The sequence below is a fragment of the Sphingobacterium sp. IITKGP-BTPF85 genome, from assembly GCF_001006065.1.
GTDB lineage: Bacteria > Bacteroidota > Bacteroidia > Sphingobacteriales > Sphingobacteriaceae > Sphingobacterium > Sphingobacterium anhuiense.
In genome coordinates this window covers 1-57,671 of record NZ_ASZT02000009.1, presented here as the reverse complement: position 1 = coordinate 57,671, position 57,671 = coordinate 1, and the positions used below count along the sequence as shown (strand labels likewise).

Annotated in this window: 63 protein-coding genes, 3 tRNA genes and 3 pseudogenes (1 of these 69 running past the window's edge); 37 read left to right on the top strand and 32 right to left on the bottom strand. The window is 36.2% G+C overall.

Annotated elements, in window-relative coordinates:
* The 3 genes and pseudogenes from mnmG to apaG form a co-directional block, all read right to left on the bottom strand.
* Positions 1 to 1,042: pseudogene (gene mnmG, locus L950_RS03325) on the bottom strand (tRNA uridine-5-carboxymethylaminomethyl(34) synthesis enzyme MnmG) (it extends 816 nt beyond the left edge of the window).
* Positions 1,043 to 1,139: 97 nt separating this feature from the next.
* Complete coding sequence (abc-f, locus tag L950_RS03320) at positions 1,140 to 2,999, bottom strand: ribosomal protection-like ABC-F family protein (protein WP_021189294.1); 1,860 nt, start codon at positions 2,997 to 2,999, stop codon at positions 1,140 to 1,142.
* A 466-nt stretch (positions 3,000 to 3,465) separates the two neighbouring features.
* Complete coding sequence (gene apaG / locus L950_RS03315) at positions 3,466 to 3,852, bottom strand: Co2+/Mg2+ efflux protein ApaG (RefSeq protein WP_021189293.1); 387 nt, start codon at positions 3,850 to 3,852, stop codon at positions 3,466 to 3,468.
* A gap of 126 nt (positions 3,853 to 3,978) precedes the next feature.
* Here apaG and L950_RS03310 point away from each other — a divergent pair, with 126 nt between their 5' ends.
* The 12 genes from L950_RS03310 (at position 3,979) to L950_RS03265 (ending at position 13,705) form a co-directional block, all read left to right on the top strand.
* On the top strand, positions 3,979 to 4,686 hold the full coding sequence (locus tag L950_RS03310) for an SAM-dependent methyltransferase (protein ID WP_031287845.1): 708 nt from the start codon (positions 3,979 to 3,981) through the stop codon (positions 4,684 to 4,686).
* Between the two features lie 454 nt (positions 4,687 to 5,140).
* Positions 5,141 to 5,641 (top strand): hypothetical protein, encoded by a 501-nt coding sequence (locus L950_RS03305; RefSeq protein WP_021189291.1) that lies wholly within the window; start codon positions 5,141 to 5,143, stop codon positions 5,639 to 5,641.
* Entirely contained in the window at positions 5,631 to 6,731 is a 1,101-nt protein-coding gene (locus L950_RS03300; RefSeq protein ID WP_021189290.1) for a Nif3-like dinuclear metal center hexameric protein, read from the top strand. The genes L950_RS03305 and L950_RS03300 overlap by 11 nt, the downstream gene beginning before the upstream one ends.
* Positions 6,731 to 7,483: a zinc ribbon domain-containing protein gene (locus L950_RS03295; RefSeq protein WP_021189289.1), complete on the top strand. Its 753-nt coding sequence runs from the start codon at positions 6,731 to 6,733 to the stop codon at positions 7,481 to 7,483. The genes L950_RS03300 and L950_RS03295 overlap by 1 nt, the downstream gene beginning before the upstream one ends.
* 140 nt (positions 7,484 to 7,623) lie before the next feature.
* Positions 7,624 to 8,247 carry a hypothetical protein gene (locus tag L950_RS31775; RefSeq protein ID WP_231576815.1) on the top strand — a complete coding sequence of 208 codons (624 nt, stop codon included), beginning with the start codon at positions 7,624 to 7,626 and terminating at the stop codon, positions 8,245 to 8,247.
* A 37-nt stretch (positions 8,248 to 8,284) separates the two neighbouring features.
* Positions 8,285 to 8,599, top strand: coding sequence for a hypothetical protein (locus L950_RS31770; RefSeq protein WP_021189288.1), 315 nt, complete (start codon positions 8,285 to 8,287; stop codon positions 8,597 to 8,599).
* Between the two features lie 188 nt (positions 8,600 to 8,787).
* Positions 8,788 to 10,920: a S41 family peptidase gene (locus L950_RS31765; protein WP_021189287.1), complete on the top strand. Its 2,133-nt coding sequence runs from the start codon at positions 8,788 to 8,790 to the stop codon at positions 10,918 to 10,920.
* Positions 10,921 to 11,103: 183 nt separating this feature from the next.
* A complete protein-coding gene (locus L950_RS03285; RefSeq protein ID WP_021189286.1) occupies positions 11,104 to 11,307 on the top strand; it encodes a hypothetical protein in 204 nt (67 codons plus the stop codon).
* A complete protein-coding gene (locus L950_RS03280; RefSeq protein WP_021189285.1) occupies positions 11,291 to 12,031 on the top strand; it encodes a CPBP family intramembrane glutamic endopeptidase in 741 nt (246 codons plus the stop codon). The genes L950_RS03285 and L950_RS03280 overlap by 17 nt, the downstream gene beginning before the upstream one ends.
* Positions 12,006 to 12,221, top strand: a complete 216-nt coding sequence (locus tag L950_RS03275) for a DUF2007 domain-containing protein (protein ID WP_021189284.1) — start codon at positions 12,006 to 12,008, stop codon at positions 12,219 to 12,221. The genes L950_RS03280 and L950_RS03275 overlap by 26 nt, the downstream gene beginning before the upstream one ends.
* Before the next feature lies 1 nt (position 12,222).
* Entirely contained in the window at positions 12,223 to 13,023 is an 801-nt protein-coding gene (locus tag L950_RS03270) for a phosphatidate cytidylyltransferase (protein WP_021189283.1), read from the top strand.
* A gap of 10 nt (positions 13,024 to 13,033) precedes the next feature.
* Complete coding sequence (locus L950_RS03265; RefSeq protein ID WP_021189282.1) at positions 13,034 to 13,705, top strand: DUF2461 domain-containing protein; 672 nt, start codon at positions 13,034 to 13,036, stop codon at positions 13,703 to 13,705.
* 3 nt (positions 13,706 to 13,708) lie between these two features.
* Here the strand turns inward: L950_RS03265 and L950_RS03260 are convergent.
* Positions 13,709 to 14,838, bottom strand: a pseudogene (locus L950_RS03260) (anhydro-N-acetylmuramic acid kinase).
* A gap of 172 nt (positions 14,839 to 15,010) precedes the next feature.
* Between L950_RS03260 and gcvH the strand changes: the two are divergent.
* A complete protein-coding gene (gene gcvH / locus L950_RS03255) occupies positions 15,011 to 15,391 on the top strand; it encodes a glycine cleavage system protein GcvH (RefSeq protein ID WP_021189281.1) in 381 nt (126 codons plus the stop codon).
* Between the two features lie 59 nt (positions 15,392 to 15,450).
* On the opposite strand, the gene L950_RS03250 is transcribed toward gcvH, so the two are convergent.
* The 4 genes from L950_RS03250 to mqnB form a co-directional block, all read right to left on the bottom strand.
* On the bottom strand, positions 15,451 to 15,909 hold the full coding sequence (locus L950_RS03250; protein WP_021189280.1) for a DUF6263 family protein: 459 nt from the start codon (positions 15,907 to 15,909) through the stop codon (positions 15,451 to 15,453).
* A complete protein-coding gene (locus L950_RS03245; protein ID WP_021189279.1) occupies positions 15,884 to 16,192 on the bottom strand; it encodes a hypothetical protein in 309 nt (102 codons plus the stop codon). The genes L950_RS03250 and L950_RS03245 overlap by 26 nt, the downstream gene beginning before the upstream one ends.
* Before the next feature lie 88 nt (positions 16,193 to 16,280).
* A complete protein-coding gene (locus tag L950_RS03240) occupies positions 16,281 to 17,267 on the bottom strand; it encodes a pyruvate dehydrogenase complex E1 component subunit beta (RefSeq protein ID WP_021189278.1) in 987 nt (328 codons plus the stop codon).
* Positions 17,268 to 17,407: 140 nt separating this feature from the next.
* The gene (gene mqnB / locus L950_RS03235) at positions 17,408 to 18,037 is read right to left on the bottom strand and encodes a futalosine hydrolase (RefSeq protein ID WP_021189277.1); all 630 of its coding nucleotides are present in this window, start codon (positions 18,035 to 18,037) and stop codon (positions 17,408 to 17,410) included.
* A 105-nt stretch (positions 18,038 to 18,142) separates the two neighbouring features.
* On the opposite strand from mqnB, the gene L950_RS03230 reads away from it, so the two are divergent.
* From L950_RS03230 to L950_RS03195, 8 genes and pseudogenes are all read left to right on the top strand, one after another.
* Positions 18,143 to 18,556 (top strand): 6-pyruvoyl trahydropterin synthase family protein, encoded by a 414-nt coding sequence (locus L950_RS03230; protein WP_031287841.1) that lies wholly within the window; start codon positions 18,143 to 18,145, stop codon positions 18,554 to 18,556.
* 27 nt (positions 18,557 to 18,583) lie between these two features.
* A pseudogene (gene folE, locus L950_RS03225) lies at positions 18,584 to 19,212 on the top strand (GTP cyclohydrolase I FolE).
* Positions 19,213 to 19,445: 233 nt separating this feature from the next.
* Positions 19,446 to 20,081 (top strand): O-methyltransferase, encoded by a 636-nt coding sequence (locus L950_RS03220; RefSeq protein ID WP_031287838.1) that lies wholly within the window; start codon positions 19,446 to 19,448, stop codon positions 20,079 to 20,081.
* Positions 20,082 to 20,103: 22 nt separating this feature from the next.
* On the top strand, positions 20,104 to 20,631 hold the full coding sequence (locus tag L950_RS03215; RefSeq protein WP_021189273.1) for a glucosaminidase domain-containing protein: 528 nt from the start codon (positions 20,104 to 20,106) through the stop codon (positions 20,629 to 20,631).
* A gap of 201 nt (positions 20,632 to 20,832) precedes the next feature.
* Positions 20,833 to 21,471, top strand: a complete 639-nt coding sequence (locus L950_RS03210) for a glucosaminidase domain-containing protein (RefSeq protein ID WP_021189272.1) — start codon at positions 20,833 to 20,835, stop codon at positions 21,469 to 21,471.
* Between the two features lie 58 nt (positions 21,472 to 21,529).
* Positions 21,530 to 22,288 (top strand): hypothetical protein, encoded by a 759-nt coding sequence (locus L950_RS03205; RefSeq protein ID WP_021189271.1) that lies wholly within the window; start codon positions 21,530 to 21,532, stop codon positions 22,286 to 22,288.
* 31 nt (positions 22,289 to 22,319) lie between these two features.
* Positions 22,320 to 23,348: a DUF3078 domain-containing protein gene (locus L950_RS03200; RefSeq protein WP_021189270.1), complete on the top strand. Its 1,029-nt coding sequence runs from the start codon at positions 22,320 to 22,322 to the stop codon at positions 23,346 to 23,348.
* Positions 23,349 to 23,428: 80 nt separating this feature from the next.
* Complete coding sequence (locus L950_RS03195; RefSeq protein ID WP_231576814.1) at positions 23,429 to 24,220, top strand: N-acetylmuramoyl-L-alanine amidase; 792 nt, start codon at positions 23,429 to 23,431, stop codon at positions 24,218 to 24,220.
* Between the two features lies 1 nt (position 24,221).
* Here L950_RS03195 and L950_RS03190 read toward each other — a convergent pair whose 3' ends face one another.
* From L950_RS03190 to L950_RS03165, 7 genes are all read right to left on the bottom strand, one after another.
* Complete coding sequence (locus tag L950_RS03190; protein WP_021189268.1) at positions 24,222 to 25,922, bottom strand: sodium:solute symporter; 1,701 nt, start codon at positions 25,920 to 25,922, stop codon at positions 24,222 to 24,224.
* Between the two features lie 105 nt (positions 25,923 to 26,027).
* Positions 26,028 to 26,228 (bottom strand): hypothetical protein, encoded by a 201-nt coding sequence (locus L950_RS03185; protein ID WP_021189267.1) that lies wholly within the window; start codon positions 26,226 to 26,228, stop codon positions 26,028 to 26,030.
* Positions 26,229 to 26,241: 13 nt separating this feature from the next.
* Positions 26,242 to 26,637, bottom strand: a complete 396-nt coding sequence (locus L950_RS31760) for a hypothetical protein (protein WP_231576813.1) — start codon at positions 26,635 to 26,637, stop codon at positions 26,242 to 26,244.
* A gap of 182 nt (positions 26,638 to 26,819) precedes the next feature.
* Positions 26,820 to 28,694 carry a PIG-L family deacetylase gene (locus L950_RS03180; protein ID WP_052764289.1) on the bottom strand — a complete coding sequence of 625 codons (1,875 nt, stop codon included), beginning with the start codon at positions 28,692 to 28,694 and terminating at the stop codon, positions 26,820 to 26,822.
* Between the two features lie 289 nt (positions 28,695 to 28,983).
* Complete coding sequence (locus L950_RS03175; RefSeq protein WP_021189266.1) at positions 28,984 to 29,238, bottom strand: DUF6952 family protein; 255 nt, start codon at positions 29,236 to 29,238, stop codon at positions 28,984 to 28,986.
* Positions 29,219 to 29,533, bottom strand: coding sequence for a thioredoxin family protein (locus tag L950_RS03170; protein ID WP_021189265.1), 315 nt, complete (start codon positions 29,531 to 29,533; stop codon positions 29,219 to 29,221). Before L950_RS03170 ends, L950_RS03175 begins: the two co-directional genes overlap by 20 nt.
* Before the next feature lie 98 nt (positions 29,534 to 29,631).
* Positions 29,632 to 30,264, bottom strand: coding sequence for a peroxiredoxin (locus L950_RS03165; RefSeq protein WP_021189264.1), 633 nt, complete (start codon positions 30,262 to 30,264; stop codon positions 29,632 to 29,634).
* A 239-nt stretch (positions 30,265 to 30,503) separates the two neighbouring features.
* Between L950_RS03165 and L950_RS03160 the strand changes: the two genes are divergently transcribed.
* Both L950_RS03160 and L950_RS03155 read left to right on the top strand, forming a co-directional pair.
* Positions 30,504 to 30,584: transfer RNA gene (locus tag L950_RS03160), tRNA-Tyr, on the top strand.
* A 92-nt stretch (positions 30,585 to 30,676) separates the two neighbouring features.
* Positions 30,677 to 30,748: transfer RNA gene (locus tag L950_RS03155), tRNA-Arg, on the top strand.
* A 90-nt stretch (positions 30,749 to 30,838) separates the two neighbouring features.
* Here L950_RS03155 and L950_RS03150 read toward each other — a convergent pair.
* On the bottom strand, positions 30,839 to 32,017 hold the full coding sequence (locus tag L950_RS03150) for an MFS transporter (protein ID WP_021189263.1): 1,179 nt from the start codon (positions 32,015 to 32,017) through the stop codon (positions 30,839 to 30,841).
* A 280-nt stretch (positions 32,018 to 32,297) separates the two neighbouring features.
* Between L950_RS03150 and L950_RS31755 the strand changes: the two genes are divergently transcribed.
* From L950_RS31755 to L950_RS31745, 3 genes are all read left to right on the top strand, one after another.
* Complete coding sequence (locus L950_RS31755) at positions 32,298 to 33,386, top strand: hypothetical protein (protein ID WP_231576812.1); 1,089 nt, start codon at positions 32,298 to 32,300, stop codon at positions 33,384 to 33,386.
* Between the two features lie 26 nt (positions 33,387 to 33,412).
* The gene (locus tag L950_RS31750) at positions 33,413 to 34,249 is read left to right on the top strand and encodes a hypothetical protein (RefSeq protein WP_231576811.1); all 837 of its coding nucleotides are present in this window, start codon (positions 33,413 to 33,415) and stop codon (positions 34,247 to 34,249) included.
* 89 nt (positions 34,250 to 34,338) lie between these two features.
* Entirely contained in the window at positions 34,339 to 35,445 is a 1,107-nt protein-coding gene (locus L950_RS31745) for a S41 family peptidase (protein ID WP_231576810.1), read from the top strand.
* A gap of 131 nt (positions 35,446 to 35,576) precedes the next feature.
* Here L950_RS31745 and L950_RS03140 read toward each other — a convergent pair whose 3' ends face one another.
* The 14 genes from L950_RS03140 to L950_RS03090 all read right to left on the bottom strand — a co-directional run bounded on the left by L950_RS03140 (position 35,577) and on the right by L950_RS03090 (position 46,177).
* Positions 35,577 to 36,170: a lactate utilization protein C gene (locus tag L950_RS03140; RefSeq protein ID WP_021189262.1), complete on the bottom strand. Its 594-nt coding sequence runs from the start codon at positions 36,168 to 36,170 to the stop codon at positions 35,577 to 35,579.
* Positions 36,167 to 36,520, bottom strand: a complete 354-nt coding sequence (locus L950_RS29320) for a lactate utilisation protein LutB domain-containing protein (RefSeq protein ID WP_197086208.1) — start codon at positions 36,518 to 36,520, stop codon at positions 36,167 to 36,169. Before L950_RS29320 ends, L950_RS03140 begins: the two co-directional genes overlap by 4 nt.
* Complete coding sequence (locus L950_RS34905) at positions 36,504 to 36,995, bottom strand: LUD domain-containing protein (RefSeq protein WP_021189260.1); 492 nt, start codon at positions 36,993 to 36,995, stop codon at positions 36,504 to 36,506. Before L950_RS34905 ends, L950_RS29320 begins: the two co-directional genes overlap by 17 nt.
* An 8-nt stretch (positions 36,996 to 37,003) precedes the next feature.
* The gene (locus L950_RS34900; protein WP_197086207.1) at positions 37,004 to 37,549 is read right to left on the bottom strand and encodes an LUD domain-containing protein; all 546 of its coding nucleotides are present in this window, start codon (positions 37,547 to 37,549) and stop codon (positions 37,004 to 37,006) included.
* Positions 37,550 to 37,561: 12 nt separating this feature from the next.
* Positions 37,562 to 38,053 (bottom strand): (Fe-S)-binding protein, encoded by a 492-nt coding sequence (locus L950_RS03130; RefSeq protein WP_021189259.1) that lies wholly within the window; start codon positions 38,051 to 38,053, stop codon positions 37,562 to 37,564.
* 11 nt (positions 38,054 to 38,064) lie between these two features.
* Entirely contained in the window at positions 38,065 to 38,304 is a 240-nt protein-coding gene (locus tag L950_RS31730; protein WP_231576809.1) for a heterodisulfide reductase-related iron-sulfur binding cluster, read from the bottom strand.
* A 255-nt stretch (positions 38,305 to 38,559) separates the two neighbouring features.
* Positions 38,560 to 38,940, bottom strand: a complete 381-nt coding sequence (locus L950_RS03125; protein ID WP_156169509.1) for a hypothetical protein — start codon at positions 38,938 to 38,940, stop codon at positions 38,560 to 38,562.
* Between the two features lie 500 nt (positions 38,941 to 39,440).
* Complete coding sequence (gene bioA, locus L950_RS03120) at positions 39,441 to 40,709, bottom strand: adenosylmethionine--8-amino-7-oxononanoate transaminase (protein WP_021189256.1); 1,269 nt, start codon at positions 40,707 to 40,709, stop codon at positions 39,441 to 39,443.
* Positions 40,694 to 41,686, bottom strand: coding sequence for a biotin synthase BioB (bioB, locus tag L950_RS03115; RefSeq protein WP_021189255.1), 993 nt, complete (start codon positions 41,684 to 41,686; stop codon positions 40,694 to 40,696). Before bioB ends, bioA begins: the two co-directional genes overlap by 16 nt.
* 16 nt (positions 41,687 to 41,702) lie before the next feature.
* Positions 41,703 to 42,314, bottom strand: a complete 612-nt coding sequence (bioD, locus tag L950_RS03110) for a dethiobiotin synthase (RefSeq protein ID WP_021189254.1) — start codon at positions 42,312 to 42,314, stop codon at positions 41,703 to 41,705.
* Positions 42,315 to 42,380: 66 nt separating this feature from the next.
* Entirely contained in the window at positions 42,381 to 43,487 is a 1,107-nt protein-coding gene (locus L950_RS03105; RefSeq protein WP_021189253.1) for an aminotransferase class I/II-fold pyridoxal phosphate-dependent enzyme, read from the bottom strand.
* 9 nt (positions 43,488 to 43,496) lie between these two features.
* Entirely contained in the window at positions 43,497 to 44,048 is a 552-nt protein-coding gene (locus L950_RS03100) for a hypothetical protein (protein WP_021189252.1), read from the bottom strand.
* A 209-nt stretch (positions 44,049 to 44,257) separates the two neighbouring features.
* On the bottom strand, positions 44,258 to 45,352 hold the full coding sequence (locus L950_RS03095; RefSeq protein ID WP_021189251.1) for a hypothetical protein: 1,095 nt from the start codon (positions 45,350 to 45,352) through the stop codon (positions 44,258 to 44,260).
* A 12-nt stretch (positions 45,353 to 45,364) separates the two neighbouring features.
* Positions 45,365 to 46,177 carry an RNA polymerase sigma factor gene (locus L950_RS03090; RefSeq protein ID WP_021189250.1) on the bottom strand — a complete coding sequence of 271 codons (813 nt, stop codon included), beginning with the start codon at positions 46,175 to 46,177 and terminating at the stop codon, positions 45,365 to 45,367.
* Between the two features lie 1,780 nt (positions 46,178 to 47,957).
* Here L950_RS03090 and L950_RS03085 point away from each other — a divergent pair.
* From L950_RS03085 to L950_RS03045, 11 genes are all read left to right on the top strand, one after another.
* Positions 47,958 to 48,440, top strand: coding sequence for a helix-turn-helix domain-containing protein (locus L950_RS03085; protein WP_021189248.1), 483 nt, complete (start codon positions 47,958 to 47,960; stop codon positions 48,438 to 48,440).
* A 223-nt stretch (positions 48,441 to 48,663) separates the two neighbouring features.
* Positions 48,664 to 48,736: transfer RNA gene (locus L950_RS03080), tRNA-Lys, on the top strand.
* Between the two features lie 387 nt (positions 48,737 to 49,123).
* The gene (locus tag L950_RS25720) at positions 49,124 to 49,333 is read left to right on the top strand and encodes a fimbrillin family protein (protein WP_156169508.1); all 210 of its coding nucleotides are present in this window, start codon (positions 49,124 to 49,126) and stop codon (positions 49,331 to 49,333) included.
* Positions 49,330 to 49,794, top strand: coding sequence for a fimbrillin family protein (locus L950_RS25715; RefSeq protein WP_084825350.1), 465 nt, complete (start codon positions 49,330 to 49,332; stop codon positions 49,792 to 49,794). The genes L950_RS25720 and L950_RS25715 overlap by 4 nt, the downstream gene beginning before the upstream one ends.
* 244 nt (positions 49,795 to 50,038) lie before the next feature.
* Positions 50,039 to 50,641: a DNA/RNA non-specific endonuclease gene (locus L950_RS25710; protein ID WP_021189245.1), complete on the top strand. Its 603-nt coding sequence runs from the start codon at positions 50,039 to 50,041 to the stop codon at positions 50,639 to 50,641.
* Positions 50,642 to 50,864: 223 nt separating this feature from the next.
* Complete coding sequence (locus tag L950_RS03070) at positions 50,865 to 51,341, top strand: hypothetical protein (protein ID WP_021189244.1); 477 nt, start codon at positions 50,865 to 50,867, stop codon at positions 51,339 to 51,341.
* Positions 51,342 to 51,346: 5 nt separating this feature from the next.
* Positions 51,347 to 51,808, top strand: coding sequence for a hypothetical protein (locus L950_RS03065; protein ID WP_021189243.1), 462 nt, complete (start codon positions 51,347 to 51,349; stop codon positions 51,806 to 51,808).
* Between the two features lie 80 nt (positions 51,809 to 51,888).
* Positions 51,889 to 52,932: an aminotransferase class I/II-fold pyridoxal phosphate-dependent enzyme gene (locus L950_RS03060; protein ID WP_021189242.1), complete on the top strand. Its 1,044-nt coding sequence runs from the start codon at positions 51,889 to 51,891 to the stop codon at positions 52,930 to 52,932.
* A gap of 275 nt (positions 52,933 to 53,207) precedes the next feature.
* Positions 53,208 to 53,492 (top strand): HU family DNA-binding protein, encoded by a 285-nt coding sequence (locus L950_RS03055; RefSeq protein ID WP_021189241.1) that lies wholly within the window; start codon positions 53,208 to 53,210, stop codon positions 53,490 to 53,492.
* A 19-nt stretch (positions 53,493 to 53,511) separates the two neighbouring features.
* On the top strand, positions 53,512 to 54,342 hold the full coding sequence (locus L950_RS03050; RefSeq protein WP_021189240.1) for a tetratricopeptide repeat protein: 831 nt from the start codon (positions 53,512 to 53,514) through the stop codon (positions 54,340 to 54,342).
* Positions 54,343 to 54,659: 317 nt separating this feature from the next.
* Positions 54,660 to 56,213, top strand: coding sequence for a ribonuclease E/G (locus tag L950_RS03045; protein WP_021189239.1), 1,554 nt, complete (start codon positions 54,660 to 54,662; stop codon positions 56,211 to 56,213).
* A 67-nt stretch (positions 56,214 to 56,280) separates the two neighbouring features.
* Here L950_RS03045 and miaA read toward each other — a convergent pair whose 3' ends face one another.
* Positions 56,281 to 57,183, bottom strand: a complete 903-nt coding sequence (miaA, locus tag L950_RS03040) for a tRNA (adenosine(37)-N6)-dimethylallyltransferase MiaA (RefSeq protein WP_021189238.1) — start codon at positions 57,181 to 57,183, stop codon at positions 56,281 to 56,283.
* On the bottom strand, positions 57,180 to 57,671 hold a 492-nt coding region (locus tag L950_RS29305), incomplete at its 5' end, for a Gfo/Idh/MocA family oxidoreductase (protein WP_021189237.1). The genes miaA and L950_RS29305, both read right to left, overlap by 4 nt.

The window sequence follows — 57,671 nt, the reverse complement described above, 5'->3', positions numbered from 1 at the left end:
TAGGTGGAAAGAAATCATATTCTATAGCATAACCTGGTCTGTACATTCTTGCATTTTCAAAACCTGGGATCAATTGTAAAGCTTTTTGTTGCACGTCTTCCGGTAAAGAAGTGGAGAAGCCATTAACATAAATTTCATTAGTAGTCCATCCTTCTGGTTCTACAAAAATCTGATGTCTTTCACGTTCTGCAAAGCGATTGATTTTGTCTTCTATCGAAGGACAGTAACGTGGGCCGAGACCTTTAATTCTACCTGTGAACATAGGCGATCTTTCAAAACCTGTTTTTAACATTTCATGTACCTTATCATTGGTATATGTGATCCAGCAACAGCGTTGCTCTGTCGGTAATGGAGTATCTGTATAAGAGAACCGACCTCGATTATCATCGCCCCATTGCTCTTCCATCAAGGCATAATTTAAGCTTCTTCCATCGATTCGCGGAGGTGTTCCGGTTTTCATTCTACCGGACTCGAAGCCTAGTGATACAAGTTGTTCTGTTAAACCTGTTGCTGCCTTCTCTCCTGTTCTCCCGCCACCGAATTTCTTTTCACCAATGTGAATGACACCATTTAGAAAAGTTCCATTTGTTAGGACTACTGCATCTGCTTCTATTTCTATTCCTAAAGAAGTGATGACACCGCAAGCTTTTCCATTTTTAACGAGCACTTCTTTCACGGTATCTTGCCACATATCTAATGTTGGCAGAGCTTCCAGTTGTAATCTCCATTCTTCTGCGAATCGCATACGATCATTCTGCGTTCTGGGACTCCACATAGCAGGTCCTTTCGACAGATTAAGCATTCTAAATTGAATAGTTGATTTATCTGCGATGATACCCGTATAGCCACCCATGGCATCAATCTCTCTTACGATTTGTCCTTTTGCTACTCCACCTATTGCTGGATTACAACTCATCTGTGCGATTACTCCCATATTCATTGTAATGAGAAGTACAGATGAACCTAGGTTTGCAGCTGCCGCCGCGGCTTCACAACCGGCATGTCCTGCACCAACTACGATAACGTTATATTTTTTAAACATCTTATTTTATTTCAAAGTTCCACGTGAAACGCTGGAATTGATTGTTTAGTTTTTATTATTTATTACAATACGTCACGTGAAACGTATTGTGTTGTTTTTACATCAGTTCTGCTAGACTCAACCATCTTTCAGATTTTACGTCTATACTATTTTGTATATCTTCTATTTCTTTTGCTATACTTGATAGTTGTACGTGGTCCCCCGTAGAATGAAGTGTATTGTTTTTTTCTACCAAGAGTTCTTCCAACTGCTGTATTTCTTTTTCCAGTTTATCGTACTCCAATTGCTCTTTATATGAAAGCTTTTTCTTTTCTTCCTTTACTTCTTCTTTCTTTTGAACAGGAATATCTTTTTTCTGTTTTTGTTCTTTTAGTAAGATATCCTGCTCTGTTTTATAATCGGCATAATTACCATTATAGATATCAATTTTTCCCTCTCCCTCAAATATGAATAATTGCTCTGTCAATTTATCTAGTAGATACCTATCGTGAGAAACTAATATAAGTACGCCATTATAGTTCATTAAGAAATCTTCTAGAACATTTAAGGTGTCAATATCAAGATCGTTTGATGGCTCATCGAGTATTAGGAAGTTCGGGTTTAACATCAGCACGCGCATTAGTTGTAAACGCTTACGCTCACCCCCACTCAACTTGCTTACAAAACCAAATTGTTTTTCAGGAGGAAACAAAAAGTGTGTCAATAATTGTGAAGCAGTGATCACTTCACCATTTGCCATCTTAATATATTCTGCTACATTTTTTACAACATCTAGAACTCGATCTCCTTCACTTACTTCTAAACCACCTTGTTTGTAATATCCATAAACGGTCGTTTCACCTACAGCAATACTACCACTAGTCGGTACTTCATTTTTGGTAATTAAATTTAGAAAAGTAGATTTACCTGTTCCATTCTTACCGGCTAATCCAATACGGTCACCTTTTTTGAAAACATAAGAGAAATCACTTATGATGACTTTATCTCCATAATTTTTAGAGACATGTTCCAATTCTAAAATTTTAGAGCCTTGTCTACTTATTTTAACACTTAACTGAACAGAGTCATTTGCTTTTTGAGCTTTGGATTTATCTTCAAGCTCATAGTAAGCATCTATTCTAGATTTTGATTTTGTACCACGTGCTTGCGGTTGTCTTCTCATCCATTCTAGTTCCCGACGTAATAGATTTCTACTTCTTTCTACCATTACTGCGTCGATCGCTTCGCGATCAGATTTTTTCTCGAGGAAGTATGAATAGTTTCCTTTATAAGTAAACAGCTTTCCCCTATCCAATTCTCTGATCTCTGTACAAATGTTATCTAAAAAATAACGATCATGGGTAACCAGTAATACAGTTTTATTTCCTGTTATCAAAAGTTTTTCAAGCCATTCTATTGTTTCAATATCCAAATGGTTTGTAGGCTCATCTAGAATATAAACATCCGGTTCGTCTATTAAAAGTTTTGCTAGTGCTAGTCGCTTACGTTGTCCTCCCGAAAGACTCTTTATATCTTGATGAAAATCGACAATATTAAGTCTATTCAAAATAGTCTTAATATTATACTCATACTCCCAAGCATTGAGGGTTGTTATTTTTTCTGTCAGCTCTTCTAATTTATTCTGATCAATTTCTGGCATAGCCAAAAGCTCTTCATAATCTCTAATTAATCGCTGTTCTTCGTTGTCAGTTGAATATATAAAATCGTTAATGGAGGTTAATCCATCATATTTAGGATCTTGATCTAAAAAACCAATCTTGATACCTTTTTCTTTAACAACTTTTCCGGAGGTAGGCTCTAATTTGCTACCTAATATGGAGAGAAGGGTTGATTTTCCTGTTCCGTTAATACCTACTAAGGCTACTCGATCCCCTTTTAGAAGTCCAAAATGTAAATCTTTAAAAAGCCATCTATCATGAAATGAATGACTTACTTGTTCAGTTGCTAATATACTCACGTTAATTTCCTAATTTTTCTTGTTCAATAAATTGCATAATTTACACATAAGAAAAACATAAACTACTGATTACTAGCTATTTGTGTTTTTCCTGTGTTTTTCAATACACCTCTATGTATTAAAAACTATGAATGTCTACCCTCTAGTATAAATAACTTTGATGGTAGTAAATTATATGCAAAAGTTAGCACATTGCTAACGTATTATTTTATTAAGAATAAAACGACAGTTGGTCATTTAATAGGAGATTTTAAATGTTGGTCCCTAGCAACAGTATGTCCAAGTTATTCAAGCAGATTTTATCACATGTAAAATCAATTGCGATGAATAAGGAAGATATATGAATTTGATTATTTAGAAAATAATTTCCGCTCACAAATGTATCACGCAAAAGTAAGTAATTTTCGCCTTTTATATGTAATCTTTGGAGAAGATCTGGATAAGATGAAATGCAGGTGATAATGATCTAGTTCAATACGTAATTTGCAATCAAGTTAAATCTAGGGATGTCAACTTTGAATGAAGAGGCGTCTATCAATTTGATCATATTAAAGTAACCTTCCATATAGCCCATCTCACTTTTTAAATTGCATCCTGATGTATATTGATGCATTTGACCTGGTTCAATAATGGGCTGTTCTCCGACCACACCGTCACCATATACTTCATTATGATCTCCGATTGAATCGAAAATATTCCAGTAGCGGCTCATGAGCTGAATACTTGAATCACTTAAGTTTTCTATACTTATTAGATAAGCAAACATAAAATGATCTCTTTCTGGATTAGAATATTCAGGTTGAAAAACGCATTCTACTGAAATTTTTATTCCTTCTGTTATTTGAGTTGTCATATATAGTTTTTTTGCTATGCAACTAAGTTACTAATAATGAGTTTAAATACTCAAAAAAATGATAAGGTTTTACATTATATTGAAAAATGCATCTGTTATGAAAGACAATTTAGTAGGTTTGTAAATATGCAAAAAGGTACACTATTTTTGATTCCGGTTCCTCTTAGCGAGGAAGCATCAGCAAAATCTTTCACTTCCTATTTAGTGGAGACAATAAATAGCTTGGATGAATATATTGTAGAGAATGAGAAGACAGCACGTAAGTTTCTTAAACAAGCTGGTCTTAAGATTCCTCAAAAGGATTTGATCATTTATGATTATGGTAAGCATGCAAGAGATAAAGGAAACATTAAAGATTTTTTCAAGGGCTTATTAGCAGGTAAAAATGTCGGTCTCATGTCCGAAGCTGGTTGCCCAGGTGTTGCTGACCCCGGTGCTGATATTGTGGCTGAAGCACATCGTCAAGGAATTAAGATTGTGCCATTAGTTGGGCCTAGTTCTATTTTATTAGCATTAATGGCTTCGGGTTTTAGTGGACAAAAATTTGCTTTCCAAGGATATCTACCTATTGATAAAACAGATCGTTCAAGACGTATAAAAGAATTGGAACTACAGGCATCAAAGGAAGATCAGACACAAATTTTTATAGAAACTCCTTTCAGAAATAATCAATTACTGGCCGAATTATTAAAAACATGTAAAGGACAAACTAAACTTTGTGTTGCATGTGATCTCACAGATGATGCTGAATTTATTAAAACATTGACTATTGATCAATGGAAAAAGAGATCCGATGATTTTCATAAAAGACCTGCTATATTTTTGCTTTACTAGTAATGGTCTCCCCTACCCTAGTGTGGTAAGTTCGCATACTGAAATTAAAAACCTCACTGAGGTGTTTTAAATGGGGTGAAATGTGGTGAGTAAGTACTTATTTACTCTGTTATTTTATCTGTTGATAACGAATAGTTTTTGAAACGCGTTGTATTAAATGATTCCATGTAGATTGCAATCATTATCTCAGTTGTATACGGCATACTATGCTTTTGAAATACACGTCTGATTATTAATTAGATATATTTTTTATATGAACTTTATTTTTCATAAAACTTGCTAAGTTGCAGGAATACAGTCGGATAATAATCTAATAAATCCCCCACTCTTTCACTATTTGGGAATAGGTTAAAGCTTTTAATATAAATATCATTTTAAGGGTAATTGATCAAAATCGACGAATAAAGAATTTAAAAGAATTGGTATCTTTACTGCATAACGAGAATTAGCACAGATGGATCAAGTAGAATTACAAGAACAGTTATTGAAGGAAATTTCAAAGCCGGAGTTTATCTATACAGTAATTGCAATTTATATTATTCGTATTGTTATTTGGCTGTTTTTAGCCAATACGATGAGAAAGACATTATTATTGGTGTCAGAAGAAAATCAATGTATAAAACCTAATCAGGTATTTGGTATCGCTATTCCTTTATTTAATATTTATTGGAATTTTGAAGTAGCAAGACGTTTACGGGATTCGTTAATTAATGAATTTTTTGATCGTAAAATCGCTGTAGATGAATCTCCGACATTTAAGAAAGGTTCACTATATGGCTGGATATATTTGGCGACAAATATTCCATTACCCCCATTTATATCTGTTGTTGCTATTATTTTTCATTTTGTAACCATGATTAATTATTGGGTTGATATCAAAAATTATAAGCGTATATTAGAGCAACATAATACTTTTAGGGATCAAGAAGAATTAGAGAATAAACATGAAGATTAAGGAAATTACTGCTTATCTGGAAAGGATAGCACCATTAGATCTACAGGAGTCGTATGACAATTGCGGTTTAATCGTGGGAGATCCGGATCAAGAACTTTCAAAAATATTGATTTCTTTAGATTGTACTGAAGAGGTAGTTGATGATGCAATTGCTAAAGGATGTAATTTAATTGTTTCTCATCATCCCATTGTTTTTAAAGGTCTGAAGAAATTTAATGGAAACAATTACGTGGAGCGTACTGTTATAAAAGCAATTCAACATGATATTGCGCTGTATGCTATTCATACGAATCTGGATAATATAACAGGTGGTGTTAATTCAAAGATAGCCTCCCTGTTAAATCTTCAAAATCAGGCTATTTTAGAACCTAAATCTAATCTTTTGTATAAACTTGTGGTCTATGTCCCACGAAGCCATGTCGAATTGGTTAGAGAAGCTCTATTTGATGCTGGCGCAGGTAAAGTTGGGACCAAATACGATCAATGCAGTTTTAATACTGCCGGTTATGGTACATTTAGACCTCATGGCGAAGCACAACCAACTATTGGGGAAATTGGGCTACAAGAAAGAGTGGAAGAGACCAGAATTGAAGTTGTTTATACAAAAGCTATTGAACGTAAAGTTCTTTTGGCTATGTATGAATCACATCCTTATGAAGAAGTTGCTTACGATACGCTTAAACTGGAAAATAAAAATCAAGAAGTCGGAGCTGGAGTTATTGGAAATTTAGAAAGTCCTATGTCTGAACAGGATTTTTTAGCCTATTTAAAAAATAATTTAAACCTGCAGGTTATTAGACATACTGCTCTACAAGGTAAACCTGTGTCAAGGGTTGCCGTATGTGGTGGTGCCGGTGGATTTTTATTAAATACCGCAAAGCGGTCTGGAGCGGATTTTTTTGTTACAGCCGATTATAAATATCATGAATTTTTTGATGCAGAAAATCAAATTGTGATTGCAGATATCGGTCATTATGAAAGCGAACAATTTACGCAAGAATTATTGTTCGATATAATTACAGAAAAATTTCCTAACTTTGCAGTCCTAATAACAGAAGTAGATACAAATCCTATAAAACACTATTGTTGATGGAACAAACCGTAGAACAAAAATTGAAAGCATTATGGTTATTACAGGCCATACATACTAAAGTAGATAAAATTCGCCAAATTAGAGGAGAATTACCTATCGAGGTTGCAGATCTTGAAGATGAAATTGCGGGCTTAGAAACACGTATCGAAAAGATCAGAACAGACTTAGATGAGTTAGAAGATTCGATCGTTAAGCGTAAGAACATGATTAAAGACGCTCAATTGGCTATCAAAAAATATGAAAGTCAACTGAACGAAGTAAAAAATAATCGTGAATATGATGCTATTTCGAAAGAAATTGAAATTCAAGGATTAGAAATCCAAGTTTGTGAAAAAAGAATTAAAGAATTTGAATTCGAAATTCGCAATAAAACAGAAAACTACGATACGACAGTATCTAATTTAGAGTATAGTAAAGGTGAGTTAGAAGGTAAAAAGAAAGAATTGGAAACAATTACTTCTGAAACTCAAAAAGATGAAGATGATTTGTTGGCTAAAGCCGAAAAAGCGGAAGCTAACATTGATGAACGCTTAAATAAAGTTTATTACCGTTTACGTAATTCATTCAAGAATGGTCTAGCAGTTGTTTCAATTGACCGTGATAGCTGTTCAGGATGTCATAATAAAATTCCTGCACAACTACAATCTGAGATTCGTCAACGTAAGAAAATTATTATCTGTGAACACTGTGGACGTGTTTTAGTAGACGAAGGTGTTGTTTTAGAAATAGAACAAGACTACGGTTTCTAAAAAACAGCCTTATATTGATATTTAAGCCCCAATTTTTTAATTGGGGTTTTTTATTGCAACTTAATTGATATACATAATTTATTGATAAATTATTGGTTATTTTTACAGCACAATAAAAACCCTATTTTATCTTTAAATATATGTTAAAACCTAAACTTCGATTTTTAGGATTAGTAATGGCTTTATCGGGTGCTTTTTCAGTAGAAGCACAAGAAACTTTGTTATTGAGAAGTCCTAGTATTAGTGCCGAAAATATTGCTTTCGTATATGGAGGTGATATTTGGATCTCGGATAAATCTGGAGCAAATCCAAGAAGATTAACGACAAATCCTGGTGTTGAACAAAACCCCATCTTCTCACCGGATGGAAAACAGATTGCTTTTACGGGTAATTATGATGGTAATACAGACGTTTATGTCATGCCGATTGAAGGTGGTGAACCTAAACGTATTACTTTTCATCCCGCATCTGATGTGCTGCGAGGCTGGCTAAATAATAATGAAGTATATTATACCACAACCCGCGAATACAATTATGCATTAAGTCCACGTTTATATTCTTCATCTGTTACTGGATTGACATTGGACAAATCGCTTCCTATGCCAGAGGCTTATCAGGGTAGCCCCTCTAAAGATGGACGCTATTGGGCTTATATAAAAATACAGATCCTACGGAACGTGACCGTGTTGCTTTTAAGCGCTATAGAGGCGGTGGTATGCCATCCATTTGGATTTTCGACACAAAGAGTAATCAAATCGAAATAATCCCTGGAGAGCGCTGCAATGACGTTAAGCGGTATGGTTGGATAATAAGGTTTACTTCCTTTCAGACAGAGATAAAATTGTCAATATTTTCTCGTACGATGTCAAATCAAAAAAAATCGATAAAATTACCAATTTTACTGACTATGATGTCAGAACATTAACGGGCAACGGATCGGAATTGACCTTTGAACAAGAAGGAAGAGTACACATTTACAATATCAATTCAAAGTCTTCTACAGCATTAAAAATTAATGTGAGTAATGATGCGTTGTATAAAAGACCACATTATGATAATATGCGTGATGATATTCGCACTTTGAACATTTCCCCTACCGGCAACGTGCTCTTATAGAAGCGAGAGGAGAAATATTCTCTGTACCTAAAGAAAAAGGCGAAGCGCGCAATATTTCAAATTCTCCAGGCGCACATGACCGCTTTCCAAGCTGGTCTCCGAACGGGAAATGGGTTTCCTATATTTCGAGTGAAAAAGGGAAATATGTACTTCAATTACGCGATCAATTTGGAAAAGATGAACCTCTAATGTATACTTTAGGTGAATCTAATTTTTATTTTGAACCTACCTGGTCTCCTGATTCTAAGAAATTGTTTTATAACGATTCTCACTTGAATTTATTTTACATTGATATCGATAGTAAAAAGATAGTCAAGGTAGATTCGGATAGTGAAAGTGCTCAGACGGGACGTGTTTTTAATCATTTCCAACCAAGTTGGTCACCTGATTCGAAGTGGATTTCTTACATTAAAACACTTCCAAATTCCGTTTCGGCAGTATTTTTATATAATCTTGACAGTAAAAAAAGCACACAGATTACCGATGGTATGAGTGCGGTTCGATCGACTTCATTTAGTCGAGATGGTAAGTATCTTTTTTTCACAGCAAGTACAAATGTAGGACTAACAAATTCGGGACTGCATATGTCAGCAACGGAACGTCGTGCTAATTATGAAGCATATGCATTCATTTTATCCAGTAAAACACCATCTATTTTCAAAAATGAAAGTGATGAAGAAACGATAAAAGAAGAGAAAGAGGAGTCGGAAAAGCCTAAAGAAACAGCAAAGGCTAATAAAAAGAAAAAAGACGAGAAGAAAGAAGAACCAAACAAAGAAGCTTCAAAACCTGCGGTACAGCCTACAGAAATAGATTTTGATAATATCAATAATCGAATTGTTGCGCTTCCATTAGGTGATGGTATTTATGGTATCAATGGATCTGTCGTCAATCAATTGACATATGTCAAGAATGGGACACTCTATGCTTATGATTTTACAGATTTCAAAGAAAAAGATCTTGTCGCAGGTATCCGCTCATATGCTATCAGTGCCGACGGTAAGAAAATGATTATTCAGACCAGTACAGGTATTAATATTGTAACAGCAGGTCAAAAAGTGGCAAGTCCTACAACTGGTGTATTGAAATTGGATAATATCAAACAATTAGTTGATCCTGTTGCTGAGTGGAAACAAATATTCGATGAAGTATGGGCAATGCAGAAAGATTATTTCTACGTTGAAAATATGCATGGAGCAGATTGGAATGCTGTAAAAACGAAATATGAGAAGTTCTTGCCTTATGTAAGTCACCGTTCTGATTTAGGTTATTTATTGAACGAAATGATGGGCGAAATGGTTGTTGGACATAATTATATTTATCCAGGGGATCAACCTAGTGGTCCTTCGGTTAGTGTGGGTGTTTTAGGAGCTGATTATTCTATTGATAAAGGTTTTTATAAGCTTGATAAAATTTTTACACGCTTAGATTGGAATCCATCATTTAAAGCGCCTTTGTCTGAACCGGGATTAAATATCAAATCGGGAATGTATTTAGTAGCAGTAAATGGTACAGCAGTTACTGCCGATATGGACTTGTACAGTTTATTTGATAATACTGTAGGCAAACAGGTAAGCATTAAAGTCAATACAAAACCGAGTTTAGTTGGAGCTAAAGAATATGTGGTGAAGCCAATCTCATTTTCTGATGAGATGAGTTTAAGAAGCACCGAGTGGATGGAGCGCAACAGAAAACGTGTGGAAGAATTAAGCAAGGGTCAGATCGCGTATATTTATATGCCTAATACCGGTGGAGAAGGATACACTGCTTTCAATCGCTATTATTTCTCGCAGATGGATAAAAAAGCGGTATTAATTGATGAACGTAATAATGGTGGCGGTTGGGTTGCCGATTACGTTATCGATTTATTATCCCGTGATTTAATCGCTGGATGGGGAATACGGGACGGAAAGGGATTCAATACGCCAGGTAATGGAATTTATGGGCCAAAAGCAATGATTATTAATGAAAATGCGGGTTCCGGAGGAGATATGATGCCTTATATGTTCCGCCACAAAGGATTAGGAAAATTGGTGGGCCGTACCACTATGGGTATTTTAGTTGGTATCAGCGGTTATCCTCCTTTATTGGATGGAGGAAGAATCACTTCACCAAACTTTGGTGTATACGATTTGAAAGGCAATTATATCATCGAAAATGAAGGTGTTGCTCCAGATATTTTCGTTGAACAAACACCTAAGGATTTGATAGAAGGTCGTGATCCACAATTGGAAAAAACGGTTCAGATCTTGTTGGAAGAAATGAAAAATTATCCCTACAAGAACATGAAAAAACCGGCTGATCCAATTCGGGTTAATTAATTGAAAAACATGGAAATCCCGTTTCATTTTAAATGAAACGGGATTTTTTTTGTTTACAGGTTTCTATATCCAGATAGACGTTGTTCTAGATGTAGCATGATAGCTTAAAGTAGATCTTTTAGAAGATTTTGAGGTAATAAATTTTAATTGTAATATATTTATAGAATAAATTAAAAGTACTACATGGAAGAATTAGTGACAAAGATAAATCCCGGAAAATCTTTATTTAGATTATTGCTTTACATGATCGTTTTGGGTGTAAGTATTCAATTGGTATTGATGGGATTATCACTATTGGTTATGAAGATTTTGTCTCCCGAGAGTCCGTTCAGTTTATCTTTTTTCAAGAAAATACAGTGGCACTCAAAGGATGTTGCTGATCAGTAGTGTTACAACATTTATTTTACCAGCTTGGATCTTATATCGTAGCGAATCAGGCATTCATCCCTATTTTGAAAGAATAAATAAGGTTTCATCATTACAATATCTTTTTGTCTTTGCGGCCATGCTATGTTTCATTCCTATGATGTCATTGCTTGCGTATTGGAATGAATCTATGCAATTGCCCGATAGTCTTCAAGGTGTACAGCAGTGGATGCGTGCTAGTGAAGATAGTGCCGCTATAATGACTAAACAAATTGTAGAGGAGTCAACTTGGGGCGGTTTATTGATCAATCTGATCATTTTAGCAGTGGTGCCGGCCGTAGGTGAAGAAATGGTCTTTAGGGGTTGTTTACAAAACATTTTTGGACGTTGGATATGGAATAAGCATGTGGTCATTTGGTTAGTAGCAATAATCTTTAGTGCATTTCATATGCAGTTCTTTGGATTTATTCCTAGAATGCTTCTTGGTGCTTTTTTTGGATATCTTTATGTCTGGAGTAGAAACATATATTTGCCTATTTTTGGTCATTTTATTAATAATGCAAGTGCCACCATTACAGCGTTTTATTATACAAGAAAAGGGATACCTTTCGAAGAAATGAATAACTTTGAACAAGAACCAATTTGGGTTTACCTTGCAAGCTTAATATTTACTGTTATTTTTGTAGTATTATATTATCGTTCAACTAAAAAAATCCCATATGGAGCAAGGCTGGAAGAAGATTAAAGTGTATACTAATGCAATAGAAGCTGAGATCGTTAAACAAATGTTAGAAGAAAGCGGGATACCTGCTATTGTATTAAATAAGCAGGACTCATCATACCTTGTATTTGGTAAGATTGAGCTTTATGTGAATCAACAAGATGAGCAACAGGCATTAGTTTTAATCGAATCTACGACAGAAAGCGAAGATTAGTATGAAAACTAGAGCTATTACAGGATTTTTCTTTATCATCGTCATGGTTGGGGCTATGCTTCTGGGCGACGCAGTTTTCCTTGGATTTTTTTCTTTATTAAGCGCCTGGTGTCTGTATGAGTTTTATGGTATTGTAAGCTCAGAAGATCGTAGACCAAGTAAAGCTTTAGGTATATTGACTACAGTTGTTTTATTTAGTACAACAGCGTTATATAGTTTAGGCATTTTTGAGGCGAAGTATATTTTGTTATGCATCCCTTTTCTTTTAGCGATCTATATACAAGCTCTTTATCAAAAGCGTGATTTCCCCTTTAATGATATCGGCTTTACCATTTTAGGTATTCTGTATGTTGGATTTCCTTTTTATTGTTTTACAAGATTAAGCTATATAGGTGGCTCATTTAATCATTTTTTACCTTTGGGTTTTATGATTTTGCTTTGGACGAGTGATACAGGGGCTTATTTAGCTGGGAGATCCTTGGGAAAACATAAACTTTTTGAGCGAATTTCTCCAAAGAAAACCTGGGAAGGTTTTATTGGTGGTATTGTATTGGCAGTTCTTGTATCTTTATGTTTAGCACATTATTTTGAAACAATACCGCAGTGGCAATGGATTATTGTAGCAATGATAATTGCTGTATTTGGTACATTGGGTGATTTGGTAGAATCGATGCTTAAAAGAAGCTTAAATGTGAAAGATTCTGGACATATATTACCTGGACACGGAGGTTTATTAGATCGATTCGACGGTTTATTAATCGCTGGACCTTTGGTATATTTATTTTTGTTTTTAGTAAATTAAGATCATATTTATGGGACATATTAATCAAAATACGTTTAAATTTTTAAGAGATTTACAGGATAACAATACCCGCGAATGGTTTGCAGAAGAGAAAGAACGCTATGAAGCGGCTTTAGCTGATGTTCGTTTGTTTGTGGCTGATTTGATTAATAGCCTGTCTCAATTTGATCCTCATATTACGACCGATATTCAGGCCAATAAATGTTTGTTTCGTATCTATCGTGATACGCGTTTTTCAAAAGACAAAACACCCTATAAAAATTGGTTCGGTGCAGGTATTTCCAAAGATGGCCGTAAATTGGACGGACCAGAATATTATATCCACATCTCTCCAGATAATTCGTTTATTGCCTGTGGTTACTGGAGACCAGAAAAAAAGCATTTAGATGCTATTCGTCAGGAAATAGATTATAACGAAGAGAAATTTAATGCAATTATAGCAGATTTACAGAAAAAAAGTGGTCTTACTTTAGAAGAAGAAGACAAACTAAAACGCCCCCCTGCTGGCTATGAGGCAACACATCCTTCAATTGAATTTTTAAAATTAAAGAGCTTTGTTGCACACAAAAGCTTATCCAATAGTGCTCTGACTGATAAAAATGCTTTGAATAATATCATTGCCTTATATAAAACAATGCTTCCTTTGAAGCAGTATCTACACGAAGCTATTGATAATGATTAGTTGTTATTGAGGTAAGCTAATTTTACCCATACAGACTGCAGGAGAATCTTTTATTTGACTTACATTCTTTCGGTCGCCAACTAATGTTTCATTAGCCAGTAGGGCAAATAACACAGCTTCTTTAGCGTCGGGATCAATGCCTAGTATTCCAAACGAGGAGACTTTATGATGAGGCAATCCTACTTTGATTTTAGCGACCAATAGCGGATTGTGTAAACCTCCCCCACTGATATAGATATGTACATTACTTAATGTTTTTGACAGCTTATGGATTGCGTCAATGATGCATGTTGCAGTAAATTGATTTAAAGTGGCCATGATATCTTCAGGAATCATATGAAGATTATTGGATGCTATCTGACATTTTTTTAGATAATCCAAATTAAAGAGCTCCGGACCAGTTGTTTTAGGGAATTCATCTTGTAGAAATGGTTCTTTTAAAAGCTCATTTAAAAGTCCCTCATTGATAGTTCCTTGTGTAGCGATGTTTGCATCCTTATCCATCTCTATATCAAACTTTTCTTTTGCAAACTGATTCATGATGGTGTTTCCGGGGCCAATATCTGTTGCAAAAGCTTTCAAATCACTTTCTTGGCTAGGTATAAATGTATAATTAGCAATGCCACCGATATTCAATAAAATCGATTTTCTTTCCTATCCGAAAACAGTAAGTAATCGCCGTAGGCCGCCAGAGGTGCACCTTCACCACCTGCAGCGATGTGTTTTTGTCTAAAATCTGATAGTGTAATAATACCAGTTTTTACAGCAATATGATCGCCATCCCCGATTTGAAGAGTGCTATTAGGCATTAATTGATCATCTGTAAGGCTTTGTGGAGCGTGGTATACTGTCTGCCCATGGCTAGCAATACAATCAATTTCTGAATGTGGAATCCCCCATTTTTCAAGAGCCTGATTAATCAGTGCTGCATGTACATTTCCGACGTAAGCATGAAGTCCGCAGAGCAGCTGTTGATCAATTGTACGCTTTGCAAAAACACCTCTTACGTATTTTCTAAACTCATCCTGATAGTCCATTGTAATAAAATTATCCACGCTAATTTGTGTAGACTTACCACTATTACTTATTCTACAAAGTGCAATATCAAGACCATCCAATGAAGTCCCTGACATAAGTCCTATTATGAAACGACTATCTTTTTTGCGATTTTGTAAAGCTTTTCAATCATTGAGTTCATATCTTAAAAGTAGGAACAAAATATGATAGAGTACACAAGATTTTTGTGATATAAATATATTTTGTAACTTCATGGCGTAATTAAATAGAAGATTAAAAAAAAGTAAAATGAATTTTCCAGCAGAATTAAAATACACTAAAGATCACGAATGGATTCGTGTTGAAGGTGATGAGGCCGTTATTGGTATTACTGATTTCGCACAACGTGAGTTAGGTGATATCGTATTTGTAGACATCAACACAATTGGTGAAGAAGTGGCTGCAAACGAAATCTTTGGAACAATCGAAGCAGTAAAAACGGTTTCTGATTTATTCATTCCTGTTACAGCAACAGTGTTAGCTGTTAACGAGGCAATCGATGCATCACCAGAATTAGTAAACTCAGATCCTTATGGAGAGGGTTGGATTATTCGTATCAAATTAAATGATGTAGCTGACGTTGATGCTTTATTAACTGCTGATCAATATAAAGAAGAAATTAACGCGTAATTTAATATTTACGTTCAATAAAACCACAAAAGAGCTGTCATTGACAGCTCTTTTGTGGTTTATAGGATTTCTATTTTGCTGGTGACTTCAACCTCTTCATTTTTTACTTTTGTTTCGAGCGTAAGCGCTTTTAAATAATGAGTTTTAGGGTTTAATAGGTATTGGCCAGTGATTGATCCGACAGTTTGACCTTCTGCCGTTATACTTCCTTCCGAAGTAATCGATATACCCTCTGCTGAGATACTTTTTAGGGTGTATGTTTGTTCTATTGGGCCTAGAGATTTATTATTTGCTGTTGCTTTCCATTGTTCTCCAACTTTTAATTCTCTATTTGGGTATTCAAACGCTGCTTCTTTGAGCATATTGGCATCAAACAGATCATTATCATCAGGTAAATCTTCGACATCTTTTATTTTTCCATTTAAACTCATCACAGCCACGATAGGGGTCTCCAGCAAAGTTTTAACTTTTTCATGGATCTGTTTGGAAAGTTCATTGCTTCCGGATTTTGGAGTCATAGTTGACGGTCATCATTCCTGCATCCATCGCCATGATCATTTCTGTATATTTCGTTGCATAGGTCAATGTACTGTCTGTAGCATTGGTGTTTGTTGTCTCGCACAACATGGTTGCATCGATCATCGTACTTTGAGCACCAGCATTGACATCTATAGTCATGTGCATTTTTTGTGAAAAGGGATTATTAAGGTCTGGTTTCAGCTTTAATAAAACTTTGTCTTGAGCAATTAATGTCGTAATAATAAAGAACGACAAAAAAGCGAGCGATAGGGTCTTGATCATTTAAGATTAGTTAGTAAAATATCCCCTAAATTAAAAAAGACCTTTGGTATTACCAAAGGTCTTTTTTGATTTAAGCAATTAGATGCTTTTATTTTTTGATGTAAGCAACTTCTTTTACAGCTTTTACAACTTTAGCAACACTTGGAAGAGCTGCTTCAATTAATGTAGCTGCATATGGAAGAGGAACATCTGCTGCTGTAATACGAACGATTGGAGCATCTAAATAATCAAATGCATTACGTTGTACAGAATATGTTATTTCAGATGAAATAGACGCTAATGGCCAAGCTTCTTCCACGATTACCAAACGGTTTGTTTTCTTAACAGACTCGATAATAGTTGGGTAATCTATTGGACGAACAGAACGTAAGTCAATAACTTCCACATTGATACCTTCTTTTGTCAATTCTTCAACAGCAGGTAATACAACACGTGGAACCATTTTACCGAAAGATACGATGGTTACATCAGTACCTTCTTTAACAACATTTGCTTTACCTATTGGTAAGTAATATTCTTCTTCAGGCACGTGACCTTTATCACCATACATAACCTCAGATTCCATAAAAATAACTGGATCTGGATCAATCATAGCAGATTTTAATAAACCTTTCGCATCATAAGGATTTGAAGGAACAACAACTTTTAATCCTGGAGTATTTGCATACCAGTTCTCAAAATTTTGAGAGTGCTGTGCTCCCAATTGCCCTGCATTACCAGTTGGACCACGGAATACTATTGGAATAGAGAATTGACCTCCACTCATGGAACGAATCTTTGCAGCAGCATTGATAATTTGGTCAATCGCAACTAAAGAAAAGTTGAAAGTCATGAATTCAACGATTGGTTTTAAACCGTTCATCGCAGCACCGACTGCTATACCTGCAAAACCTAATTCTGCAATAGGTGTATCTATCACGCGTTTAGCTCCGAATTCATCCAGCATACCTTGGCTCACTTTATAAGCACCATTGTATTCTGCAACTTCTTCTCCTAATAAAAATATTGTTTCGTCTTTACGCATTTCCTCGTTCATCGCTTCACGAAGTGCTTCTCTGAATTGTATCTCTCTCATCAGTTGTAAAATAGTGTCAAATTTTAGATTACAAATCTACTATTTATTATTGATATTTTGAAGGTTATTCATCGCTAAATATCTGCTTTTATGTCATTTTTTAATAACAGGATGGCGAAAACAGTAATAAAATTCAAAAATTAAACTTTATATATTTTAGACAAAATTTCGAAAAGAACCACATTGCTATTGTGGATAGCGAGCGGTACGTTCCACGTGGCACGATTTCGCTTCTCTACATAATTAGATATTCCACGGATCTGTATGGTTTGAATTTTTGCTTCAGATGCAACTAAAAAAACAGACCCTCCTTCCATGGATTCAATCAGAGCATTGGGTATTTGTATCAGTAATTTCGAAATTTCTAATTCATTTCCATGCACCTTATTAACTGTTACACCTAGCCCTGTTGGTAATGTATGCACCAGTTCCTTAGTTGTCTTATTTTGTGTGGCCACATAATGAGCGCTACCAAATCCAAGTTCATCAATCGGAATGAATCTCTCATCATCTTCTGCTCCTAATTCTGAGAAGATCTCGCGATCGATTGAAACGACCGCCCCTATTGGTAATGATCGATTAAAGCAGCCTCCAATACCGATATTAATGATAAGATCATATTGATTATTCGCAAGATGTTCTCCAAGCCGATAAGCTGTTTGTACCATACCTACTTCCGTTATTAAATAGTCGGTATTCGGATATGCAGCAATACGATCAAGGAAGGGTTGAATTTCGAATCGAGTTGCTGCTACTATAAGTGTTTTCATGTGGGATAACCTTTGTACAATATTAATCAATATTTACGCAAATGTGATGGTAATCATTTCGTTGAAAGCGATATTTTGGTTGCAAACACGTATCTTTGTGGTATTATGGTATATATCACTCGTCGTGAGCGCTTTTGCGCTGCACATAAGCTTTACCGCGAAGATTGGAGCATTGAGAAAAACGAAAATGTTTTCGGAAACTGTTCAAATGTTAATTGGCATGGTCATAATTATGATTTGTTTGTGACGGTCAAAGGTGACGTAAATCCAACAACAGGTTTTCTGATTGACTTAAAATTGATGAAAACCATTATTTTGGAAAATATCGTAAATAAAGTCGATCACAAAAATATTAACCTTGATGTTGATTTTATGAAAGATAAGATGGCTTCTACAGAAAATATAGCAATTGCTATATTTGAGGTATTGAAACCATTATTTGAAGAACAAAAAGTGCAGTTGCACAGCATTCGCCTTCATGAAACAGAAAATAATTACGTCGAATATTTTGGCGACTAATCTTATACACTAATTTATTTAATTACTATGAGTAATCACTCATTTGAAGAAGAAGAGTTAGACGGCTACGTGAAAATTGATCAATATAATCAAGAAAAGTTGGTCGTATTGCCGCTCATTATACAGATATTTTAGAATCTCTAGGAGAAGATCCGAATCGTGAGGGATTATTGAAAACACCAGAACGTGTAGCAAAAGCTTTGCAGTTTTTAACTCATGGATATGATATTGATCCTGCTAAAGTATTACAAGGTGCTATGTTTGAGGAAGACTATAGTCAGATGGTTGTGGTGAAGGATATTGAAGTGTATTCGATGTGCGAACACCATATGTTGCCATTCTTTGGTAAAGCGCATATTGCTTATATTCCCAATGGTCATATCGTCGGATTGAGCAAAATTCCACGCGTTGTAGATATCTTTGCACGTCGACTACAAGTTCAAGAACGTCTTACCAATGAAATCCGTGACTGTATTCAAGAAACCTTAGGAGCAAAGGGTGTGGCTGTGGTGATCGAATGTAAGCATATGTGTATGGCTATGCGAGGCATTCAGAAGCAAAATTCTGTCACTACAACATCGGCATTTACAGGAGCTTTTCAAAACGATGTAACGCGTTCGGAATTCTTAAAACTAATTACTGCAAACTTGACGTAATTCAATAAAAAGCACTAAAATTTAAAGTCCAATCTTACGATGAAGATTGGACTTTTTTTTCTTGAAAAATTCAAAGAATTTAAAAAATCATGATTTTTCAAAAGTGTCGTTATGCTTCATAAAGGCATATGATAATTTTTGTGTAACATTGGATCAAATATTAATTACTTGATAGTTAGTGATTTGTGTTTTATTTTTTCTGATTATAAATCATGTTCAGTAATTTTGTTGTTATGGACATTTGTAATGAGCATTTAGAATCTTACTTAGAGCGCACATGTGACGAAGAAAATCCGTTGCTAAAAAGCGTCAATAGGGAGACCTATTTGAAGGAAACAATGCCTCATATGTTATCCGGACATTACCAAGGAAGGGTGCTTGCTATGCTTAGTAAATTAGCTACTCCAAATACTATTTTGGAAATCGGTACGTTTACTGGATATGCTACTTTATGCCTTGCAGAAGGCTTGTCTAAAAAAGGGATTTTACATACGGTAGATGTTAATGCAGAACAGGAGGAGCGTGTACAGGGGTATTTTGACAGATCTGAATATGCATCCCAAATTAACTATCATATTGGTGATGCTGCAGAAGTAATTCCGAAGATCGAAGGTAGCTTTGATCTGGTTTTTATAGATGCTGATAAAAAACGTAATCATTACTATTACGAATTAATTTTAGATAGAGTCCCGTCTGGAGGGCTGATTTTAATCGATAATGTCTTGTGGAAAGGCAAAGTATTAGATGAAAATCCAGACAATCAAACAAAGCAAATCATAGATTTGAATGAACAATTAGCTCAGGACCAGCGCATCGAAAAGGTTTTATTGCCGATTCGAGATGGACTTTTTGTATTACGCAAAAAGTAATTAGTGGACTAAATGATTCTTTATGAATTTTAAAACATTAAAAAACTATGTTGCTGTATTAATTTTGATCGTCAGTAGTTATGCTACTGCATCGGCTCAAAGCAATCAATTTTATATTGATAAATACAGCCCCGTAGCACAAGAGATGATGCAAGAACATGGTGTTCCAGCATCAGTAATTTTAGCTATTGCAATGCATGAAAGTGCACATGGAAATAGTAAGATTGCAAAAAATTTAAATAATCACTTCGGTATTAAAGGAAAAAATAATAGCAAAGTGATTAATTCAGCATATAAAGGTTATAAATCAGTACTTGATTCTTATAATGACTTTATATCGTTGGTTAAAAGAAAGAAAACCACGACTCCCTTATTTGAGGAAAATCGAGGACAAAACTACAAAGCTTGGGTAGGTGCTTTAGCAAAAGCAGGATATTCAAGAACTAAAGATTGGTCTGCTAAGGTTATCAAAACAATTGAAATGTATGATTTAGATAGTTTTGATAAAAATCCGACCACAATATCTAGGAAACTCACCGCTTCTAAGTAATGCTACTCATCCAATGAAAAAAATTGCTTTTATCCTACTTGCCCTTACTGTTTTTTTAGTTCATGCTCATCCAAAAAAAACACCGTCTATAAAAGCAAAAATCATCAAGGCTCTACCTCTTCCAATCGTCCTAGTAAGTTAAGACCAGCTGTTTCAGGAAATGCTTATGTTGAGAAATATAAAGATATTGCTATTTCAGAAATGAATAAGTACGGTATTCCTGCGAGTATCAAATTGGCACAAGCATTATTAGAATCTGGAAATGGCAATAGCTATCTCGCTACCGTAGCCAATAATCACTTTGGAATCAAATGTGGAGGTGTATGGAAGGGAAAATCCATTAATCGCCCAGATGATAATATCAATGACTGCTTTCGCGTTTATGAAAGTCCGGAACAGTCTTTTAGAGATCATTCTGAATTCTTGTTGCGTAAACGTTATTCCGATTTATTCTTGCTCAATAAGAACGATTATAAAGGCTGGGCCAAAGGTTTGAAAGCCGCAGGCTATGCCACCAACCCGCGATATCCAGATTTATTGATCGATATGATTGAACGGTACGAACTCTACCAATATGACCGTGTGGAAACTCGTGTTGAGAAGGAGAAAAGAGAAGTTATTGTTGAGCTGGAGATTGTACACAATGCAGTCGAAGCTCCTGTGGTACAAACAGAGCAAATCAAGAGTCCTGTAGCAATGCGTATTCATGAAGTACAAGGGAAAGACACATTATACTCGTTGAGTAAACAATACGGTATCACTGTTGATCAAATAAAAGAGTTAAATGGCTTGACTGACACAAACTTAGCCATCGGGCAGCTATTGGTAATTTCAAAGTAAATCATCAAAAGATGTTAAATATTTCTATTTTGATAAGCTAAAACGTAGTTTTACGAGAGTGAAGACTCTGCAAAATATCGTAATACTCATTCTTTTGTTTGCACTAGCACCCGATGCTTTTGCACAAAAGCGTATAGAGGGTATTGTTTCTGATTTTAATACCAAACAACGTATATCAAAAGTAACAATCCGCAACAGTAGGACCAACGAAGAAGTCTTTAACAATAGTAAGGGAGAATTTTCGATTATGGCCGACAAAGGAGATGCATTGATCGCGACTTCTCGAGAATACTATCCTGATACCGTCATTGTAAATACCTCTCCTGTTATACTGTTCCATTTGAAGCGTGAATCGATTTATATTGATGAAGTTTCTGTAGTTGCAAAGAAAGATCCGGATGAGATTTTAAAAAAGGCAAGAAATGATTATGAGAAAGCCTTTCGGCTTTCTGATCCAGGAGATCTGTTTTCAGTAGGGCAAAATGGTGCAGGGCTCAGTATCAACTCCATTTATAGTCTGTTTAGCAGAGAAGCTAAAAATGCAAAACGATTAAAGAAATTGATTGAGAGCGATTATAAAGATAATGTTATCGAGTATAAGTTTTCAGAACAACTGGTGAGTCGTACAACAGGTTTAGAAGGAGAAGAGCTTAATAAATTTAGACGGATCTTTAAACCAAGTTACTTTTTCATCATTAGTTGCACACAATATGAACTGACAAATTATATTAAAGAGTGTTATGAAAAGTATCAAAAAAATCCTTCTCGATATTTTATTGAGCCATTACCAACAATAAATCCTATTTTAGTACCTTAAATTAAGAAAAGAAAAAAAAGCGTTGCTTGATATGAAGTTACAATCCTTATTTGCCTTATTAATTATTGGCTTATCGTGCGGTACGGTTAGCGCTCAGGTTAATTTGAAAGACCTTAGAGTAAAGCCAGATTCAGTCATTTCGGAGAATAAACAAGAAAATATCTCCTTAAAAAATATTCGTCCAGTAGTGCCCAAATTAGAATTACAAGTTGATTATTGGAAGCATTGGACCAGTTTTGGAGTAAATATTAATCAGGCAGCCTTTAATGGCGACTGGAAAGGTGGTGGAGTTGGATCAACAGCCGTCGGATTAATTGCAAATCATAAATCAGATTATACCAGAGACAATTTCAATTTTGTAACTGAGATCGATTTGCGATATGGTAAGATTAAAAATAATAAACAAATCGCGAAGAAAAATAACGACCGTATTTTTTGGGATAATAAATTGTCTTATAAATTGTCTGCTAAATGGGCACTTTATACTTCATTAACCTTTGAATCTCAATTTGATGCAGGTTATAAATATAAACAAGTTGACGGTAAAGATACCATTGATTATATCGAGAATGCTTTTATGGCTCCTGCGTACATAACCGAATCGCTGGGTTTTGAATACAAGCCAAGCGCTTCTTATTCGATTCGTTTTGGTACAGGTACTGCACGCCAAACTCTGATTTTGGATAACCGTATTAAACCCCTAACGGTTGAGCAATATAGTCAGAAATATCCAGATCGTGCACCAATTGATAAAGATCAAGTAAGGTATGGTGTTGAAGGAGGTAAAACTGTTCAAAATGACCTCGCTTTTCAGATCACCGGAAATATGGATAAAAATTTTACAGATAAATTGAATGTGAAAGCACGTTATAATTTATTTGCGAATTATAAAAAAGTAACGGACCCTTCACATCGTTTGGATGTCACAGTGACAGCTAAAGTATCGCGAGCGATCAATGTAAACTTAAACGGAATTTTAGTTTATGATACGGATGTGATCTCAAAAGTTCAGTTAAGTGAATCATTGGCATTAGGATTGGTTTATAGGTTACCTCGATAATGTTTGAAAAAAAAAATCTTTGGATTCCGTTTATACTTTGTTTTGCTCTATCCATTATTGGATGTAAGAGTAAGTCAGGCATGGCTAAAAAGGGATCTATAGAGCAAATTGTACCTATAAAGATAGATACGATCATCCAAAAGGTGATCGTACACGATACCGTTCCCAAATTAAGCCTGGGAGAGCACAAAGTATGGACATTGGGAAAGGCCGGTATACATGCTAATATACGTCAGGAAACGGCCATACACTATGATGTGCGCAAACCAAACTACGTTATTATCCATCATACAGCACAGAATAGTCTGGATCAAACCATCAGAACATTTCAGGTAGAGCACACAAAGGTAAGTTCACATTATGTGATTAGCCGTAATGGTGTAATCGTTCAGATGCTCAATGATTATGTAAGAGGTTGGCATGCGGGACTTTCCAAGTGGGGAACGATTACAGATATGAATTCGATCTCCATTGGAATAGAACTGGATAATAATGGAAAGGAAGCATTTCCAGATGCCCAGATTGAAGCGTTAATGGTTGTCTTGGATACATTAAAAGCTAATTACGGTATTCCCGCAGCAAATTTCATTGGTCATGCTGATATTGCTCCAGCTCGTAAAAATGATCCAAGTGTATTTTTCCCTTGGAAATTGGCAGATCGCGGTTTTGGTATATGGTATAATCCTGCAGAATTGGTAACAGCCCCAGAAACCTTCAACCCAATTGATGCCTTGAGAATCATTGGTTACGATACACGCAATTTGAAAGCGGCAATTATTGCATTTAAAAGGAAGTTTGTTGTCAACGATGTGAGCCCAGAACTCACGATTTATGATAAAAGTATTCTTTATAATCTATATCAAAATTATTAAGCTATTCGATTGAATGGCTTTTTTTTGGTATCAAGTTTTCTAATAAGTAAGCGATGAACATGACCGAGATACAGCCAATGACATTGAGCCATAAAAAGGCTATGACATCCATTTTCCAGATCGTAAAAATAATCACTTCAGTTATTATTGCAGCATAAAACACGGCTTTCCCTCCTATCCTCTTCATATAGAAGGCGACAATAAAAATGCCCAAAATAGTACCATAAAATAATGAACCTAGGATATTAACCGCCTCTAGGAGATTGCCCAGTCTACTCGCATATAAGGCAACAGCGATAGAAAATACACCCCAGAAAAGTGTGAATATACGTGACCAGAATAGATCCTGTTTATCGCTAGAATTTTGGTTTATAAATCGCTTGTAAATATCAACGGTGCTTGTAGAAGCCAAAGAATTGATCGCACTTGCTGTAGATCCCATAGATGCAAGAAAGATAACAGCGATAAGTAGACCTATTAAGCCCTTAGGGAAAGTATTATTTACAAAAGATAGAAAGATGTAGTTATTGTCATTTGTTTCGGCAGCGGGATTATTCTTCTTTATTAATGCGACAACTTCTGTACGGATACCGTTTAGTTTTTCATTTGAATTCTTGAGTGTAAGCCTTGCTTCGTCTATTGTAGATTGATCCTCATCATCAATGGCTTTAGTTAAGCGATGTATTGTTTCCTTCTTTTCATTACTAATAAAAGCCTGTTGCTTTTCCAGAGCTGTATAAGTGCTGTTATATTCACTTTGTTTTAGTTTATCTACTTCAACCTGGTTGAAAAAGATTGGCGGTGTGTGATATTGATAATAAACAAAAACAAGAACGCCTATGAGCAGAATACAAAATTGCATAGGTATTTTGAGTAAGCCATTCATAAGTAGACCAAGTCTACTTTCTTTAATAGATGAACCCGTTAGATAACGGCCAACCTGACTTTGATCCGTACCAAAATAGGATAGCTGTAGGAAGAAACCACCAATAATACCTGTCCAAACAGTATACTGGTTATTCAGGTCAAATGTAAAGTCGATCGCATTTGTTTTTCCAGATTTACCTGCAATATGAAGCGCTTTATATAAACCAATGTCTGTAGGTAAGAGTTTGACAACAAGTATTCCGGCGACAAGCAACACTCCAAATATGATGCCCATCTGGAGCATTTGCGTGTGTGAAACTGCTTTAGTACCACCATATGTCGTATAGATCACCACGATACTGCCAATTAAAAGCGTGGTGAGAGGAAGGTTAATATGTAAAATGCTGGCTATAATAAGTGCCGGAGCAAAAATACTGATGCCTGTTGATATACCGCGCTGGATCAAAAACAAGAAAGCCGTTAATCCACGGGTCCGAATATCAAACCGTTTCTCTAGAAATTCGTAAGCTGTAAAAACGCGAAGTTTATGAAAGATTGGTACAAAGGTGATACAGAGTACAATCATGGCCAAAGGAAGACCGAAATAAAACTGGACGAAGCTCATTCCTGAACTGTAAGCCAGGCCTGGCGCAGAAAGAAAGGTGATGGCACTCGCCTGAGTGGCCATCACCGAAAGTCCGACATGGTACCAAGGTAAGGATTGATTACCAAGTAAATACCCATCAATATTTTTGATTCCTCTACTTTTGTACATGCCATACAGCACAATAATCAAAAGAGTCAGAATAAGAACTATCCAATCAATCGTACTCATGAAAAATAGCTCGTGAATAGATAAAGGAATAGTATGACCACAAGCAGGCTACACGCTACTAAAATATAAAAGCGCTTCCATTTTTGTGTTAAGGGATTATTTCCCCTATCTGTCATGCGGTGTTTGAGCGTAAAGGAAGCTATTGAAGAAAGCTGCGATAATTAAACCAACAACAGCTCCACCTATGATACTTAAAAAAGTCTCGTTTGCAGTGAATGAAATTAAAGCTCCAAATATCACACCGATTAATACGATTAATCCTTTTGGATTAGGTGCGCATGCATTGTTTTCAACTTGATTTTCCATTGAATTGTATGTTTTATTTTGATTTTGATAACAAATTTACAAATAATCTGTAAGCTCCAGGAACTCCTGCAGGCAATTGTCTGAAAAATGACAATGATGTATAGACAAATCTACCACTTCCATAGTTAGTAATCAATAGCGATCCATTGTGAAGCGGTTCATTTTTATCCTGCATCTGTATAGGTGTTTGATAACGACTGTCGATATCTTCCGCAAAATACAGACCCCGTTCTTGTACCCAGTTGTCGAAATCAGATTTAATGATTTTATTTGGATAATTAAAAATTGGATTTTGTTCATCAAATTTTACTACAGCAAGTTCTTCCGTCACCCTACTGTTGCCTAAACGGAATGGATATGGACCAAATTGATTAGAGAGCAATTTGTTGTTTACATTATACTGTTCCAAAACTGTACCGCCATTTTTAACATATTCATTTAGTTTAGCACTAATCTGATTAATCGATTTTAAGACGTTAAAAGCCCTTATTCCTACTATGACGGCATCATATTGTGCGAGATTTTGATGCAGAGCCTGTGTTTCATTCAGAAGATCTACAGAAATACCAATTGCTCTTAAAGACTCAGGAATTAAATCTCCAGCTCCAACCAGATACCCAACTTTTTGATAGGAACTTGAAGTTGCAGATTGCTGACTTTTACAGTTAGATCAGGAAACCACGTGATGGCTGGTATATGGTCATAATGTATATCACGGTTTATTTTGACTTTTTCATTTGAACCATAACGGAAGGAAAGTGTATCTAGGCGTGTATCTTTGGTTTGTGCCTGAACGCTAAATTCCTGACTTATTTGTTGCTGGTTTTCTGAATATTCGAGCTTAACCAGATTTGGAGTTACGATCCAATTTTTGTTGACAACAGGAGAAACATTTTCTGTTCTATTTTTTGTACTGCCTTCATTTATAAATGTTACCCTTACCTTTTGTGCGGTGTTATTTTGACTTAGTACGATCGTCTGGTCCGTAGATGCGGTTATGGCTGGTGAAATCACGATAGGATTGTAGATTTCTCCCCTAACAGGATCTGTAAATTTATATTGGATGGGTTTTTTATAGTTAAGCGCCTTTCCATTGATGACCAGTTCATAGTCAACAGCTGGATAGTCTGGATTTTCAGGGGCTCCAGTTTTATTAAAGTCTGCGAATTGGAATCGACCTATAAGATTTGGAGCATCCAACCAGTATGGTTGTGTACTAAACCGCGCAGGGTAAGAACTAATAAAACTTGTTAGGGTATTATTTTCGAGATTTTGATTGATGTTTTTTCCATTGATCTTAGCAACCTGTATTGTAGGAACATCAGCTCTTACAATCAGTTGATTTGTAACCTTTATCGTGTCTTCAATAGCATAATGCGGCTTTGCTGCGATGCTTTCTATTCTTACTCCAGCACAGGCAAGGATTAAATCATTGATTTCATTTGTTTTTATTTCTTTCCAGTAGTTATCCGCTATCGCCTTGACCAGTGTAAGAGCTTCGAATAGGTCAGGAATTGATTTTTCCGGGTGGTCGAGCTGAAAGGAAGCATTAATCTGTTTTATTTTCGTACTGATGGCAGCGGTATGAGGTATTCTCGACCAGGTATCGTCAATATTTTCGAAAAGATCTTTATTCGTTGCTTCTCCTGCTATGTATTCAAAATATTCTGTAGACTTTCCAACCTGAGCAGCACTTCCAAATCCCTGACTTTTATGCGATGACCTACTTTCGGCAGCGACTTCTCCATAGGATTTGCCTATCAAGGGATTGTATTGGCCTATTTCCATCTGTATTTGATCATCACTAATCGTATTTTGATTGCCAAAATTGTACGTATTCCATAGCAAACGAGTTGCTTTCCATGGCTTGACCTGTTTTAACTGTTCTGGAAACCGTGTTGGGTCTCCAGCGGCAATAAATGCTTCTTTTGCTAATATTGCAGAAGCTTGGTGATGACCATGTCCCCCTCTCGCATCAGGCGGGAATCGGGTTATAATGACATCAGGTCGGAATTTTCGAATGATCCACACCGCTTCTCGAAGTACTTGTTCTTTATCCCAAAAATTAAAGGTCTCTTCCGAAGTTTTAGAAAATCCAAAATCAAAAGCAGAAGTAAAGAACTGCTCTCCTTGATCGATTCTTCTTGCTGCTAAAAGTTCCTGTGTCCTAATCAGACCAAGTTCTACTCCCTGTTCCGTACCGATTAAGTTTTGTCCCCCGTCTCCCCTTGTTAGGGACAGATATCCCGTTTTATAATGTTTTTCCTGAGCTAACCATGCTATTAATTTAGTGTTCTCGTCATCCGGATGGGCTGCAAAATATAGAACAGACCCTAGAACATTTAATTTTTCTAATTTTGATTTTATGTCAGCACTGTTCCAGCTATTTGTTACCTTTTGAGCTTGAGCCTGTGGCAGAAAGGTTAAACAAATGAATATGTTGGTAAATAGGATTGATTTTAACATAGATTAAAGGTAATTAATATTGTGGTTAAATAAAAAACGGAAATTCTGTAGGGAGAATTTCCGTTTCTAACAATTAAAATATTATCTTAAAATCTACCCTTTTATAGTTTGTTCATCAGGATAGCAAATTCTTTAAGTGGTAACCTTTATTACCGCTAAAGATAGTACAATCTTTATTGGACTTTAGCATTAAATGAGAACAAGTTTTCCACAAAAAGCGGATTATACACATTCATATTAAAAATGAAGTTCTTGTTGCAGTAATTGCTATTGCTAAAGGCTAAAAGATTTATTTATCAATTGAACCTAAAACACGTTTCATAAACATATTCATAGCGTCCTTTTTACTATTTCCTTCTTTAATTAGTTTATCAACCTCGACAGCACCATACAGATTTGAAATCAATTCACCGATTACATCAAGCTCTTCATCTTTTAAAGGAGCTTCTACCAAGGATTCTAATGTCTCGATGGTCTCTAATACATAGTCAACATCGTTCTGTTCGATAAACTCGGTGATATGTTTAATTACTGGAAGCTTCATTGAATAGGTCGATTAAGGCGTCAAATTTATTTGTTTGTACTTGATTTACCAATTTTCCATTCTTGAAAGCCGCAAAAGTAGGCAAGTTATTGACATTTGCTAGTTTTCTAGATTCCGGAAATTTTTCAGCATCAGCGATTACGAAAGTTACATTTTCATTTTCAGTCGCCAATTTTTTGAATTTCGGTTTCATAATTTTGCAGTTACCACACCAAGTAGCGGCGTATTGAACCATTACAATATCATTACTGTTTACAATTTCTTGTAAATTATCGTTTTCTAATTCCTGTACCATGATTTTTTTGTTTATTTATTGAGAAAGATGAATAAACAAAGGGGGTAAGGGATTACCCCCTTTGTAAAAAGACCTATGTAGTCTTTTCAGTATTGTTTTTAGTTACCAGCTAAATAGCTAGCTACACCGTCACGAGTTGCGTGCATTGCTTCTTTTCCTTCTTCCCAGTTAGCAGGACATACTTCACCAAAATTCTGAACGTGAGCATAAGCATCGATTAAACGTAAATATTCTTTTACGTTACGACCTAATGGCATATCGTTTACAGATTCGTGGAATACGCGACCTGTTTCATCAATCAAATAAGTAGCTCTGTAAGAAACTGCAGAACCTTCAACTAAAGTACCGTACTCAGGGTGCTCTACTTCTTTAATGTCTAAAATACCTAATACAGAAGATAGGTTACGTGTAGTATCTGCTAAAATTGGGTAAGTTACGCCTTCGATACCACCGTTATCTTTTGCTGTATTTAACCAAGCGAAGTGAACTTCGTTTGTATCACAAGATGCACCGATAACGATTGTATTACGTTTTTCAAATTCTGGTAAAGCTTCTTGGAAAGCATGTAATTCTGTTGGGCAAACAAAAGTGAAATCTTTTGGGTACCAAAACAATACTACTTTTTTACCTTCTTGAACTGCTTTTTCGAAAACGTTAATTTGTAAATTATCGCCTAAATAATCGATTGCATCTACTGTGATGCTTGGAAAACTTTTACCTGTGAAACTCATAATAATATCTTTCTTTTTTGTTGATACAAAGATACCTCAAATAAGGTTAAAAAAGTATTGATTTTTTCAATGAGCTATCGTTAAAATCTATTTTTACATTAAGGGTACAATAAGTTTTCTCGATAGGTTTATTTTAAATAAATTTTGCATTTATCAGACAAAATTCTACCTTTGTAGCGTTCCACAAGGAAATTGAGATACAATAAATCTTAATTCTTTAGAAGTCAACAAATTATACTGGGGGGGTTCCAGAGCGGTCAAATGGGACGGACTGTAAATCCGTTACTTCGGTTTCGAAGGTTCGAATCCTTCTCCCCCCACAGTATTTTTTCTCTCCTCTTTTTTCAGTAACATTTTAATAAATAAGTTTGGGATTAAGCAATATATTTGAAATATTTGCATACGCTTTGTCGGCCCTGTAGTTCAACGGATAGAATAGATGTTTCCTAAACATTAGATAGCAGTTCGATTCTGCTTGGGGCTACAACAAAAATGCGAGACTGTTAAATAGTCTCGCATTTTCTTTTTTTATCACATCTGCCATATGGTTAATGAATAATCTTTCTTTTACCTGCTACCCCTCCCTGAAAACCTTCAGTTTACTTACCATAATAAACATGAGGATACCGAAGAAAGCAAATACACCGTAAGAATATCGTAAACTCGTCAGCTCTGCAATATAGCCGATTAAAGGAGGTCCCATTAAGAAGCCCAGAAAGCTAATGCTAGATACCATCGCCAAGGCTACCCCTGGAGTAACCTTTTTGTTCTGGCCAGCAACACTATATACCGTCGGGACATTGCACGCAACACCAATACCCACCATCATAAAAGCCAATGTGCTAATATAAAAAAGAGGGAATATAACAGAGGTCATCATGCCGACAAACATCAATATACCGCTAATTTGTAAGGTTCTTTTTCTACCGAGCCTACTGATGACCGCATCCCCAATAAATCTTCCCAGCGCCATCATGACCATGAAAGACGCATAACCAACAATAATAAATTGTTCTGGAGCGTGAACTATTTCCTTAAAATAAACGCCACTCCAGTCAAACATAGCACCCTCGGTGGCCATGCTAAAAAAGCCGATGATACCCAGTTGTACTAAACTGCTTTCCGGTTTGGAAAAAAATGATGTTTTTTTAGCCTCTGTAGCGACACCAGGAATCAAGTAACGGTAGTTGATGGCCGTATTAATCACAATGAGAACAAAAATAATGATAAAATGAGGAACGGTGTCTATAGCTATATTCATAGTGAGTAACCCGATGAGGGCACCAGTAAATCCCGCGATGCTCCAGGCTCCATGAAAAGATGACATGATTGATTTTTTGAAAATCTTTTCTGCAGCAACCCCCTGTGTATTGACAGCTATGTTGCACATGTTTCCAATTACCCCAAAGAAAAATAAGATTGCTCCTAACTCCCATGCGTTTTGTGCAAAACCTATTAAACATAAAATAAGGGCATAAATAATCGCGACTATTCGTAGTACTCTAGCACTGCCGTAAGTGGTAACCAGTTTCCCGGATAACGCCATGGTGACCAGTTGACCGACAGGAAGCATCAATAAAATTGTGCCTAATTGACCTTCTGTAAGATTCAGACGTTCTTTGATAATTGGAATACGGCTTGCCCAAGAAGCAAATGCCAGGCCCTGGCAAAAATAAAATAAGGATACAGCAATCCGAATGCGATTACGGTTTTGGTAAAGCTCTTCTTCAGAGTAGGTTAAGGATGCGTTCATTGTTGTAATGATGTGTCAGCAAAGGTACATGTAAGAAATTAATAATGACAGTGATGATGTTTCATCTTTTGGTATTTATGCAAAAAATATTAAAATTAATGGGTGCACATTGATAAAGAACACGTGATATTGAAAACTGTTTTTAATGCTGGGGTAGGTTTTTTTAATAACGATTGATTATTTCATTGTTTTCTAACGAGTAGCTGATTAACTTTGGCATACAGGTATTTAATCGATTAGCCTCCTTGAAAAGTATGATTAGAAAATTGTTATTGGGCACTTGTCTTGCCTTAGGTGGAACCATGCATGCTTTGCGCAGCAACAACCCACATTTTTATCCCATCCGACTTTAAGTCCTGATGGAAAAGTCCTTGTTTTTAGTTTTGAAGGTGATCTGTGGAAAGTTGAAAGTGAAGGTGGGGTTGCAGTGAGATTAACAGGTATGGAGGGCAATGAAATCAATCCACGGATATCGCCTGACGGCAAACAGCTTGCATTCTCAGCAAATCAGAATGGAAATATGGATGTATATATCATGCCTTTAGCTGGTGGTGATATCCGTCAAATTACACATCACGATGGTGCTGATGAAGTGGACAGTTGGAGCTGGGACAGTAAAACGTTATATTTTACATCAACCCGCTACAATCGGATGAGTAGTTATCAAGTTGATGCTACAGGGGGGACTGCAAAGCGACTATTTCCACATTATTTCAATTATATAAGTCAAGTTGTAACCACACCATCTGGAGAACTATTGTTTAATGATAGTTGGGAAGGATATAGTTCAACAAACCGTAAGCGATATAAAGGAGCATTCAATCCGGATATAAAATCTTATAATCCTAAAACAAAAACATTTAAGCAATATACCGATTACAATGGTAAAGATTTCTGGCCTACTGTTGATCAGAATGGTGTGATCTATTTCGTATCTGATCAAGGAAATGCCGAATATAACCTGTATCAGATGAGCGGTGATAAACCCGTGGCTTTGACTTCATTTAAGGAATCTATCAAGAGACCTGCTGTAGCTGCCAACGGGAAAAAGATCGTTTTTGAAAAAGGATATCAATTGTTTTTATACGACGTTGCATCAAAGAAGGTTACACAGCCAACTATCGCATTGAGCAGAAATCAGGTATTAGGCAAGAGCAAGGAATTTAATGTAAATGGTAACATCAGCTATTTTGATGTAGCACTTGACGGTAAAAAGATGGCATTTGTATCGAGAGGCGAGCTCTTCGTTTCCGATAGCGAAGGTAAATTTATCCGTCAGATGCCTAGTCAGGGACAGCGCATTATGGAGGTGAAATGGTTAAAGGATAACAAAACATTACTTACAGTCAGACCCATCAAGGTTATCTGAACTGGTACACCCGTAGCGCAGACGGATTGGGCGAACCAAAGCAGTTGACACAAGATCTTCGCAATAATAGAGAGTTAACTTTCAACGCTGATAAATCACATGCTGTTTATTTAAGTGGGCGAGATGAAGTACGTCTTTTAGATTTGACAACTTTAAATAGTAAAACTGTTGTTAAGGATGAACTGTGGGCATTTCAAAATTCCTCTCCCTCTTTTTCTCCAGACGGGAAATATATTCTTTTTACTGCTATTCGAAATTTTGAGCAAGATATTTTTGTTCATCATATTGGTTCAGGTCAAACAACAAATCTGACCAATACTGGTGTCACTGAAGCCTCCCCATCGTGGTCACCAGATGGAAAATATATTTATTTTGCCAGTAACCGCACAAAGCCGTCCTTTCCTACCGGCATGCAGAACTCCAGTATTTTTAGAATGGCATTGGAAAATTTTGACGAACCTTATCGCATTAGCAAATTCAATGAACTCTTTAGTCAGCCTGTAAAGAAAGACACCATTACGGACAATAAGAATGACAATAAAACAAAGGCGAAGGATAAGAAAGAAGAAAAAGCAACAAGTTCTTCTACCGACAAAAAGGTGCTGGTTACGATAGATGTTAAAGGGTTACGTGACCGTATTGAACAAGTAAGCCCTGCTTTTGGAACGCAATCAGATCCCATTGCTATCCAAAAGGAGAAAAAAACTATGTTTTCTTTTCATCCAATCACGAAGGAAAGTACGGATTATACAGAACAATCTATGAACCTTTTGAAGTTATTAAAACCGAAAAAGTTGTTGACAACGGAATCAACCAGTTTATCGAATCTGGAGGTAAGTATTTTATCCTTAATAGAGGGATAATTCAAAAATATAACCTTGACCAAAATAAACTCGATGCGGTAACAATCAATTTTAGATTTAACCGTGCTCTGGAAAATGAGTTCAAGCAGATGTTCTATGAGACTTGGGCTGGGCTAGAAGAAAACTATTACGATAGTACTTTCCACGGTATCGATTGGACGGCGATGAAGAAGAAGTATGAACCGTATCTTTCTGGTATTAATGACCGTAGTGATTTACGCATATTATTAAATGATATGTTAGGAGAGCTAAACTCTTCACATTTGGGCTTTAGTTCGATGGGAGCAGAAGAGCGCAAACCATTTGGGGACGTAACTAATGAAATTGGTGTTTTATTCAATCAGGATAATCCTTATCAAATAGCACAGATTATAGACAACAGTCCAGCTTCCCGTAAAGGAGTAGATCTGAAAGAAGGCGATGAGATCATGGCTGTTAATGGAAATAAAGTAAATCCTAAAGAAGATCGGGATCAGTATTTTACATGGCCGTCCCTTGCAGAGGAAATACAGTTGACTATACTACGTGGCGGTAAAGAAATTGCAGTTTTTATTCGGCCCTTAACCAGTACCGCTTTTAAGGACCTGATTTATGACGAATGGATGAAAGGCAATCGAGGGAAAGTTGATCAATGGAGTAATGGCAAAATTGCATATTCACATATGAAAAATATGGGAGGACCGGAGTTGCAACGCTTTTTGATCGATATGGCCGAGCAAGAGAATAATAAAGATGGTATTATTTTGGACCTGCGATACAATACAGGAGGTAATGTGCACGATGAGGTGTTACGTTTTCTGTCACAAAGACCTTATTTGAAGTGGCAGTATCGTGGGGGTCAGCGGGCTCCGCAAAGTAATTTTGCACCAGCATCGAAACCTATTGTACTTTTGATAAATGAACAATCTCTGAGCGATGCAGAAATGACCGCAGCAGGATTTAAGGAATTAAAATTAGGTAAGATTATTGGAAATGAAACCTATCGTTGGATTATCTTTACATCAGCAAAAGGTTTAGTAGACGGATCTAGTTATCGCATGCCAGCCTGGGGATGTTATACTTTAGCTGGTCAAGATTTAGAGTTATCAGGTGTAGCACCGGATATTGTGGTTAAAAATACAATCGCAGATCGTACGAATGATAAAGACCCGCAACTGGAACGCGCAGTTCAAGAAATATTGAAAGACTTGAAATAAGAAATTTTTAATAATAAACCAGATTCAGAGATGAATCTGGTTATTATTTTTGAACAGTACCTTGATTTTTATTCAATTATTCTTTAATGATAAACATTAGAAATCAAGATTAGAGTAGGATAAAATAATGACTATTTCGTTTCTTTTATAAAGAAAACAGTCAAACTTCGTGCTCCCTGTGCGCCGCGTACCAAGTAAGCTCCAATATCTGCGGTAGCTGAAGGGCCCATAACAAAACAACCATAAGTAGAGGCTTGAAAATCAATATCGCTGTAAGCTGTATGCATATTTTCTGTAATCGCATCTGGATCAAGTAATATAGCAAGATGCTGTGATAGAAATCCCAGAGAGTTTACCTTCAATGAATTTTCAGTAAGCCATATCATCCCCATTTCTGCCACTCCAAATTCTGCTCTTATAATTCCTAAATCTACGTCGTCTAGATCTCGAGGATGTGCAATAGCATTAAGCGATTTGGTCCCCTCCCATTCTGGGGCTGCGGAACAACTAACCCGTGTATCAGGAAGGTTTTTGAGCATGATTTCTTGCGCTTCTGCAATACTTTCTACGTCATAGGTTTCTCCTCCGGCAAGCCCAAGGTTTACTTTAAATTGATCTTTCAGATTAGTTCCCTGTTTTTCAAAAGATGGCAATTCAGGATAAGCAACCTTTTGAGCAGGAAGATTTTGACGGATAGCCGCTAATATTTCGTCTAGTGAACTCATTTTTTCAATCTATTTTTAATATACCAATCGCGGAAAGTCTCTTTTTTAATTTCAGGCAATTCGCGGTGTTTACCCCAAGCATTTAATTTGGTGTTATATAATAACCAATTTGGTGTAAGCTTCATACCATAGTATGCCGCCTTCTCTGCCAATCGGAATAATTTGGGATTAGCAAATACTTTTTCTACCGCTCCAAACGCATAGTGAAGTGCTTTGGAAGATTCATTGATATTGACCATGCGCTGTCTCCATAGCCCAATTTGCTCAGCAATATTAATCCGAACTGGACAAACCTCAGAGCAAGAACCGCAAAGTGATGAGTGGAAAGGAAGCTCACTGAATTGATTCATCAAAAGTCGGATCGATAATGATACCGATCGGCCCCGAATAAGTGGCTCCATATGCTAATCCCCCACTTCTACGGTATACCGGACAGGTATTCATACATGCTCCACAACGAATACATTTCAAGGATCTCCAGAAATCCTCCATTCCTAAACGACGGCTTCTTCCATTGTCCGTTAGTACAATATGCATTTCGGTTCCTATTTCTCTAGGTCCCATAAAATGAGAAGTGTAGCGAGTGGCTGGAGTGCCTAGAGCACTGCGTGACAGTAAACGGATAAATAGGGCAAGATCTCTCGTTTTGGGAAGAATTTTTTCAATTCCAATACTGGCAATGTGTAACGGTGGTATACTTGCTGTAAGGTCGGCATTACCTTCGTTTGTACAGACTACAAAAGCACCTGTTTCTGCGATAGCAAAATTTGCTCCCGTTAAACCTGCATGCGCTTCCAAAAATTTAGGACGAGCATTGTTTCGCATAGCTTCTGTTAACTGTGTAGGATCATCCTCATCTGGATTCGTACCGATTGTTCTTGCAAAAGTTCAGCCACATCTGCCGTCGTTTTATGAATAGCGGGCATGACAATATGGCTTGGCATTTCCCCAGAAAGTTGTTGTATCCTTTCGCCAAGATCTGTTTCGATCATTTCGATACCTCTAGCCTCAAGAAAAGCGCCCATTTCACATTCCTCCTGGAGCATCGATTTACTTTTGACTACTTTGGTGGCATTGTGACTTTTTAATATGTCGTATACGGTTTGATTATGTTCTATATCGTCTTTCGCAAAATGTACAATTACACCACGTTTGGTCGCTTCGGTCACAAACTGTTCTATATATTGGTCCAGATGGGTTAGTGTATGCTCTTTTATTTGTGAAGCAAGATCACGCATCTGCTCCCATTCAGGAATTCCAGATGCGGCAAGATCCCGTTTCATGCGGGCATTCCATAAGTTTTTATCGTGTGTAGGCTGGTGGATGTCATCCATATAGATGAAATCTGCCGCATTTTGGTCAACTCTAACTTTACTCATTTTGATTTTCTTTTAAAAAGGACCATTATTTAAAACTTGAGCGATGTGTACAAATTTTAAAGGTGCTTTTCCGCGTTTAGCAATCCCTTCCTGATGCATCAAGCAAGACATATCAGGTGAGACGATACAATCTACTTCGTGATTCACGTAATCAGCAACTTTATCCTGCCCCATTTTGACACTGACAGCTTCATCAGTAACACAAAATGTGCCCCCAAATCCACAGCACTCATCCGGGCGGGTAATCTGTTTAATGGTCACCCCCTCTACCATCGTTAATAGCTGCTCCGTTTTATTAAAGTAGGGTTCTTGCCACTCAGAGCGAGATTGTATATGTAAACCCCGTATAGCGCTGCAACTATTATGAATGGCCACTTTATGTTTGTAAGAAGCCCAAGGGAACTCTTTAACCTTTAATATATCTGTTAGAAACTCAACAAGCTCGTAAGTTGTTTTGCGTACATGCTTTACTTTTTCGGTTTGTGGAATAGCATCGAAGTGCATGCGTACGTGTTTTACACAGCTTCCTGCCGGACCAACGATGTAATCAAAACCTTCAAAATTATCGCAGAAAAGCTGCTCTGATGAAGCCGCATTTTTTGATCACCTTCATTGCCCATCGGCTGGCCGCAACAGGTTTGATTTAATGGCACTACTACTTCCACTCCGAGGCGCTCCAACAGTTCTAGTGTTGCAATTCCTACTTCGGGATAGATCGCATCGATATAACAAGGAATAAATAATCCTACACGCATATTGTTGATTTAAATTGATGGACTAAGTTTACAAATAAAATTCGAATTTACTGTTCTTAACTATCATGGAGTAGCAATAAAATTACTTAATTGCTTGAATTTTTATAAAACACTATTGGCAACAATTGAAAAAGGTATCTGTATTTTTTGCCAATGCACAAATATTTTTAAGAAACGATGAAAAACTTAAAAGAGCTTTTTTCCAAAATAAAAAAGCTCTTATCTTTTTTACTTGTTTGCTAAAAAAATAGGAATCTATTTTTTCTGTGCGAGCAATGCTTTAAGAACCGCGATCGTTTCATTTTTTGCTTCGATCGTTTCTTTGAGCGCTAGAATAGTTTCTTGCTGTCCAGAGTTGTCAGGAATTGTCGCTGAGGTTAATTGCGAGGTTTCGTTAGCCGATAAATATAGCTGATTACTTGCTCCGATCAGGTAGTCTGTATTGATATAATTGTATGATATTTTCATATCATGAATATGCTGAATACTCACTTTTTTTCGTTCGGTTTTTAAATCATTGATTCCAACTTTCGATTCATTGATTAATTTACCAAGTTCTACGTATGTTTTTAATTCACCTTTTTTCTTTAGATCCTCAAACAAGAGAAAGAAACGTTCGTTGTATGTAATGGACATGCTGTTTGGGTTGTTTATGCTTTTGTTAGGGGATAGATGATATACTCATACTATCGCCTTTTTTTATGCGTGCAAACATACAATTTTAAGTTTATAATAGTATGAAATATTATAACTTATTTTTTGAAAATTAGACCTCATCAATGAATTAGCTGACAAAAGCATCGGTTATTCATACCATAGTTAGCAGTGCATCGCATGGAATTATTTCTTGTGCAGACTAAGAATGAATTGATACGATCTGTGTATTATCGGTATATGATCAGAGCGAATAGAGCTATTAGAAGGGCCTTATATGCCATATTCGTAAGATTTACTTGACGATACTATTCCAATATTAATTGGCTTTTACTGGAGACAGAAGGACAAATTGGGGTTATATTTGTATAAGAAGGTGAAAATTTTCACCTTCTTATTTATCAAAATTTGGACATATTGGGAAATAAGTGACTCAAAAGTAAAAAGATTGCAATTCGTTCTTTTCGCTTTTAATATCTGATTTATAAAGATAAAGCATCGGTAATGACTTGATAAATATAATCAAGATCCGCGTCGCTAATGCAGTAAGGAGGAACAAGGTAAATAATATTGCCTAATGGTCTTATTAATATACCTCGCTGTAAGAAATAGGGATATACAATTTCATTTATATTACTAAAATAAGATGTTTCTTCACGCTGTTGTAATTCGATCGCCATTATTGTTCCCGTTTGTCTGACATGCTTGATCTTAGGCTCATTTTTGATCTTAGAAAGAAAGATGCTGTGTTTCCTTGTGATGTTTGCAATACGGGCTAAAGTTTCTTTATTTAATAATAACTCCATGCTTGCCAGTGCCGCTGTACAAGCTAAAGGGCTGGCGGTAAAAGAATGGCCGTGAAATAAGGCCCGTTGTTTTTCATCCGAATAGAAAGCTTCATAGATCGTATTGGAGCAAGTTGTCATGCCCAATGGCATAGTTCCACCTGTTAAACCTTTGGAAAAACACATGATATCTGGTGATTCAGACAGATAATCTGCCGCAAACAGTTTTCCTGTGCGGCCAAAACCGACAAAAATTTCATCTTGAATCATTAAGATTCCCTTAGAACGGCAATAGTTCATTAATGTACTCAAGTCTTCTGGTTCATGCATCAACATTCCTGCTGCCCCCTGTACCAGCGGTTCGTAGATGAAGCAAGCGACCTCTGTCGCGTGTTTATCAATTTCCTGACGTAGGAATTCAATATTTTTATTTGTGGGAACGTCTATAAAAATAACATCAAAAAGCAGATGTCCGAATGGCTCTGTCCATACCCCTCTGGCACTCACTGACATCGCTCCAAAAGTATCACCATGGTAAGCATTGCGGAAGGCTAGAATTTTTGATTTCTTTTGACCTTTGTTTGCATGGTACTGTATGCACATCTTTAAGGCAACCTCGACAGCAGTAGATCCATTATCGGTATAGAATACTTTTTGTTGATTATTAGGAAGTAGTTTTAGTAAGTTTTCAGCTAATTGAATAGCTGGTTCATGTGTAAATCCTGCAAATATAACCTGCTCCAGCGTATTTAACTGTTTAGAAACACGGGCTGCAATATAGGGGTGGGCATGCCCATGTAAAGTTACCCACCAGGACGATACAGCATCGATATATCGGTTACCTAGATCATCATATAGATATGTCCCTTCGCCCCGAATGATAGGGATGATGTCCGATGCACCCTTCATTTGCGTGTAAGGATGCCAGTTAACGTTCTTGTCCCGTTCTTTTAATGTGCTGTGCATGCTTCGTCCTTCATGTGTTTGACCATCGGTTTTAATCCCAGTGTCTGGAACATTTTCATGTCCTCAGATACTCCTGGATTTGGAGTCACCAGTAATGTCTCTCGCTCACCTGTAAAAATGGAATTGGCACCCGCCATAAAACACCAGGCTTGTTCTGTTTCATTCATCTCTATACGGCCGGCACTTAACCTAACCATTGATTTTGGCATCACTATGCGGGCTGTAGCGATCATTCTGACCATATCCCAGATATCAACTTTGGCATTGTTTTCCAATGGGGTTCCCTTAACACGTGCGAGTGCATTGACCGGTACAGATTCAGGATGCTTGGGCATAGTCGCCAATGTTAAAAGCATCGCTATCCGGTCTATGTGTGACTCACCTAGACCTATGATACCCCCTGAACAAACAGTTATTCCAGCCTTACGCACATGGTTGATGGTATTGATGCGGTTATCAAACGTGCGGGTAGAGATGATCTCATCATAATACTGTTCAGAGGTATCTAGGTTATGATTATAGGCATGTAGGCCTGCCTCCTGAAGCCGAATAGCCTGCTGTTCCGTTAGCATTCCCAATGTACAGCAGACCTCAAGACCTAGATCATTTACGCCTTTTACCATGTCTATAATACGGTCAAAATCACGATTGTCACGAACTTCTCTCCAAGCGGCCGCCATACAAAATCGGGTAGAACCATTATTTTTTGCCTTTTGAGCATGCTCGATCACGGTTTGTGTGGGTAAGAGGGCCTGTACTTTTATATCGGTGTGATAGCGTGCGGCCTGGCCACAGTATGAACAATCTTCTGGACATCCGCCTGTCTTTACAGATAGTAAGGTGCACACCTGTACTTCAGCGGCATTATGATATTCGCGGTGAACCGAAGCGGCGTGATAAATGAGCTCCATAAGAGGTTGGTCATAGATCTGTTGAATTTCTTCCTTGGTCCAGTTATTTCGGATTGTAGTTTTCATCTGTTATTAAATTGCTTTAAGAGTTAAATGGATCGGTTATTTTTCGTACAGCTTCTGCCGTTACAGTTTCTAGCTGCGGGATATGAATAATTTGTGTATGTTCAGGTATTTGGAGGGAGATCACCCTTTCGGTATCGGTATCGATACCACCATTAAATATCAAGTATTTTAAATCTATATTTCTTTGCTTTATGGCATTTATTGATAGTAAACTATGATTAATGCACCCTAAATAATCTTTGATAACCAGCGCGACTGGAATTGTTAAGGCTTGTATTAAATCAATGATATAACAGGTGTCACTGAGTGGGACAAATAAGCCACCAGCACCTTCTATAACAAGATTATTTGTCGTCTCAGGAATTTTAAAATCTTCGAGCGATATCGATGTGTTTTCTAATAAAGCGGACTTATGTGGAGATGCAGCAAGTTGTAACTTATATCGTTCGGGATGGATACGGACATCACCTTGAAGGAGATCATATATGCGCATGCTGTCTGTGGCATGTAAATCTCCAGATTGGACAGGTTTCCAATAATCCGCTTTTAGATATTGAGTTAATATAGCGGAACAGACAGTTTTGCCAATTTCTGTTCCAATTCCCGTTACAAAAATCTGTTCTTTCATATTGTTTTTTATTTTAATTCTATCTGGTTAGGGACTCAAAACGAGTATTTTGATATGTTTCTTTCTCTATAAGTCAAGACTCGATTTTATGCTTTGTGTTAGCAAGAGAATATCGTTTTTCTGATTAAATGTGTGTAGGCAAATACGTAAACGTTCTGTTCCTAATTTTACTGTTGGTGAAAAAACAGCATAGGTTTGTAATCCCTTTTCAGATAGGGAGTTCTTTAAGTTCAACAACTGTTTGTTGTCAGGAACTATAAGCGATTGTATCGGACTATCTGTGCCTGATATTGTGGGTACCTGCTGTGTTCGGAATAGGCGAATGTTGTGCCTTAAATTTGAAGCTAAGGCAGGGTGATTGTCAAGAAATTCATATCCTATACGAATCTGTCTCCAGATAAGATCTGGAAGGGCTGTACTGTATATAAAGGGAGATCCAAAATTGATGAGGTAAGTTTTGATAAGTTTACTGCAGAGTAGTGCTGCCCCATGTGATCCCATAGCCTTACCATAAGTGATCAAAGTTGCAAATACGCTATTTTGTAAACCCAATTGATGGACAAGGCCATAGCCAAATACACCAAATGCATGTGCTTCATCGATGATGAGAGATGCTCCATATTTATCGGTCAATTTGGCGATTTCTGTTAAAGGGGCAAAATCTCCTTCCATAGAATATAGGCTTTCAACGGCCACAAAGCACAGTCCCCTGGCTCTTTTTAACTTGGCTTCTAGATCTTCAAGATTATTATGTCTAAATTTCCATTTTATAGCTTTAGACATAACACAGCCGTCGTGTACAGAACGGTGTATATACTCATCTACAATAATGGTGTCTTGCCGCTGCGGTAGACAAGAGAATAAAGTGAGGTTGGCCGCATATCCCGATGCGAATAGTAAAGCTGATTCGGTACGATGCTTTTGTGCGAGAATGGATTCTGTTTCATGCACCTCTGCCGAGTGACCTCTGATGAGTCTTGAACCAGTGCTACCCGCAAGTATTTTGGGGTCTGACTGTATGGTTTCTAACAGCATCTTATGAAAAACTTTATTTCTAGCCACGCCCAAATAGTCATTACTCAGGAAATCGGTCTCACTGGCATTTATGCTGAGCTTTCGAAGTGATGTGGACTCTTTTCTTTGCAATAACCGTTTCTCCCATGTACTGTACATCGTCGGACATTAGTTTAATTGACTTGCTATTGCGCTGATCCATTCCGTATGTAAGGCTCGCTCTATATCCTGTACATTGTTGGCATACTGCTCCCATTGAGGAGAAAACTGCGCCAGTTGATCAATCATTTCCTCCAGATGCCCTTCCTCTTCAAGAATTATAGATTTGACCATAACCTTGCTTTTCATTGTATCAAGCGTATGCTGGTATATGGGATATAGCTCGTCGGCACGGACCTCAATGGCGTAAGTAACAAATAGGTAAGCGGCATGCTTAAGAGCTGCGCCGCTAAGATTAAAAGTTTCTTTGAGGTAGCGGCAAGATTTAATATCCAATTGATGCAGGTATTGTTTTGTGTATACTGGAGCGATTAAATATTTATCCTCATAGGTCGAGCAGATGGCTGTTCCAAGTTTACCGATCTGTTTTTTCAGGTAATAAGCGTGCCTATGCTCCTCTGCCGCATGTTTTAGCTGTATGATACTAACTTCTGTAGGATGTTCACATTGCGATATTTTCCTAGCGCCAGCGTTTTCCATAAAAGAAGTGTATTCAACCATCTGGCATGCAGTTCATCTTGCTGCACTATACAACGAAGCACATTTTGAATATCCATAGCTTTAAATTTTGAAACAAAGGTATTGTCCCGCATGAAGCTCATCGTGTACCAGTTTTCATATTTTGCCTAGTCCGGTAACGTTTTCACAGTAAGTTTTTACATTTCTAGATTGTATTTTTCTTTCTTTTTTAATGTACTGTAGGCTGTAAACTATTCTATAATAACATTAATACCGGCCATTTTAGCTTTATATTTGATCTTTTCAATAAGGCCGTAATAGCTCCAGTTGCGGAGTAAGAATTCATCCTCCTTGGCGATCTCCTCTTTGTTGGATTGATTGACTAGAAGAAGTGTTCCTGCCTGAGATTTGATACAGATATCAATGAGTCTTCTGCTATAGAGATGTAGTCTACTATCAACATAATTCTTTTCTTTCTGATTATAATGATCTAGACTTTTGAGTTTTCTTTTACGGCCATTGCCACCTCTATTATAAGTTATGGCTCTTTGTAGTCTATGTCTTGCCGCTTGAATAGCAATACGACGGTATAAAAACTCTTCTTTTGTCCCGATTTGGTAGCAATCATTATCTATACTCACTGAAATAGGATGTTCAATAGATAGCGATGCTTCTGCAATAAGATGCTCCTGCAGAACATGGTCTTTTTGGGGCATTTTTAATGATAATAGAAGAAATATTTTACCTTTTATAACCTTTATAGCGCTAGAACAAGCCTTAATCTGCCCGACCAGTACCCTTTGTAACAGTATGCGTTTATCAGACCTATCTTTACCAAGATAAGTTCGAAAAGGAAGTTTAAATAAAGAAATTTTAAAATCTCGCCCTTGTTCATCATTACTTAATTTCATAGATTTTGAAGAAAAAGGAATAGGAATATCTTTTTTGTAAGTTCTTAACGAGCGCTCTCCCTTCCAGTAAGCTTTACGATCCGATTGAAAATTTTTGTATAATGTTGTATTGAGCGTAGATAAGATATCGGTCGGTATTTCGCCTTTAAAATAAGCTGAAAGAAGCCGATAGGTAGTATTCATTCTTGATGTATTCAATATTCCTTCTTCATCGGTATTACGGTCTGCTAATTTTACTTTCACTTCAGTAGTTAGATAAATGAGATCTTTTAAGCTATCCTGCAGAAATTGATGGGAGAGTACAATATTGGATGCTCTAAATATTATATTTTGCCAATCGAATAGCCTATCGTAATATGTGGCTCTTTTCTTTTTATCATCACAATCGATATAAATCTGTATTTTCCGGGTTAAAATAGTTGTGTTGTTTTCCATAACAAAGTGGTTTTAAGCAGTTTTCTTGCGGGGTTTTATTTTACTGTGTGCCTCGATAAATATTTTTTTGACAGCTGTAGTGTTTAAATGCAATTGCTTTGATATTTGTTCAAAAGAGAATTGCAATTCATAGCGCATGCGGAAAATTTCTACCTGTTCGTCTGTAAGTTCTACTTGTGCAACAATCTTTTTATTTGAGATTGCCTTATTTATTTTTTCATAACTATTTAAAATTGAACGAAGAACTTCAATCGTCTTTTCTACTTTTAAACTCACTTCATAGTCCGATATTCCGCCTAAGTAATAGGCAATACGCTCATAATTGAAGCTGTACTGAAGACTGAGTCTGATGAATAGTTGGTGTTCGAGGTTTAAAAATGGCAGTATTTTGTTGAGTTTATCTAATTGATGCTGCTTTTCATTGTCTAATTTATCAAGATAAACTAAGTCTTCATGAGCGTCATCATCTTCTTCATATCCAGCAAGAAATTCCTGATAATTTTCTATAGAATCTAATTGAAGGAGGCTACGGTGAAAGCGGCTCCGGGGGTTACTATAAAAAATATGAATAGCCTTTTTAATTTGCATTTTTAGGAAATGTAAAAGATCTTCTTCAGAATGAATATTTTCCCGAGATAGCCATAACCTTAAGAAAGCTTCATGTGCAATACTAGCTGCAATACAGGTGTCTTGTGTCGCACGGTTAGAGCGGAGGTAGAAATACGGATAAAACTTCTCATAGAAATAATTTAATCCTGCTTCAATCCCTTTGTTGAGTTGGATAAGTTGTTTTTTAGTGTTTTTTTGACTGTAAAGTTTGCTCATATTTCGTTTTATTTAGCGGGTAAACTTTTGAAACAACTTCGTGCAGCTTCTTTTCTGGCGATTTTAACCATGAAGCTGCCTAAGTTGAAAGATTTATGAATAGAACTTATTGGTATTGACGGTAATATTGTTTTAGTCGTTTTGCGATTTTCTTAAAAGAATTTGTGAAGACCTTATCATGTTGAAAGCGTTCGTGAAAAGATGTTTTAACTCAAAATTCAATATTGTATAAACGCTCCAAGAAGATATTAATGAATAAACCGGTTCAAATTTAGTGTAATGGCAGACCTTCAATTGTATATCCCTAGCAACATGTAGCTTTATCTTCGTTGAATAATTTAATTCTTGGTAGGTATTTAGTGAGCGACAAGTGTCCTCACCCTACGGCTGTACAAGCAGCCTCGATAAATATTTTAATAGCTGATTCGTATATATAACCTGCTTATAAGCTGATATTCTTACCTCATAATTATAAATAGTGCATGATTGTATATACGTAGTAATTTATTCATTTTGTTAGTCCAGCTTATTGTTTATACATAACCAATAGTCTTGTGTTCAGGAGCTAATGATTGAGTTAACCTCAATATATGGGTAGAGAAAAGATGTTAATCATTATAAAAAGCGGATGAGTAACCCATAAAGATTGTTAACCCATTATTGTTCTAGCAAGTTACAGTTGATACAGATTGTAAAGCTTGAAAAAAATAAATTGGAAAGTATTTAGTGAGTAGTTTAAACCCTCACCCTACGGCTTTACAAGAAGCCTCATTTTGTCTTTAATATCTATTTTATTATGGAAGTGATTTCGCAGTGCTTCTATAGGGCTGTTTTTATAAAGGTTATTTACAGCTATAGATTTTAAGTCTCCTTATCTTAGTAAGAACCTAATTGTGTACTACTTTTATTTTTTATCTTTAAAATACTTCGTATGCAATAAAAAGAGCAGCTTTCTCCATATTGTAATCCAACTGTAGTAAGAGCTTTTGCATGTAATTTTATAGTCCTTTGCTGTATGTACAATTCAGTTTACAAAGTTGACGAACAAAGGTTATTGCAAGTTTTTTGTAGACCATGTACTTAATGAGCAGCATTTGCTCTCATCTTGCGGTTTCACAAGGAACCTCTTCTCTCGGGCTACTAAAGGAGTGTAGGTCGTGAGCGTAATGTTTACCAAGGTAGATGATGGGTACGTAAACTTATGATATCTGTCTAAATCTATTATTAAATTATAATGTGCCCTTTAAAAGGAATAATAAGAAAAATTAATTTCTAATCTTAATGAACCCTTAGGATAAATAAACATAAACATAGTTGTGTATCACTTAATAATTAGGGACAACAAACAAGACCAAATATGAGAAGATCCCTAACCATCTATTAACCAAGTATGACTTTGGAAAACAGAAATTGGCAACATATTATTAATATCTTTTTTTAATGAAGAAAAAATACAAAGTTGTTTTCAGTGTATTTGGCGAGTGGAACTATCCCTTGCCTTACGGCTTCACAAGAAGCCTCTTTTTTATCAATACCAATAAGTCAAAGAACAAAAACGTGAATATATCGCTGTGCTGATATCACCTTAGAACATTTAATTTTTGAGAATCCTAGGTTTTGATGAATATTTCATATCGATCATAATTGGTTACATATACCATAGGACGAAAGGTAATTTCTCCCTTATATACACAAAAGTAATATTATAAAAGGAATTGCGCAAATTAAATCATCTTTTTATTTGTATTTATTTTGCGCAAATATTTACTCTATTTGTTACGTGTCAAGAATAAATGAAGATATTATCCTGAATATTGGTCAAAAATTTCGAGAGCGTCGAGATGAATTAGATTTTACGCAAAGGGACGTTGCACATATGACTGACCTTACCATTAATACCATTGCTGCGGTAGAAAAGGGAAAAGGTACGACTATGTATAACTTCTTGCTAATTTGCCGCGCACTGAATATCCAGCCCAGAACATTGTTTGAGAAGAACATGGATCTGACGCCACTATATAAAATCGAACCTGAATCTAAACGACGTATAGAAACAACACAAAGGTTGGATCATTTAGTTTATCACTCGGATTTTTTTAATACACCTAAACGTGTGGCGGAGGTATTGGCAGAATTGAATTTGGATAAAAACGATAGCAATAAATTTTCCGTTTATTTAACGGGATATTGTAAAGAGCATGTGTTAGAATATAGAAAAGAAGGAAATTTTAAGCTATATAAGAAAAAGACGAATAAAATATAGAAAACACACAAAGCTGATACTTCCTGAGTAATTTGGCTGATTGAGGCTCGCGATTAAAACGGCAGTTTGAGTTCATGTCTATATTTGTTATCGAATTCATATACTTCATTTATGGATTTTCAATTTGATAATGAATGTCTTAAAAAGATTATATTAATATATCTTGTTTTTTCATTTTTATGTTTGATATAAAAAAATCTAAGTTACATTTGAGTATAGACTTGACTTTGTAGCTCAGCTGGTAGAGCAATTGACTCTTAATCAATGGGTCGAGGGTTCGAGCCCCTCCGAGGTCACCTCCTGTAAAAAGCCATTTTTCTTTATGAAAAGTGGCTTTTTTATTCTTCGCGACTTTTGATACTTGAGATTGATTCGTTTTTTTTATCCTCAAAATGATTTGTTTTACATTTTTTGCAATTCATATGTAACTTGGACATTTGTGATTGAATCAATCATCCTGTTAAAATCGTTTTTTCGGCTAATTTAAGACCTCTAGTAATCAATTAACTACAAAATTTTGGTGGTTTCATCGATTAAAAGTCATTACTAAACGTTCATTAATCTAAATTTATTAGCCATTTTCGCCCTAAAATTAATACTTACTATATTTTAGGATGATTAAAAAAACCAGAACTACAAAGACCAAATTTTTAAAGAAGGTAGTTTATTTTATTATAACATTTTTGGTTGTATACGCATGTCGTAAAAACCAGATCAGAATAGATCAGAACGCTGTACACTTTACAGCAACGATCGTTGAAGAGAATCAAAATAGAGCAATAGGTACTACATGGCAAAAAGGAGATGAGATCGGTATATTTATGATCGAGTCAGGAATGCCATTATCGACTAGTTCCATTGTCAACGGTACTAATAATCATATTTTTTTATAAACGGATCAATATTTCAAACTACAGATGAACTTTTCTTACCTGAAAAATCGGTAGATTTTATTGCTTATTATCCTTTTAAAATAATTAGCGATTATCAATATGTACTTGATATAACGGATCAGTCTAATCAGGCGAAAATAGATCTCATGTACGCAAAAAATGCAAAGGCAATCAATAAAGGGAACAATAATATTCCACTTATATTTGAACGTCAATTATCAAAAATATCCATTAAATTAACGGTAGCCAATATAGATGAACACGGGTATGAAGAGATGAAAGTCGTAATGCCGAAACTAAACACGCTTGGCTCCTTTGATCTGGTAACAGGCAAGTTAGCAGTTAACAAGGACAGCCAGAAAGATATTGAGGGAAAAGTCATAAACAACCATGATGGGACTGCTTTGTCGAATTCTTCCTTTCCAGGAGAAATATTACTGGAAAAACCATACAGTTTTTAACTTCAGACAACACGAAGTTTACTTGGAAGCTACCAAAAGTAAATAAACTGAAAAGAGCGAATCATTATTCTTTTGATGTAAAAATTGATAACGGTATTTCTGATGGAGGCATTGTCGCAACGCAACCTTACTTAGAAATTCCAGGAATAACGAAGTTGAAAAAGGACGAGGTTTTTATTCAGCACTTTTTACCTGATGATCCGAAACGCCGTAATTATACCATGCTGTACGATAAGGTAAAAAAATGGCCTATTGGGTTGCCTACCCGTTGCACAGTAGTTATCTCGGTAATGCCAAACGTACCGATGACTGGCAATACGACCCGGCTATAGCAATGGAGTTTCAGCCCACTTTATTTAAAGGTTTTGGTACTTCAGGTTACGATAGAGGGCATCAGTTGCCTAGTGCGGACAGAAATTTTAATAATGCTCAGAATAAGACTACGTTTTACTTTTCAAATATGACCGCACAGGCATCTAAACTGAATCAGGGTGTCTGGGCAAACCTAGAAAATAAAGTGCGGACATGGACGGCACAATGTGATACGCTATATGTGGTAACAGGAGCGATGCCAAATACAAAATCTAACACAGCGATTGAATATATCATCGATAATAAAAACATAGAAATCGCCAGACCCAAGTATTATTTTAAAGCGCTAGCAATGAAAAAGGGAAAGAATTATTATACCATTGCCTATAAGATGGACAATGAAACACCAAGTTCTAACAAGTTTGAAAAGTATCAAATGACAGTAAGCGAATTAGAGAAAGTGACAGGATTTAATTTGTTCCCGGATTTAAATACAACGCAAAAACAAAGTATTGATGCAAACATTTGGAGATAAATCTTACCATTCATTGCATTGTAAAAAACACACAAGACATTGAACAGCACCATATATATTGGTGAGTTGTTTGTTAGAAGATTGCTTTTAAAAGAAGTATCAGGGGGACCTAGGCAAAATTAAGCTCAGATTCCCATTCTTTTTTAATGATAAAACCAAACGATTTTACACATTAATTGTTTTGGAGGTACTGATTAATGGTTATACTTTGTATTTTAGCTAGATGAATATAAAAGGATTTGCTTTCATTCTTATTGGGGTATTGTCCTGTCTAAGTGTGGCAGCGCAAAAGAACCCATTACCGGCACATAACAATTGGATATTTGGACCTTCTATTGGTTATCAATATCAGAGCGGAAGTTTTTTGAAAGCATCTGCCTGGGGGTTATTTGCACCAAATGAGTCGCAGTATATGAAAATTGATGCTGGTGCAAATTTCACTTGGATGGGCGGTAAAACAACCGTAATTCCCGAGGTGGGATTTACTTATTATGTCAATGATTTTGTTCTATTACCTTTTGTCAAAGCCGAATTGACCCCGTATACGGTAACGCCAAAAGTTGGTCTCAGTCTTTTCTCTCTCATTGATCTGGGAGTAGGTTATGGGTTTGATATTAATACCAAGAAAGATTTTAAACAAATTAAAGGAGTGAATTTATCCTTAGGAGTCAATATTCCTTTAAACTTTCATTTATATTAGACTCTATGAGAAGAAGTATTGTTGTTAAATTGATCTGTCTTGTGCTATTTAGCTTCAGTATGCAGGTAAAAGCTCAAGGGATCTTATATGGTCCTACAATTAGTTATCAATATCAAAAAGGAAGTGCTGTAAAAACAGGAGGGTATTTTGCATTTGCTTTTCTCGGTGAAAATATTTTAAAAACAGATGTTACCGCTAATTTTACATGGACACAGAAAAAGTTTGCAGTAATTCCTGAGCTGGCGCTGTCTTTCTATCCTGAATCCTGGGTAGTTGCTCCTTTTGTACGGACAGAATTCACTCCATATACCTTTACACCAAAAGTAGGTGTTACAATGGCCACTCTTTTGGACTTGGATTTTGGATATGGATTTTCAATCGCTGACAAGCAGGATTATCGTCCACTGAAGGGTTTTACGATTTCGCTCAGATTTAATATTCCGCTCAACTACAAACTCAATATGTAGTGTTTTTTGTTATTTGAGATAACAACCTATTATTTATAACAGAGTCTATTTCCCGGTAATTTTAAAGTGTAATATTGATAATGAAAGATTTTACCCATTTGCATCAGCCAACAGGTCGACTGATCAGTGATGAAGAAAGGACGTATCTCTTTTTTGGCGGAACTTCCTATCTGGGCTTATTGGTTAATGAGGCTTATATCGATGTATATAAACAAGGAATTTCTATTTATGGACTGAATAACGGAACCTCCCGTAATAATAATATTCAGCTTGGTATTTTTGATATTGCTGAGGAGGCTGCAGCTTTACGATTTGGCTTTGAAGATGCGATGATAGTTTCAAGTGGTTATTTGGCGGCACAATTGGTTGTGAGGGAACTTGCTTTACAAGGAACACTTCTATATGCTCCCAATAGTCATCCAGCATTGTGGTTTGATGTCAATCCAGGAGTGAGTGGTCTTATGGCTTCTTGGCTGGAGGATGTGGTAAAGCATATCAATGCCTCTAAAGAAGATTCTTTCGTAATTGTGAGTAATGCACTGGATAATTTAACACCCCAGCACTACGATTTTAGTCCATTACTAAAAATAGATCCCAATAAAAGGATCGTGCTTTTAGTCGATGACTCGCACGGAATCGGGGTGGTTCGCAAAAATAAAGTTTCTACGGAATTGTCTATGTTTGATAATACAGGAATTGATGTCGTAGTGGTTGCATCTTTGGCAAAAGGAATGGGAACAGATGCGGGTATCATCTTGTCATCCAATAAGTGGATTCAAAGGTTTCGCAAGTCATCTTTTTTTACTGGAGCCTCCCCTGCTTCTCCCGCTTTCATGTACGCTTTTACAAATTCACAGGAAATATATTCGGATGAATTCAATAAACTCCAACAGAATATCAAGCTATTAAGCGATTTAATCGGCAATAACCTAAGTCATATTCCTAATTTTCCTGTTTTCAGCTCCACGAACCCTGAACTTTATCAAAAATTAGTAAAAGAGGGATTTTTGATTTCAAGTTTTCCTTATCCTTTGGAAACAGATCCACCATTAAACAGAATTGTGCTGAGCAGTCTTCATAATGCCGAAGATTTAAAAAAAATAGCACAGGTAATTTGTGATTAAAATTTAAGTCATAGGCTTATCATTTGTTTCACGTGAAATGATAAAAATAAAATTAAAGGTTTGATTTTCAGTAATAAAGTGTATTTTTGTGCTTCTTTGAAAAATGAGTTTAGCGATGCAATATGGCTAAGCTGTTGTAAATGATCTCTTTTGGAATAATTTTAAAATAAAAAAATGTTTAAATTATTTCCAAACGTCATTTTAAAGAGATACTTTGCAACCCCAAAGTATATTTGGTTAAAGGTTGAGAAATAAATAATTACAGTAAAATTGATATGACTAAAGCAGAAATTATTGCAGAAATCTCTAACAAAACAGGCTTAGAGAAGGTAGATGTTCAAGAGACCGTTGAGGCATTCTTCAAAGTGGTTAAAAACGCAATGGTGGGTGGAGAAAATGTATACGTAAGAGGTTTTGGTAGCTTTGTTGTTAAAAAAAGAGCTGAAAAAACTGCTAGAAACATTTCTAAAAACACAGCGATCATCATCCCTGAACATTTCGTTCCTAGTTTCAAACCGGCAAAAGTATTTGTTGAGAAAGTAAAAAACGGCAATAAATAATCTTAAAAACAGATTAAAAATGGCAAAAACCAAACAGATTATAGTAGTAGGCGTGGTTGCAGCATTAGTTGCGGTACTATTGGCACAACCTATCAAAGGTTTGGTGAACGAGAAAGAAGAATCTGCTCAAACGGAGCAATCTTCTTCCGAAATTAATTTGGAAAACATATCGTTAATGACAAAACAAGGATTAGATGCAAATTTAATCAAAGATATTTCCGATATTGAGACCCAAATTGCAAAGGCATCTGGAGAAGAAAAGATTTCTTTACTTCAAAAGTTGGCTGTAAAGTGGGATGATTTGGCGAAGCCAGCTCCGCAAGGATTCATTTATGAAGAAATGGCTAAAATTTCTCCAAAATATGAATACTGGTTGAAAGCGGGTAACTCTTATCGTACTGCTTACACAAATTTACAAGACTCTACTTTAGCTCAGGCTTTAACACAAAATGCAATTCGTTCTTACGAAGCTGCGTTGAAATTAAATACTGCTAGTTTAGAAGCGAAAACAGGATTAGGAGCTGCTATGGTTTCGGGTACTAATAACCCGATGGCAGGAATTGCTTTACTTCGTGAAGTGGTTCAAGCAGATCCAAAAAATGTAGAAGCAAACAAAACTTTGGGATTGTTTTCATTACAATCTCGCCAGTTTGATAAAGCGATTGATCGTTTCAAAACAGTTATTGAATTGAAACCAGATGCGGAATCTTACTTTTATTTAGCCACAGGCTATGAAAATATTGGGATGAAAAGTGAGGCGGTTGCTGCTTTTAAACAAAGTAAACAACTAGCTGCTGACCCTTCCCTTTCACAATTTATCGATCGCAAGATCGCTGAGTTGAGTAAGTAATTAATTTAGTTTATAATCATTTAAAAAAAATTAGCTATGCCAAGCGGAAAAAAAAGAAAAAGACACAAAATGGCTACTCACAAACGTAAAAAACGTTTAAGAAAAAATAGACACAAGAAAAAATAGTCTTTCTTGTATAAGACTCCAATAGGTTGTTGAGACATGAAAATAACGCAATAATCGCATTGAAGTTTGATGATCTACACGTAATTTATTACGTGTAGATTGTTTTTTTTATAAAAAAACGTTCTTTAAGGTTTAATCAGATACAACAAAGTTAGCAGGGTATGCTAATTTGTATCGTAAATATGTAGCTGTTGGTAAAGGAATTAATTATCGATTCTACTCCTGAAAAAGGAGTTACTATTGCTTTGCTACAGGATAAGCAGCTTGTTGAACTAAATAGGGAAACGGTTAACAATAATTTTTCAGTTGGAGATATTTATCTTGGGCGAATCAAAAAAATTATGCCGGGATTAAATGCAGCATTTGTAGACGTAGGATACGAAAAAGATGCTTTTCTCCACTATTTGGACTTAGGTCCTCAGGTTCAATCTTTGCTAAAACTTACTCGAATAGTAAAGAATGGCAGTTATCAAGAGAAACTGCTAAATAGTTTAAAACTTGAAAAGGACATCGATAAGGCCGGTAAGATATCTGATATCTTAAGCAAAAACATGCTTTTACCAGTTCAAATCGCAAAAGAACCAATATCAACAAAAGGACCTCGATTGAGCTCCGATCTATCTATTGCAGGTAGATTTGTCGTACTGGTACCTTTTTCAAGCGCGGTTTCCATATCCAAACGAATCAAAGGAAGTAATGAGCGGACACGTCTCAAGAAGATTGTCGAAGGAATAAAACCTCCTAATTTTGGAGTTATTATCCGAACGGTGTCTGAAGGTAAAGGCGTAGACGAACTACAAAAGGATTTATTGGATCTAATCTCTAAGTGGGAAATATTTACCAAGCGACTTCGGACAGCAGAACCTCCTCAAAAAGTATTGGGTGAAATGGATAGAGCTTCTACCATCTTACGCGATTTATTAACAGATGAATTTACACATATTCATGTAAATGATCCTGTGATATATGAAGAGACAAAATCTTATGTCCAAGATATCTCTCCTGATCTAGAAAAAATTGTAAAACTTTATAAACATAAAGAACCAATTTTTGACCATTTTGGGGTTGAGAAACAAATCAAAGCTGCTTTTGGAAAAACTGTTACATTACAAGGTGGTGCTTATCTCGTAATCGAGCATACTGAAGCACTTCACGTCGTTGATGTTAATAGTGGTAATCGTTCTGCTAATAAAGAGAACCAAGAGGATAATGCGCTCCTGGTTAATATGGAAGCAGCAAAAGAAATTGCGCGTCAATTGCGCTTAAGAGATATGGGCGGGATCGTTGTTGTCGATTTTATCGATATGCATAAACCTACTCATCGCAAAGAGCTGTACAGCTTCTTGAAAGAATGTATGGCCACGGATCGTGCGAGACACACAATCTTGCCTCCAAGTAAATTTGGATTGGTGCAGATTACGCGTCAACGTGTTAGACCAGAAATGAATATCGTTACAAATGAGAAATGTCCCGCTTGTGATGGTACTGGTGAGATCCGGTCAAGTATTGTCCTGATGGATGATATTGAAAATAATTTAAGTTTTATTCTTCAAGAACAAAATGAAAAAGGAATATCACTATGTGTACATCCTTATATAGCCGCTTTTATTAAATCTGGCTTTATTTCAAAAAGAATAAAATGGTTTTTGAAGTTTCAAAAATGGATCAAAGTTGTTCCGGTTACTTCATATTATTTAACGGAATTCCATTTCTTTAATGCTAAAGACGAGGAAATCAAGTTATAATCGAAAGAAATTAAAAAGGGTTGATCCATCTGGTCAACCCTTTTTCTGTTTATAAACTCTGATACTTTTAATCCAACCAATTGATGACAATGCCATCTTTTTCCATCTTACGGAAATAAGTCATCTGCCTTTTTGCATAGCGATGAATTTCTGTTTCCAATTTTTTATAGAACTCTTCGTAGTTTAATTCGCCTAATAGGTATTTAGATATATATTTATATTCCAGACCATAATATTGCAGTTCTGTATGACTAACACCAGATTCCAATAATGCCTGTACCTCTAAAATAAGTCCTGCCTCTATTCTTTGATCCAGTCTTTTGGAGATCTTTTTTCTTCTTGTTGATACATCAGGATTTAAGCCTATTACAAGGGAATCTAAACTTTCATTACTAAGTATCATTTCTGGATTATTCTTAAGCCATTCTAAAATTTCTATCCCGCGAATGATTCTCTTTTTAGTGGATAAATCAATAAATAGATCATTGGGTTTGTTATACTTGGCTAATCTATCGATAAGTTCATCCTTTTCAAATTGATATAGAGCCTCTTTAAAACCAGGTTGACTAGGAATTTTAACATATTTACTGCCTTGAATAACACTTTGAATGTAGAGCCCAGTGCCCCCGGAAAGTATGATACGTTTTTTTTGTAGCAATAGGGATTGATAGATTTGTTGGAAATCTTCGATAAATTGTCCTAGATGATATTTTTCTCCTGGATCACAGATGTTGATGAGATGATAAGGAACATCGCCGTATTCGGGTAGATCTTTACCAGTACCTATATCCATTTGACGATAGACCTGGCGGGAATCTGCACTGATAATTTCGGCACCGATTTCTTTTGCTATTTTGACTGCTAGAGCTGTTTTCCCAGAAGCTGTAGGGCCTAAAATAACGATGACTTTCTCCCTTGGCAAAGATGAGATTGCCAAAGAAGAAAGTAATGTTTGTTGTTTAGTTATCACACAACAAATTTAGTCCATTTTTCAGAACCATTGTTGTTGTTGACAACATTTTCTATAAAAGCCATGCCGCGTACACCTTCGTGTACTTGAGGGAAATCCAACATTTCTGCCGTTGGTGTCTTACCTTCTAATTTCGCAGATACAGTTTGAGCAAAATTGCGGTAAATATTACCAAATGACTCTAATAGACCTTCTGGATGCCCAGATGGGATACGCGTATTGTGTGTTGCAAATGAACTGAACTGATTTGGAGCATTGTACGCATTTCCGGTACGGAATACTTGACGAGGTTCGCCTAACATTTTGATTGTTAAGTTATTCGGATCTTCGTTAGCCCATTCTAACCCGCCATTTTCACCATAAATACGAATGCGTAAAGCATTCTCTTCTCCGGCTGCTACTTGTGAAGCCCAAAGCATTCCTTTTGCTCCTTCTTCAAAACGCAATAAAACAGAACCGTCATCATCTAGATGTCTTCCCTCGACGAA

Coding starts and splice junctions, on each gene's coding strand:
- L950_RS03250 (WP_021189280.1), bottom strand. CDS start 15,909: ATGACTCCAAAATCCGGAAGCAATGAACTTTCCAAACAGATCCATGAA.
- bioD (WP_021189254.1), bottom strand. CDS start 42,314: ATGAAAGAACAGATTTTTGTAACGGGAATTGGAACAGAAATTGGCAAA.
- L950_RS29320 (WP_197086208.1), bottom strand. CDS start 36,520: ATGAATCAATTCAGTGAGCTTCCTTTCCACTCATCACTTTGCGGTTCT.
- L950_RS03220 (WP_031287838.1), top strand. CDS start 19,446: ATGGACATTTGTAATGAGCATTTAGAATCTTACTTAGAGCGCACATGT.
- L950_RS31745 (WP_231576810.1), top strand. CDS start 34,339: ATGTTCTATGAGACTTGGGCTGGGCTAGAAGAAAACTATTACGATAGT.
- L950_RS03245 (WP_021189279.1), bottom strand. CDS start 16,192: ATGATCAAGACCCTATCGCTCGCTTTTTTGTCGTTCTTTATTATTACG.
- L950_RS03200 (WP_021189270.1), top strand. CDS start 22,320: ATGAAGTTACAATCCTTATTTGCCTTATTAATTATTGGCTTATCGTGC.
- L950_RS03280 (WP_021189285.1), top strand. CDS start 11,291: ATGTTGCTGATCAGTAGTGTTACAACATTTATTTTACCAGCTTGGATC.
- L950_RS03060 (WP_021189242.1), top strand. CDS start 51,889: ATGAAAGATTTTACCCATTTGCATCAGCCAACAGGTCGACTGATCAGT.
- L950_RS03130 (WP_021189259.1), bottom strand. CDS start 38,053: ATGCACTTCGATGCTATTCCACAAACCGAAAAAGTAAAGCATGTACGC.
- L950_RS03050 (WP_021189240.1), top strand. CDS start 53,512: ATGGCAAAAACCAAACAGATTATAGTAGTAGGCGTGGTTGCAGCATTA.
- L950_RS03170 (WP_021189265.1), bottom strand. CDS start 29,533: ATGGTACAGGAATTAGAAAACGATAATTTACAAGAAATTGTAAACAGT.
- L950_RS03240 (WP_021189278.1), bottom strand. CDS start 17,267: ATGAGAGAGATACAATTCAGAGAAGCACTTCGTGAAGCGATGAACGAG.
- L950_RS03065 (WP_021189243.1), top strand. CDS start 51,347: ATGAGAAGAAGTATTGTTGTTAAATTGATCTGTCTTGTGCTATTTAGC.
- L950_RS03215 (WP_021189273.1), top strand. CDS start 20,104: ATGAATTTTAAAACATTAAAAAACTATGTTGCTGTATTAATTTTGATC.
- L950_RS03295 (WP_021189289.1), top strand. CDS start 6,731: ATGGAACAAACCGTAGAACAAAAATTGAAAGCATTATGGTTATTACAG.
- L950_RS03230 (WP_031287841.1), top strand. CDS start 18,143: ATGGTATATATCACTCGTCGTGAGCGCTTTTGCGCTGCACATAAGCTT.
- L950_RS03310 (WP_031287845.1), top strand. CDS start 3,979: ATGCAAAAAGGTACACTATTTTTGATTCCGGTTCCTCTTAGCGAGGAA.
- L950_RS03140 (WP_021189262.1), bottom strand. CDS start 36,170: ATGAGTTCACTAGACGAAATATTAGCGGCTATCCGTCAAAATCTTCCT.
- L950_RS34900 (WP_197086207.1), bottom strand. CDS start 37,549: ATGAGTAAAGTTAGAGTTGACCAAAATGCGGCAGATTTCATCTATATG.
- gcvH (WP_021189281.1), top strand. CDS start 15,011: ATGAATTTTCCAGCAGAATTAAAATACACTAAAGATCACGAATGGATT.
- L950_RS03300 (WP_021189290.1), top strand. CDS start 5,631: ATGAAGATTAAGGAAATTACTGCTTATCTGGAAAGGATAGCACCATTA.
- L950_RS31730 (WP_231576809.1), bottom strand. CDS start 38,304: ATGCGTGTAGGATTATTTATTCCTTGTTATATCGATGCGATCTATCCC.
- L950_RS03265 (WP_021189282.1), top strand. CDS start 13,034: ATGGGACATATTAATCAAAATACGTTTAAATTTTTAAGAGATTTACAG.
- L950_RS31765 (WP_021189287.1), top strand. CDS start 8,788: ATGTATACTTTAGGTGAATCTAATTTTTATTTTGAACCTACCTGGTCT.
- L950_RS03125 (WP_156169509.1), bottom strand. CDS start 38,940: ATGTCCATTACATACAACGAACGTTTCTTTCTCTTGTTTGAGGATCTA.
- L950_RS03305 (WP_021189291.1), top strand. CDS start 5,141: ATGGATCAAGTAGAATTACAAGAACAGTTATTGAAGGAAATTTCAAAG.
- bioB (WP_021189255.1), bottom strand. CDS start 41,686: ATGAAAACTACAATCCGAAATAACTGGACCAAGGAAGAAATTCAACAG.
- L950_RS03165 (WP_021189264.1), bottom strand. CDS start 30,264: ATGAGTTTCACAGGTAAAAGTTTTCCAAGCATCACAGTAGATGCAATC.
- bioA (WP_021189256.1), bottom strand. CDS start 40,709: ATGCACAGCACATTAAAAGAACGGGACAAGAACGTTAACTGGCATCCT.
- L950_RS03180 (WP_052764289.1), bottom strand. CDS start 28,694: ATGTTAAAATCAATCCTATTTACCAACATATTCATTTGTTTAACCTTT.
- L950_RS03270 (WP_021189283.1), top strand. CDS start 12,223: ATGAAAACTAGAGCTATTACAGGATTTTTCTTTATCATCGTCATGGTT.
- apaG (WP_021189293.1), bottom strand. CDS start 3,852: ATGACAACTCAAATAACAGAAGGAATAAAAATTTCAGTAGAATGCGTT.
- L950_RS25710 (WP_021189245.1), top strand. CDS start 50,039: ATGGCCTATTGGGTTGCCTACCCGTTGCACAGTAGTTATCTCGGTAAT.
- L950_RS03285 (WP_021189286.1), top strand. CDS start 11,104: ATGGAAGAATTAGTGACAAAGATAAATCCCGGAAAATCTTTATTTAGA.
- L950_RS03105 (WP_021189253.1), bottom strand. CDS start 43,487: ATGTACAGTACATGGGAGAAACGGTTATTGCAAAGAAAAGAGTCCACA.
- L950_RS03150 (WP_021189263.1), bottom strand. CDS start 32,017: ATGAACGCATCCTTAACCTACTCTGAAGAAGAGCTTTACCAAAACCGT.
- L950_RS31775 (WP_231576815.1), top strand. CDS start 7,624: ATGTTAAAACCTAAACTTCGATTTTTAGGATTAGTAATGGCTTTATCG.
- mqnB (WP_021189277.1), bottom strand. CDS start 18,037: ATGAAAACACTTATAGTAGCAGCAACTCGATTCGAAATTCAACCCTTC.
- L950_RS03100 (WP_021189252.1), bottom strand. CDS start 44,048: ATGGTTGAATACACTTCTTTTATGGAAAACGCTGGCGCTAGGAAAATA.
- L950_RS34905 (WP_021189260.1), bottom strand. CDS start 36,995: ATGCGAAACAATGCTCGTCCTAAATTTTTGGAAGCGCATGCAGGTTTA.
- L950_RS03210 (WP_021189272.1), top strand. CDS start 20,833: ATGAATAAGTACGGTATTCCTGCGAGTATCAAATTGGCACAAGCATTA.
- L950_RS03095 (WP_021189251.1), bottom strand. CDS start 45,352: ATGGAAAACAACACAACTATTTTAACCCGGAAAATACAGATTTATATC.
- L950_RS03275 (WP_021189284.1), top strand. CDS start 12,006: ATGGAGCAAGGCTGGAAGAAGATTAAAGTGTATACTAATGCAATAGAA.
- L950_RS03190 (WP_021189268.1), bottom strand. CDS start 25,922: ATGAGTACGATTGATTGGATAGTTCTTATTCTGACTCTTTTGATTATT.
- L950_RS03070 (WP_021189244.1), top strand. CDS start 50,865: ATGAATATAAAAGGATTTGCTTTCATTCTTATTGGGGTATTGTCCTGT.
- L950_RS03195 (WP_231576814.1), top strand. CDS start 23,429: ATGGCTAAAAAGGGATCTATAGAGCAAATTGTACCTATAAAGATAGAT.
- L950_RS03175 (WP_021189266.1), bottom strand. CDS start 29,238: ATGAAGCTTCCAGTAATTAAACATATCACCGAGTTTATCGAACAGAAC.
- L950_RS03055 (WP_021189241.1), top strand. CDS start 53,208: ATGACTAAAGCAGAAATTATTGCAGAAATCTCTAACAAAACAGGCTTA.
- L950_RS03090 (WP_021189250.1), bottom strand. CDS start 46,177: ATGAGCAAACTTTACAGTCAAAAAAACACTAAAAAACAACTTATCCAA.
- L950_RS03185 (WP_021189267.1), bottom strand. CDS start 26,228: ATGGAAAATCAAGTTGAAAACAATGCATGCGCACCTAATCCAAAAGGA.